34 protein-coding genes are annotated in these 46,933 nt (G+C 53.9%); 20 read left to right on the top strand and 14 right to left on the bottom strand.

Features of this window, described 5'->3' with window-relative positions; translation table 11 throughout:
• Nucleotides 1-311: 311 nt before the first annotated feature.
• Entirely contained in the window at nucleotides 312-1,970 is a 1,659-nt protein-coding gene (locus tag FDW88_RS06515; RefSeq protein WP_096756559.1) for an ATP-dependent endonuclease, read from the top strand.
• On the opposite strand, the gene FDW88_RS06510 is transcribed toward FDW88_RS06515, so the two are convergent.
• On the bottom strand, nucleotides 1,967-2,914 hold the full coding sequence (locus FDW88_RS06510; RefSeq protein ID WP_115258078.1) for a VirK/YbjX family protein: 948 nt from the start codon (nucleotides 2,912-2,914) through the stop codon (nucleotides 1,967-1,969). The two genes, FDW88_RS06515 and FDW88_RS06510, sit on opposite strands and share 4 nt — an antisense overlap.
• A gap of 169 nt (nucleotides 2,915-3,083) precedes the next feature.
• Here FDW88_RS06510 and macA point away from each other — a divergent pair, with 169 nt between their 5' ends.
• Both macA and macB read left to right on the top strand, forming a co-directional pair.
• The gene (gene macA / locus FDW88_RS06505; RefSeq protein ID WP_137362244.1) at nucleotides 3,084-4,199 is read left to right on the top strand and encodes a macrolide transporter subunit MacA; all 1,116 of its coding nucleotides are present in this window, start codon (nucleotides 3,084-3,086) and stop codon (nucleotides 4,197-4,199) included.
• Nucleotides 4,196-6,142, top strand: a complete 1,947-nt coding sequence (macB, locus tag FDW88_RS06500) for a macrolide ABC transporter ATP-binding protein/permease MacB (protein WP_137362243.1) — start codon at nucleotides 4,196-4,198, stop codon at nucleotides 6,140-6,142. The genes macA and macB overlap by 4 nt, the downstream gene beginning before the upstream one ends.
• An 84-nt stretch (nucleotides 6,143-6,226) precedes the next feature.
• Here the strand turns inward: macB and cspD are convergent, their stop codons facing one another.
• Nucleotides 6,227-6,451 carry a cold shock-like protein CspD gene (gene cspD / locus FDW88_RS06495; protein ID WP_096756563.1) on the bottom strand — a complete coding sequence of 75 codons (225 nt, stop codon included), beginning with the start codon at nucleotides 6,449-6,451 and terminating at the stop codon, nucleotides 6,227-6,229.
• Between the two features lie 322 nt (nucleotides 6,452-6,773).
• Here cspD and clpS point away from each other — a divergent pair, with 322 nt between their 5' ends.
• The gene (clpS, locus tag FDW88_RS06490; protein WP_003036810.1) at nucleotides 6,774-7,094 is read left to right on the top strand and encodes an ATP-dependent Clp protease adapter ClpS; all 321 of its coding nucleotides are present in this window, start codon (nucleotides 6,774-6,776) and stop codon (nucleotides 7,092-7,094) included.
• 29 nt (nucleotides 7,095-7,123) lie between these two features.
• Entirely contained in the window at nucleotides 7,124-9,400 is a 2,277-nt protein-coding gene (clpA, locus tag FDW88_RS06485) for an ATP-dependent Clp protease ATP-binding subunit ClpA (protein ID WP_137362242.1), read from the top strand.
• Between the two features lie 246 nt (nucleotides 9,401-9,646).
• On the opposite strand, the gene yegQ is transcribed toward clpA, so the two are convergent.
• The 9 genes from yegQ to FDW88_RS06440 form a co-directional block, all read right to left on the bottom strand.
• Nucleotides 9,647-11,008 carry a tRNA 5-hydroxyuridine modification protein YegQ gene (yegQ, locus tag FDW88_RS06480; protein ID WP_115258081.1) on the bottom strand — a complete coding sequence of 454 codons (1,362 nt, stop codon included), beginning with the start codon at nucleotides 11,006-11,008 and terminating at the stop codon, nucleotides 9,647-9,649.
• A 95-nt stretch (nucleotides 11,009-11,103) separates the two neighbouring features.
• Nucleotides 11,104-11,817: a tetratricopeptide repeat protein gene (locus FDW88_RS06475; protein ID WP_168246948.1), complete on the bottom strand. Its 714-nt coding sequence runs from the start codon at nucleotides 11,815-11,817 to the stop codon at nucleotides 11,104-11,106.
• Nucleotides 11,817-13,925 (bottom strand): DUF4034 domain-containing protein, encoded by a 2,109-nt coding sequence (locus tag FDW88_RS06470; RefSeq protein WP_137362241.1) that lies wholly within the window; start codon nucleotides 13,923-13,925, stop codon nucleotides 11,817-11,819. Before FDW88_RS06470 ends, FDW88_RS06475 begins: the two co-directional genes overlap by 1 nt.
• Before the next feature lie 79 nt (nucleotides 13,926-14,004).
• Nucleotides 14,005-14,727: a two-component system response regulator BaeR gene (gene baeR, locus FDW88_RS06465; protein ID WP_115258084.1), complete on the bottom strand. Its 723-nt coding sequence runs from the start codon at nucleotides 14,725-14,727 to the stop codon at nucleotides 14,005-14,007.
• Nucleotides 14,724-16,127 carry a two-component system sensor histidine kinase BaeS gene (gene baeS / locus FDW88_RS06460; protein WP_096756568.1) on the bottom strand — a complete coding sequence of 468 codons (1,404 nt, stop codon included), beginning with the start codon at nucleotides 16,125-16,127 and terminating at the stop codon, nucleotides 14,724-14,726. The genes baeR and baeS overlap by 4 nt, the downstream gene beginning before the upstream one ends.
• The gene (locus FDW88_RS06455) at nucleotides 16,127-17,539 is read right to left on the bottom strand and encodes an MFS transporter (protein ID WP_137362240.1); all 1,413 of its coding nucleotides are present in this window, start codon (nucleotides 17,537-17,539) and stop codon (nucleotides 16,127-16,129) included. Before FDW88_RS06455 ends, baeS begins: the two co-directional genes overlap by 1 nt.
• Nucleotides 17,536-20,616: a multidrug efflux RND transporter permease subunit MdtC gene (gene mdtC / locus FDW88_RS06450; RefSeq protein ID WP_137362239.1), complete on the bottom strand. Its 3,081-nt coding sequence runs from the start codon at nucleotides 20,614-20,616 to the stop codon at nucleotides 17,536-17,538. The genes FDW88_RS06455 and mdtC overlap by 4 nt, the downstream gene beginning before the upstream one ends.
• Nucleotides 20,617-23,739 (bottom strand): MdtB/MuxB family multidrug efflux RND transporter permease subunit, encoded by a 3,123-nt coding sequence (locus FDW88_RS06445; RefSeq protein ID WP_137362238.1) that lies wholly within the window; start codon nucleotides 23,737-23,739, stop codon nucleotides 20,617-20,619. It abuts the gene before it with no gap.
• Complete coding sequence (locus tag FDW88_RS06440; RefSeq protein ID WP_137362237.1) at nucleotides 23,739-24,986, bottom strand: MdtA/MuxA family multidrug efflux RND transporter periplasmic adaptor subunit; 1,248 nt, start codon at nucleotides 24,984-24,986, stop codon at nucleotides 23,739-23,741. The genes FDW88_RS06445 and FDW88_RS06440 overlap by 1 nt, the downstream gene beginning before the upstream one ends.
• A gap of 278 nt (nucleotides 24,987-25,264) precedes the next feature.
• Between FDW88_RS06440 and FDW88_RS06435 the strand changes: the two genes are divergently transcribed.
• Complete coding sequence (locus tag FDW88_RS06435) at nucleotides 25,265-25,324, top strand: type I toxin-antitoxin system Ibs family toxin (RefSeq protein ID WP_101741518.1); 60 nt, start codon at nucleotides 25,265-25,267, stop codon at nucleotides 25,322-25,324.
• A 98-nt stretch (nucleotides 25,325-25,422) separates the two neighbouring features.
• Here FDW88_RS06435 and yegD read toward each other — a convergent pair whose 3' ends face one another.
• On the bottom strand, nucleotides 25,423-26,775 hold the full coding sequence (gene yegD / locus FDW88_RS06430; RefSeq protein WP_137362236.1) for a molecular chaperone: 1,353 nt from the start codon (nucleotides 26,773-26,775) through the stop codon (nucleotides 25,423-25,425).
• A 137-nt stretch (nucleotides 26,776-26,912) separates the two neighbouring features.
• Here yegD and alkA point away from each other — a divergent pair, with 137 nt between their 5' ends.
• Nucleotides 26,913-27,782, top strand: a complete 870-nt coding sequence (gene alkA, locus FDW88_RS06425) for a DNA-3-methyladenine glycosylase 2 (RefSeq protein WP_115258090.1) — start codon at nucleotides 26,913-26,915, stop codon at nucleotides 27,780-27,782.
• Here the strand turns inward: alkA and FDW88_RS06420 are convergent.
• Complete coding sequence (locus FDW88_RS06420; RefSeq protein ID WP_137362235.1) at nucleotides 27,750-31,079, bottom strand: diguanylate cyclase; 3,330 nt, start codon at nucleotides 31,077-31,079, stop codon at nucleotides 27,750-27,752. The genes alkA and FDW88_RS06420 overlap by 33 nt on opposite strands.
• A gap of 315 nt (nucleotides 31,080-31,394) precedes the next feature.
• Here FDW88_RS06420 and udk point away from each other — a divergent pair, with 315 nt between their 5' ends.
• From udk to asmA, 3 genes are all read left to right on the top strand, one after another.
• The gene (gene udk / locus FDW88_RS06415; protein WP_005128328.1) at nucleotides 31,395-32,036 is read left to right on the top strand and encodes a uridine kinase; all 642 of its coding nucleotides are present in this window, start codon (nucleotides 31,395-31,397) and stop codon (nucleotides 32,034-32,036) included.
• Nucleotides 32,037-32,127: 91 nt separating this feature from the next.
• Nucleotides 32,128-32,709, top strand: coding sequence for a dCTP deaminase (gene dcd, locus FDW88_RS06410; RefSeq protein WP_096756576.1), 582 nt, complete (start codon nucleotides 32,128-32,130; stop codon nucleotides 32,707-32,709).
• A gap of 26 nt (nucleotides 32,710-32,735) precedes the next feature.
• Nucleotides 32,736-34,589 (top strand): outer membrane assembly protein AsmA, encoded by a 1,854-nt coding sequence (gene asmA, locus FDW88_RS06405; RefSeq protein WP_137362234.1) that lies wholly within the window; start codon nucleotides 32,736-32,738, stop codon nucleotides 34,587-34,589.
• A 48-nt stretch (nucleotides 34,590-34,637) separates the two neighbouring features.
• Here asmA and FDW88_RS06400 read toward each other — a convergent pair whose 3' ends face one another.
• Nucleotides 34,638-36,224 (bottom strand): TerC family protein, encoded by a 1,587-nt coding sequence (locus FDW88_RS06400; protein WP_115259923.1) that lies wholly within the window; start codon nucleotides 36,222-36,224, stop codon nucleotides 34,638-34,640.
• Nucleotides 36,225-36,879: 655 nt separating this feature from the next.
• On the opposite strand from FDW88_RS06400, the gene FDW88_RS06395 reads away from it, so the two are divergent.
• The 10 genes from FDW88_RS06395 to gmd all read left to right on the top strand — a co-directional run bounded on the left by FDW88_RS06395 (nucleotide 36,880) and on the right by gmd (nucleotide 46,910).
• Entirely contained in the window at nucleotides 36,880-38,019 is a 1,140-nt protein-coding gene (locus FDW88_RS06395; RefSeq protein ID WP_096756579.1) for a polysaccharide export protein, read from the top strand.
• A 5-nt stretch (nucleotides 38,020-38,024) separates the two neighbouring features.
• Complete coding sequence (wzb, locus tag FDW88_RS06390; RefSeq protein ID WP_096756580.1) at nucleotides 38,025-38,474, top strand: low molecular weight protein-tyrosine-phosphatase Wzb; 450 nt, start codon at nucleotides 38,025-38,027, stop codon at nucleotides 38,472-38,474.
• The gene (gene wzc / locus FDW88_RS06385) at nucleotides 38,471-40,633 is read left to right on the top strand and encodes a tyrosine-protein kinase Wzc (protein ID WP_117343273.1); all 2,163 of its coding nucleotides are present in this window, start codon (nucleotides 38,471-38,473) and stop codon (nucleotides 40,631-40,633) included. The genes wzb and wzc overlap by 4 nt, the downstream gene beginning before the upstream one ends.
• Before the next feature lie 75 nt (nucleotides 40,634-40,708).
• The gene (gene wcaA, locus FDW88_RS06380) at nucleotides 40,709-41,551 is read left to right on the top strand and encodes a colanic acid biosynthesis glycosyltransferase WcaA (protein ID WP_096756582.1); all 843 of its coding nucleotides are present in this window, start codon (nucleotides 40,709-40,711) and stop codon (nucleotides 41,549-41,551) included.
• A gap of 2 nt (nucleotides 41,552-41,553) precedes the next feature.
• Nucleotides 41,554-42,042: a colanic acid biosynthesis acetyltransferase WcaB gene (gene wcaB / locus FDW88_RS06375; protein WP_137362233.1), complete on the top strand. Its 489-nt coding sequence runs from the start codon at nucleotides 41,554-41,556 to the stop codon at nucleotides 42,040-42,042.
• A complete protein-coding gene (gene wcaC / locus FDW88_RS06370) occupies nucleotides 42,039-43,256 on the top strand; it encodes a colanic acid biosynthesis glycosyltransferase WcaC (RefSeq protein WP_137362232.1) in 1,218 nt (405 codons plus the stop codon). The genes wcaB and wcaC overlap by 4 nt, the downstream gene beginning before the upstream one ends.
• The gene (gene wcaD, locus FDW88_RS06365; RefSeq protein WP_135911806.1) at nucleotides 43,231-44,448 is read left to right on the top strand and encodes a colanic acid polymerase WcaD; all 1,218 of its coding nucleotides are present in this window, start codon (nucleotides 43,231-43,233) and stop codon (nucleotides 44,446-44,448) included. The genes wcaC and wcaD overlap by 26 nt, the downstream gene beginning before the upstream one ends.
• Before the next feature lie 5 nt (nucleotides 44,449-44,453).
• Entirely contained in the window at nucleotides 44,454-45,200 is a 747-nt protein-coding gene (gene wcaE, locus FDW88_RS06360; protein WP_117343278.1) for a colanic acid biosynthesis glycosyltransferase WcaE, read from the top strand.
• A gap of 9 nt (nucleotides 45,201-45,209) precedes the next feature.
• Nucleotides 45,210-45,764: a colanic acid biosynthesis acetyltransferase WcaF gene (gene wcaF / locus FDW88_RS06355; RefSeq protein WP_096756587.1), complete on the top strand. Its 555-nt coding sequence runs from the start codon at nucleotides 45,210-45,212 to the stop codon at nucleotides 45,762-45,764.
• Between the two features lie 24 nt (nucleotides 45,765-45,788).
• The gene (gene gmd / locus FDW88_RS06350; protein WP_137362231.1) at nucleotides 45,789-46,910 is read left to right on the top strand and encodes a GDP-mannose 4,6-dehydratase; all 1,122 of its coding nucleotides are present in this window, start codon (nucleotides 45,789-45,791) and stop codon (nucleotides 46,908-46,910) included.
• The last annotated feature ends 23 nt before the right edge of the window (nucleotides 46,911-46,933 follow it).

The raw sequence follows: 46,933 nt of genomic DNA, 5'->3' as shown, positions 1-46,933 counted from the left end.
AATGACCTGCTTATTCGCACCTTCCCTAGAAAAAAATATCATCCCTTTGCCACTTAAATTAATGAAAAAATTTGATTTAAGGCAATATGATGTGAATCCTTTTTGGTGTTGAGGTGAATACAGCATAGTTCAATTAGCGAAAAGCAAATGGTTGTCCCCTGTAATAATATCTGGCGTGAATTTAAAGAAGAATATTCTTATTTTTTTTATTGTTCTAATTTCTGTCTGTGCGATCTCAGGTGTTCTGCACGCCAGCTTGACGCTATACTCCTGATAACTTGAAGGAAAAAGTTAGCATTTCCGGAGGCTATATGATTCTCGAACGCGTTGAGATTGTTGGGTTTCGTGGTATTAATCGGCTGTCGTTGATGCTGGAGCAGAACAACGTGCTGATTGGGGAGAACGCGTGGGGTAAGTCCAGCCTGCTGGATGCACTGACCTTGCTGCTGTCACCGGAATCGGACTTGTATCATTTTGACCGTGAAGACTTCTGGTTTCCGCCGGGCGATATCCAGGGCCGGGAACATCATCTACATATTATTCTTACTTTTCGTGAATCGCAGCCGGGGCGTCATCGGGTGCGCCGCTATCGTCCGCTGGAAGCCTGCTGGTCTCCCTGTCACGATGACTATCACCGTATTTTCTATCGTCTGGAGGGCGAGTGTGCGGATGACGGTAGCGTCCTGACGCTGCGCAGTTTCCTTGATGGCGAAGGGCGTCCGCTCGCGCTCGACAATATTAACGACCTGGCTTGCCACCTCGTGCGTCTGATGCCGGTGTTGCGACTGCGCGATGCGCGCTTTATGCGGCGTATCCGCAACGGCACGGTGCCGAATATTGCGGAAGTCGAAGTGACCGCCCGCCAGCTGGATTTCCTGGCGCGTGAACTGGCAACCCGGCCACAAAATCTGACGGACGGCCAGATCCGCCAGGGGCTGTCGGCGATGGTACAACTGCTGGAACACTACTTTTCTGAACAAGGTGCGGGCCAGTCTCGCTATCGTCTGATGCGTCGGCGTTCCAATAATGAGCAGCGTAGCTGGCGCTATCTGGATATTATCAACCGGATGATTGATAAGCCTGGCGGACGTACGCATCGCGTGATCCTGCTGGGGCTGTTTTCAACGCTGCTCCAGGCCAAAGGTACGCTCAGGTTGGACAAAGACGCCCGTCCTTTGCTGTTGGTCGAAGATCCGGAAACGCGTTTGCACCCCATCATGTTGTCAGTGGCCTGGCAGTTGCTGAATCTGTTACCTCTGCAGCGTGTGGCGACCACCAACTCCGGTGAATTGCTGTCGCTTACCCCCGTTGAACATGTGGTGCGCCTGGTGCGTGAATCTTCCCGTGTCGCCGCCTGGCGTCTGGGACCTGGCGGTCTGAGCGCGGAAGACGGGCGGCGGATTGCCTTTCATATTCGCTTTAATCGCGCATCGTCATTATTTGCCCGCTGCTGGCTGCTGGTGGAAGGCGAAACGGAAACCTGGGTGATCAACGAACTGGCCCGTCAGTGCGGTCATCACTTTGATGCCGAAGGGATTAAAGTGATTGAATTTGCCCAGTCCGGGCTTAAGCCGCTGGTGAAATTTGCCCGGCGGATGGGAATAGAGTGGCACGTGTTGGTTGATGGCGATGAGGCCGGGAAAAAATATGCCGCCACCGTACGCAGTCTGCTGAGTAACGACCGTGAAGAAGAACGCGATCACCTGACAATGCTGCCCGCGCTGGATATGGAGCACTTTATGTATCGCCAGGGCTTCTCAGACGTCTTTCACCGGGTGGCACAAATTCCGGAAAACGTGCCGATGAATATGCGTAAAATTATCTCCAAAGCGATTCATCGTTCGTCAAAACCGGATCTGGCGATTGAAGTGGCGATGGAAGCAGGGCGGCGCGGTGTTGATGCCGTTCCCACCCTGCTGCGAAAAATGTTTTCGCGCGTGCTGTGGCTGGCACGCGGACGTGCTGATTAGTGGCGGAACATCAGCGACAGCTGTTCGTGGATAGTGTCCAGTAATTGATAGCGGCGGCGATATTCCGCCCGCTTCTTACTGGCAATCTCCGACTCGCTTTTTCGTGCCAGCGTGCGCGGAATATGGTAATACCCGCGGCTGTCGCATTCACCGCCAACCGACGCCCAAAACGCATTATAGTCGGAGAGGATAACCTTATTTTTATCATGGTAACGTGGGCTGCGAAAGATATGCTGTTCATTGCTGACAGCCATCACGTTTTCTATATTCAACCGTTCGGCTAAACGACAAATCGCTTCCATCACAATCCGTTTTGGGAAAATTCCGTGACAGGACTTCGTTGCTTTTTGTGTTGTCTCGTGAGGCAATTGTGAATTGCCCTGCATGCCACCAATAAAAAGCGTACTTTTTCCGTGATATTCGCAGAACGTAAAGGTTATTTTAGTCAGAACATCTCCAGCGCCATTTTGTACCAGAATGGTACTTTCTCCCTCTTTGTCCAGTACCGGGAACATCATCATGGTGACGGTAAATATTTCGTCGTCTTTGCCTTTAATTTGTGCCAGTTGTAAGCCGCTATTACTTAACAATGCTTTAAATTCAGCAGGTAAAAATGTCTGGCGGATAACATGATAGTGAAAACGCACGGCATCTAAGCGCATTTTACGATCGAAGTTAGCGGCAAGGTAAGGGCGATGTAAACGAACTGGGAGTCGGGGCTGGCGGGTGAGCAGGCTATCAAGATCCGGCCACTGAGCCAGTTCAGTCATCCATTCTCGGGTGAGGTGGGGTATTAGTAAAGAACGCCAGATAAACTTACGGCGAAAACTCCGTTTATCCCAGCATTGCCCGGGACGTAATTGACCACGGCTTAGGCTGTAAAAAAGGTTAAAGCTGGTGACAGGATTGCTGGAATGAAAAGTGCTTTCAGTTAGCTGACTCATAATATAAATCCGATGGAAGCCTGAGGCGTATTTGTAGTAATTTCAGCACAGCGGATCTTAACCATTCATCAATAACTCTGTTATTCTTGGCGCTTTTCAACGGCTATTTATTTATCGTTGACGTTTAACACTCCACTCTGGTGGACGTTTTGGGGAAATTGGGACATTTATGAAGCTCAAGGGAAAAATCAAAAAACGCTATTTTATCTTCGCCGTCATCATTATTGTGGCGGTAATTGCACTTTGGCGAACGCTTAATGCGCCATTGCCGCAATATCAAACATTAATTGTGCGACCCGGCGATCTTCAGCAAAGTGTATTGGCAACCGGGAAGCTGGATGCGCTGCGTAAAGTTGACGTCGGGGCGCAGGTGAGCGGGCAGTTAAAAACGCTGTCCGTGGCGATTGGCGATAAAGTTAAAAAAGATCAGCTGCTTGGCGCTATTGATCCTGAGCAGGCGCAAAACCAGATCAAAGAAGTCGAAGCCACGCTGATGGAATTACGTGCCCAACGTATGCAGGCCGAGGCCGAGTGGAAACTGGCGCGGGTGACGCTTTCTCGCCAGCAACAGCTTGCGAAAACGCAGGCGGTTTCGCAGCAGGATCTCGATACAGCAGCCACGCAGATGGCGGTCAAACAGGCGCAAATTGGCACCATTGATGCACAAATTAAGCGTAATCAGGCTTCTCTTGATACGGCAAAAACGAACCTCGACTACACCCGTATTGTGGCGCCAATGGCTGGCGAAGTGACGCAAATTACCACCCTGCAGGGGCAAACCGTGATCGCCGCCCAGCAGGCACCTAACATTCTTACGCTGGCTGACATGAGCACCATGCTGGTTAAAGCCCAGGTTTCCGAGGCAGATGTCATTCACCTGCATCCAGGGCAAAAAGCCTGGTTTACCGTGCTGGGCGATCCGCAGACGCGCTACGAAGGTACGCTCAAAGATGTGCTGCCGACGCCTGAGAAAGTGAATGATGCGATTTTCTACTATGCCCGCTTCGAAGTACCCAACCCGAAAGGGATCCTGCGCCTGGATATGACCGCGCAGGTACATATCCAACTGACGGACGTCAAAAACGTCCTGACCATCCCGCTGGCGGCGCTGGGCGAGCCTGTTGGCGACAACCGCTATAACGTCAGGCTGCTGCGCAACGGCGAAACCCGCGAGCGCGAAGTTTCTATCGGTGCCCGTAACGATACCGATGTGGAAATCGTCAAAGGGCTGGAAGAGGGTGATGAAGTCATCATCAGCGAGGCGAAACCCGGAGCGGCACAATGACGGCGTTGCTTGAGCTGAGCCATATCCGCCGCAGCTACCCGTCAGGCGAAGGGCAGGTAGAGGTGCTAAAGGACGTCTCTTTGAGCATCCAGGCGGGTGAAATGGTGGCGATTGTCGGGGCGTCTGGTTCGGGGAAATCGACGCTGATGAATATCCTCGGCTGTCTGGATAAGCCTTCCAGCGGCACGTATCGGGTTGCGGGGCGTGACGTCTCCACGCTCGATAGTGATGCGTTAGCGCAACTGCGGCGCGAGCATTTCGGTTTTATTTTTCAGCGCTATCATTTGCTCTCGCATTTAACGGCGGCGCAAAACGTGGAGGTGCCAGCGGTCTATGCCGGAACCGAACGCAAGCAGCGTCTGGCGCGGGCACACGCGTTACTGCAGCGCCTGGGGTTGGGCGATCGTGTGGATTATCAACCTTCCCAGCTTTCCGGTGGCCAGCAGCAGCGCGTCAGTATTGCGCGTGCGCTGATGAACGGCGGACAGGTCATTCTCGCAGACGAACCTACCGGTGCGCTGGACAGCCATTCCGGCGAAGAGGTGATGGCCATTCTGCATCAGCTGCGCGATCGCGGGCATACGGTGATTATTGTCACCCACGACCCGCAGGTTGCGGCGCAGGCTGAACGGGTGATTGAAATTCGTGACGGTGAAATTGTGCGCAATCCACCGTCGCACAAAACAGCCAGCGGACACGGCATAACCGAACCTACGGTAACGACGGCATCCGGCTGGAGTCAGTTTGTCAGTGGTTTTCGCGAGGCGCTGACCATGGCCTGGCTGGCCATGGCTGCCAACAAGATGCGTACGTTGCTCACTATGCTGGGCATCATTATTGGTATCGCGTCGGTGGTGTCGATTGTGGTGGTCGGCGATGCAGCAAAACAGCTGGTACTGGCCGATATTCGCGCTATCGGCACCAACACAATTGATATCTATCCCGGCAAAGATTTTGGTGACGATGACCCGCAATATCAGCAAGCGCTGAAGTATGACGATCTGACGGCGATTCAGAAGCAACCGTGGGTCAGCTCCGTGACGCCTGCCGTGTCGAAGAGCCTACGGCTGCGTTATGGCAACATCGACGTGGCAGCCAGCGCTAATGGCGTGAGCGGCGATTACTTCAATGTCTATGGTATGACGTTCAGCGAGGGAAATACCTTTAACACCGAGCAGTTAAATGGTCGGGCGCAGGTGGTGGTGCTGGACAGTAACACCCGACGCCAGTTGTTCCCGAATAAAGCGAAGGTGGTGGGTGAGGTCGTGCTGGTCGGCAATATGCCGGCCACCGTGATTGGCGTGGCGGAAGAGAAGCAGTCGATGTTTGGCAGCAGCAAAATTCTGCGGGTCTGGCTGCCTTACAGCACCATGTCCGGGCGCATTATGGGGCAATCGTGGCTGAACTCTATTACCGTTCGCGTGAAGGAAGGTTTTGACAGCACTCAGGCGGAGCAACAGCTTACCCGACTGCTGTCGTTGCGGCATGGTAAAAAAGATTTCTTCACCTGGAATATGGATGGCGTTCTGAAAACCGCTGAAAAAACCACGCGTACCTTACAGCTGTTCCTGACGCTGGTGGCGGTCATTTCGCTGGTGGTGGGCGGGATCGGTGTGATGAATATTATGCTGGTTTCCGTCACCGAACGAACGCGTGAGATTGGCATTCGTATGGCGGTTGGCGCGCGCGCCAGTGATGTACTGCAGCAGTTTTTGATTGAAGCGGTGCTGGTGTGTCTCGTTGGTGGGGCGCTCGGTATCAGTTTATCGATGCTGATTGCTTTCACGCTACAGCTTTTCCTGCCCGGTTGGGAAATCGGATTCTCACCTTTCGCCCTGTTGACGGCTTTCCTGTGTTCAACGGCGACCGGGATTTTGTTCGGCTGGCTCCCGGCGCGCAACGCGGCAAGGCTGGACCCGGTGGATGCCCTGGCGCGGGAATAACGTGTTGTATTGAAAAAGAAATAAAAATGCCAGCTCTGGGGGCTGGCATTTTGTCTGCAGGATGTACACAATGAGACAGAAGAGCTATGCGACAGCTTCTGCTTCAAGCACGGGCACAATAAGACTGGCGTGATTGCCTTTTGGACCCTGGTGGACATCAAACTGGACAGATTGTCCGGCTTTTAGCGTTCTGTAACCATCCATCTGAATGGTGGAGTAATGAGCGAAGATATCTTCGCCGCCGCCTTCAGGGCAGATGAAACCGAACCCTTTGGCATTGTTGAACCACTTAACAGTACCCGTTTCCATACTTCGACATCCTTCGTAAATCTTATATAAGTAAGATGGAATGAACCGGTGGCGGAGTGGGGGCTGTTCAAAACCTCGCCAACTCTCGAGACTACAATTTAGAGAAATCAGGCGGGGCGTCAAGCGCCAGACGGGCGGAATCGGGTAAAAATGCATCAAAATTTGAAGCAGTTAACGCTATTGTCGGATATGTGACAGATGTCGCGGATGACACTGATAGATGATAGTTATCTAATAATTGAGGTAGATTGATTGTGCGCATAGGCTCTTGTCAGCGGCAAGTTATTCTGCCGGTAACCGTAACTGAAGATGACGACTGACAATGGGTAAGACGAACGACTGGCTGGATTTCGATCTGCTGGCGGAAGATAAATTGCGCGACGCGCTAAAACCGCCATCTATGTATAAAGTGATATTAGTCAATGATGATTACACTCCGATGGAGTTTGTTATTGACGTGTTACAAAAATTCTTTTCTTATGATGTAGAACGTGCAACGCAACTGATGCTTGCTGTTCACTATCAAGGTAAGGCTATTTGCGGCGTATTTACCGCCGAAGTGGCTGAGACCAAAGTGGCGATGGTGAACAAATATGCGAGGGAGAACGAGCATCCGTTGCTATGTACGCTGGAAAAAGCCTGAATCAGGCATAAACATTGGGGGAGGTGCCTATGCTCAATCAAGAACTGGAACTCAGTTTAAACATGGCTTTCGCCAGAGCGCGCGAGCACCGACATGAGTTTATGACCGTCGAGCACTTGTTACTGGCGTTGCTCAGTAACCCATCGGCCCGCGAAGCGCTGGAAGCGTGTTTTGTGGACCTGGTGGCGCTCCGTCAGGAACTCGAAGCCTTCATTGAACAAACCACTCCCGTATTGCCTGAGAGCGAAGAAGAGCGCGACACGCAGCCGACGTTGAGTTTTCAGCGTGTTCTGCAACGCGCGGTCTTCCATGTTCAGTCCTCGGGGCGTAATGAAGTGACGGGCGCCAATGTACTGGTTGCCATCTTCAGCGAGCAGGAATCCCAGGCGGCCTATCTGCTGCGCAAGCATGAAGTTAGCCGACTGGACGTGGTGAATTTTATTTCTCATGGCACGCGCAAAGACGAACCGAGTCAGTCTGCTGACTCCGGTAATCAGCCAAATAACGAAGAGCAAGCTGGCGGGGAGGATCGTATGGAGAACTTCACCACTAACCTTAACCAGCTCGCTCGCGTGGGTGGGATTGACCCGCTCATTGGCCGCGAAAAAGAGCTGGAGCGGGCTATTCAGGTACTGTGCCGTCGTCGTAAAAACAACCCGCTGCTGGTCGGTGAGTCTGGCGTCGGTAAAACCGCGATTGCCGAAGGTCTGGCCTGGCGTATTGTCCAGGGCGATGTGCCGGAAGTGATGGCCGACTGCACGCTTTACTCTCTGGATATTGGTTCGCTGCTGGCGGGCACCAAATACCGCGGGGATTTCGAAAAACGCTTTAAAGCGCTGCTGAAACAGCTGGAACAGGATACTAACAGCATTCTGTTTATCGATGAGATCCACACCATTATCGGTGCGGGTGCGGCATCGGGCGGCCAGGTGGATGCGGCAAACCTGATCAAACCGCTGCTCTCAAGCGGTAAGATCCGCGTGATTGGCTCAACCACTTACCAGGAGTTCAGTAACATTTTCGAGAAAGACCGTGCGTTAGCGCGTCGCTTCCAGAAAATTGATATTACGGAACCGTCGGTGGAAGAAACCGTGCAGATCATCAACGGGCTGAAACCGAAATACGAAGCGCACCATGACGTTCGCTACACCGCCAAAGCGGTACGTGCGGCGGTGGAACTGGCGGTGAAATACATCAACGATCGTCACCTGCCGGATAAAGCGATTGACGTGATCGATGAAGCGGGCGCGCGTGCGCGTCTGATGCCGATCAGTAAGCGTAAGAAAACCGTCAACGTGGCGGATATCGAGTCCGTGGTAGCCCGCATAGCGCGGATCCCGGAGAAGAGCGTGTCGCAAAGCGATCGCGATACGCTGAAGAATCTGGGTAACCGTCTGAAAATGCTGGTATTCGGACAGGATAAAGCCATTGAGGCGCTGACCGAAGCCATCAAGATGAGCCGTGCTGGCCTGGGCCACGAGCACAAACCTGTGGGATCGTTCCTGTTTGCCGGTCCGACCGGTGTCGGGAAAACCGAAGTGACGGTGCAGTTGTCCAAAGCGCTGGGCATTGAACTGCTGCGTTTTGATATGTCTGAGTATATGGAACGCCACACCGTCAGCCGTCTGATTGGTGCGCCTCCGGGATATGTCGGCTATGACCAGGGGGGGTTGCTGACCGATGCGGTCATTAAGCATCCGCACGCGGTGCTGCTGCTGGATGAAATTGAGAAAGCGCACCCGGATGTCTTCAACCTGCTGCTGCAGGTGATGGACAACGGTACGCTGACCGACAATAACGGGCGCAAAGCGGATTTCCGCAACGTGGTGCTGGTGATGACCACCAACGCCGGGGTGCGTGAAACCGAACGTAAATCGATTGGCCTTATTCATCAGGACAACAGCACTGATGCGATGGGGGAAATCAAAAAAGTATTTACGCCGGAATTCCGTAACCGTCTCGACAACATTATCTGGTTCGATCACCTCTCTACCGAGGTAATCCATCAGGTGGTCGATAAATTTATTGTTGAGCTTCAGGTGCAGTTGGATCAGAAAGGCGTCTCTCTGGAAGTGAGTCAGGAAGCGCGTGACTGGCTGGCAGAGAAAGGCTATGACCGTGCAATGGGCGCACGTCCGATGACGCGTGTAGTTCAGGATAACCTGAAGAAACCACTGGCTAACGAACTGTTGTTCGGCTCGCTTGTCGATGGAGGTCAGGTGACCGTAGCGCTGGATAAAGAGAAAAATGAGCTGACCTATGGCTTCCAGAGTGCACAAAAGCACAAGCCAGAAGCCGCACATTAATCTTCTATCGCTTCACAGACCGGGCGTAATGCCCGGTTTTTTTTCGCCTGGTTTTCGGAAAGGTAGATTACACGCAAAAAATAAGCCTGCGTAAGGGAGATTACGCAGGCTAAGGAGGTGGTTCCTGGTACAGCTAGCATTTATGGGTTATGTTTTTCAGCGAAAAGGATAATACCCTTATTGAACGAAACGGTATGTGATCGATTTCTAAGAATCTTCCGAACGCTGAAAAATAACCGTAACTAACTACTTATCATGCGGGTTGCGCGTGGACTCACCGGCAAAATTACGCATTAACAATGCATAATTCAGATCGATATCTTCCGGGACCGGCATCCAGACGGTGTAACCGTCGCCCGGCGCCACAGGCATCGCTTCGCCTTTGGCATTTTCCATCTGCTCGAGCGTGAAATTGACGTTGCCCTGCGGGGTCATCAGCTCCAGGCTATCGCCGACGGTGAATTTATTTTTCACGATAACCGCAGCCAGTTCACCTTTACGCTCACCGGTGAATTCACCGACAAACTGCTGGCGTTCGGAAACGGAGAAACCATATTCGTAGTTCTGATAGTCGTCATGCGTATGGCGACGCAGGAAACCTTCGGTATAACCGCGATGCGCGAGGCCTTCCAGCGTTTCCAGCAGCTGCGGATCGAACGGTTTACCGGCGGCGGCATCGTCAATTGCTTTACGATACACCTGCGCGGTACGTGCGCAGTAGTAATAAGACTTGGTGCGACCTTCGATTTTCAGCGAGTGCACACCCATTTGGGTCAGGCGCTCAACGTGGGCAATGGCGCGTAAATCTTTGGAGTTCATGATGTAGGTGCCGTGTTCGTCTTCGAACGCGGTCATGTACTCGCCCGGACGCTGGGCTTCTTCGAGCATAAACACTTTATCCGTTGGCGCGCCAATACCCAGCGTCGGCTCAACGTTTTGTACCGGGATAGGCTCGTACTTGTGCACGATGTTACCCACCACATCTTCTTTGCCTTCCTGCACGTTGTATTCCCAGCGGCAGGCATTGGTGCAGGTTCCCTGGTTTGGGTCACGCTTGTTGATGTAGCCGGAGAGCAGGCAGCGGCCGGAGTAGGCCATGCACAGTGCGCCGTGAACGAAGATTTCAAGCTCCATATCCGGCACCTGGGTGCGGATCTCTTCAATTTCTTCCAGTGACAGTTCACGGGACAGGATCACGCGGGTCAGCCCCATCTGTTTCCAGAATTTTACCGTCGCCCAGTTTACGGCGTTCGCCTGTACTGACAGGTGAATATCCATGTCCGGGAAGTTTTCGCGCACCAACATAATCAGACCTGGATCGGACATGATTAATGCATCCGGCCCCATTTCCACCACCGGCTTCAGGTCACGAATGAAGGTTTTCAACTTGGCGTTGTGTGGTGCAATGTTGACCACTACATAGAATTTTTTACCCAGTTCATGGGCTTCATTGATGCCGAGCTGTAAGTTTTCGTGGTTGAATTCGTTGTTGCGTACGCGCAGGGAGTAACGTGGTTGGCCTGCGTAGACGGCATCTGCGCCATAGGCAAAAGCGTAACGCATGTTCTTCAGCGTTCCCGCCGGGGAAAGGAGTTCCGGTTTAAACATAATTTTCTCGTTCTCGGTGAGGCGGTTAGGGGAGTGCCCCCATATTAAGGGCGGGCATTGTAGCGCTGCGCGAGGAGACAGTAAACCTTGCGGGTTCAATCAACCCGCAGATAGTGCCCGTCGGCGCGCACGTACATACCGAAGCCGCAGTTTTGCGGATCGTCGGTACTGGCGTCGATGCCTTCAGGTGTGACCGTCAGCGAGATATCGCAGTGGATGTAGTCACTCTCTCTGAGTGCAATCACGCCTTTATTGTTTTTCAGCGTGACCAGTTCTGAGAATTCACCGATGTTTGGTCCGTAATAGAGGGCCATCATGCCGAAATAATACCCTTGGAAATCAACCTGAAAGTCTGATTTTTTCTCTGTAGGTTTAACAATCAGCGTTTCCCAGGTTGCCAGACCGGCGTAGTTCCAGTACTCCCCGGCAGGGGAATCGCTTTTAGGCAATGCGGCTAACTTCTCTTTGATAAGCCCTAGGTTGTAGATTGATTTGGCATCGTTGGGATTAATGGTCAGCCAGGCTTGCGCTTTGCGCCATTCACCCTGACGCATCCAGGTTAGCGCCACGTTGTTATAGGCTGTCGCCACGGTTTTATCATCAAGCTGACAACCTTCACTCCAGGTCACCTGTTTTTCAAAGGCTTCACGCGCTTTGGCATAGTTCCTGGCTTTATAGAACTGCTCACCCTGGCTGGCGTAGGTAGGGACTTTCGCGCAGTCGGCTTGCAACTGCTGCTCGGTGATTTCTGCTCTGGCAGGCGTGCAAAGCAGCAACAGAGGGCAGAAGGAGAGTAATATTAAGCGCATTATCTGTTCCATATATCTTTATTCGGCAGTTCTGAATCAGCAATTTTCGAGGTATGCCAGGCAAAGCGACAGCGTTTCGCGAGGGTATCGAAATGTAGCGGAGATAATTCAGTAAATAACGCGTGATCCGGGAAAAGCGTAATAAAGAAATAGGCCCAGCGCGCACTGGCTTTCATGTTGAACAGTTTCTTGTCGTGTTTATTACCATACAGCCACGACAGCGTCACCATGGCTTCCGCCGTACCGTTGTAGCCTTCTTCCTCCAGGATGTTCAGATAGGAATGCGCCAGGGTAAAATCGTTTACCTCGCGAAGTTTCAGCAGGAAGACGCTCCAGGCTTGTTTCGAACCGAACCGATCGGCCTGATGTAAATTATCAAGCAGGTTTTTTTCGTAAACGGAACGCATGCCGGCATGGGTTTCTTGCTGGGCTAAACGTTCGTAGCAATCGGCGATTTTGCTGTGAATATCCTGCAGGTCATGTTGATACGCGTGGTATCCGGCGTTAACGACCAGTCGATAGGGGGTCTTCTCTTGCAGCGCGACCTGTTGGTGCAAAATCTCCGCTGCACGCTGAAAATAATTTAGCGCGGTAACGGGATCATAAGGAAGCAGGCTATTGTTGTCTGGGTTATTGTATTCGAGGGCCTGCAAGTAGTAGGCGCAGGGCAGGTTTCTCTGAGCACCCAGCTCTGCCAGTAAGGCAAAATGCTGCGGGAGATCGAGCCAGTCAATATCTTTGATGGCTGACTGCCAGTTATTGTTATATTCCAGTGCAGCTACGCTATCGAGTACGGCAATACCCTGTGCTTCATCTTTTTCAAACCCGAATAATCCCGCGTACTGGAAATAGCCGCTGTAGATTCTGGCGGCGTAAAACTCGGTTTGCCTGGCGTTCTGGTGCAAGAAATTATAAATCCACCAGGTGTCCGGGAAGTCGCGTAGCGCAAATTTTAGCGCGTACACGGTGTAGTAATGACTCAGCTTGAGGTTTTCCGCGACCGCACGTTGAATGGTATACCACAGGGCGTCGAGATCGCTCAGATCGTTATAGCAGGTTAACAGCCACTCCAGCGCATGATGACGAGAACTTTGGCTATGCGCCCGCTGGGCAATATCTTCGGCTTTGGCGATAAACGTTTCCCGTTCCGGTGGGTACTCGAGTTCCTTAATACGCAAATCGCGACAGGTGTCCCACCAGATTAATAATTCCAGATGCTCGCGCTCGGCGGCACAAAGATGGCCGCAGGTTGGTGAGGCCAGAAATTCACGAATGCCCTCGTGTGAACCACCCCAGCGTGGCATCTGAAATGGAATGTATTCATCCAGCGCGTAAAATGCGCGCGGAAAAATAGCCAGACACACAGAGAGCCAGTATTCAGCCTCGGCATCGCCCTTGCAATTCGGCAGTACCGCTGGACGCGGTAGATTTGGGCACGCTGCATCTTCCAGAGAAAGCCCGGAAAAGGCCATCAGCGTTTCCATTTCCTGCGGCGAATGCTGATGATATTTGGCTAACACCAGCATCAGCGGTTGCCCGGTGAAATCGGTACCCTCAAGAAATTCAATTAACCAGTCGGGTTGACCGAAGACTTTTGTGTTGGTGCTGGTTAATAAGGCAACCATCCACTGGCGTGGCTCGCAATCGATAGCATTCAATGCGGCAATGACCATTCGCTCGTTGCAGGCCCCGGCGCAAACCCACATTGCGGCAGACGTCTCCTCTGCCCAACCATAGCTACGGTAAAGCCACGCGCGGTGGTTCCAGAACTGGGCTTCGGCAAGCCAGGCGTGAGTCGAGCGCGGGCGGGCGTGCTGCCAGGCTTTGATGAGAGCTAATCCTTGCGGACCTGCATCGACGAGAGCATCCATATCATAAAAACGGTTGCACATTTGGGTCCAGGCGAGGAAGTAACGCTTTTCAGCTTCACGGCTGGTGAAGCTGTCCGTCAGCGCCTGGTTGAAGCGGGCGTCGAGCTCATCGTAGCGCGCTTCGCGCAGCAGTGCGGGAATATTGGCGATATGCCAGACGCGTTGCTCGTCAGTATGCGGCAGTTTGCTATTGCACATCTCACGCATTGCGTTGAGTATGCGTTCATCCTGAACCATGGACAGTCCTTTTGGCTACGATGTAGGTGTAAATTCCCTACACTGTAGCCTATAACTGCGAAGCGTGAGATTTTTTTAATTACGCTATCCGACAGGCATCCGCTTCCCAACGATACCCGACGCCGTACACTGCGCGGATAAACGACTGTTCGGCGTCCAGCGACTCCAGTTTGCGCCGCAGGTTCTTGATATGGCTGTCGATGGTGCGATCGGTCACGACCCGGTAGTCATCATAGAGATGGTTAAGCAACTGCTCGCGGGAGAAGACTTTTCCCGGCTCATGCGACAACGTTTTCAGTAGGCGGAACTCCGCCGGGGTTAAGTCGAGCATCTTCCCGCGCCATGACGCCTGAAAACGGCCTTCATCAACAATCAGCGGGCTGGCAGCATCCAGTTGCTGCAGTTCGCGCTGGGGTTTACAGCGGCGCAGTATTGTCTTCACGCGGGCGACAACTTCGCGCGGGCTGTAGGGCTTACAGATGTAGTCATCGGCACCGATCTCCAGTCCCAACAGACGGTCAATTTCTTCGATTTTGGCGGTGACCATCATGATCGGCACTTCAGAGAAACGTCGAATTTCCCGGCATAGGGTCAAGCCGTCAGTGCCTGGCAGCATCAGATCCAGCAAAATCAGATCGGGTGGCGTCTGGCGCACGTACGGTAAAACCTGGTCACCGTGGTTGATGAGCGTCGGGGCATAGCTCGCGGCACGCAGGTAGTCGATAAGCAATTGTCCCAGCTTGGGTTCATCTTCCACGATCAGAATACGCGGCGTGTTTTCATCAATGGGTAACTCTGTCATACATCTCTCTGTAAATCGCGTTCCAGCGGTAACTCTACTGTAATGCTTACCCCGCCAAAAGGCGAATGGGCGGCGCGGATATGCCCATTGTGCGCCTCAACAATATTGACGCAAATCGCCAGACCCAGACCGGAGCCTCCGCTGGCGCGGTTACGCGAACCTTCGGTGCGATAAAATCGCTCAAACAGTTTTTGCAGCTGTGCATCGTTTACGCCCGGGGCTGAATCGGCGAAGGTCAGTAAGACCTGGCGCTCGCGCTGTTCGGCGGAAATACGCAGACCGCCGCCGCTGTCGGTATAACGTAGGCTGTTTTCCAGCAGGTTATTGAACAGTTGCATCAGACGATCCCGGTCGCCAAACACCGTCATGCTGTCCGGCAGCGAGAGTTGTATTGTCAGTCCGCGGCTGGCAAAACGCTCGCGAAACGCGCCGCTTGCGACTTCCAGTAACGGGATCAGATCCAGGGAGGTTTTTTGATAGGCCAGGGCGCCTTCATCTGACATTGAGAGCTGATGGAGATCGTCCACCAGTTTGGTCAGCGTGCCCACTTCGGCCTGTAAAGAGGCCACCGAATCTGGAGTGAACTGGCGAACGCCATCCTGAATCGCTTCCAGCTCGCCGCGCAACACCGCCAGCGGCGTGCGCAGTTCGTGAGAAATATCGGCCATAAAATCACGGCGCATCTGCTGGTTCTTTTCCAGCGTACTGGCCAACTGGTTGAAATCCTGCGCCAGTTTGCCCAGTTCATCGGTACTGGTGGGGGCAACGCGGGTGGTGAAATCCCCCGCGGCCAGCTTGTGCGTGCCGTCCACCAGACGCTTGACGGGGGCCAGCAGACTACGCGCCAGTGTAAACGTAGCCAGCGCTGCCAGGATAGTGGAGAGCGCGACGATCAGCCAACTGGTACGGCGCTGCTGTTTATCGAAATTAATATCTGTATTACGCGTTAAGCGTTCTACGGGCGACGCGATGACGGCACCCACTTCGATCCCGTTAACTGTGATTGGGCGGCGCGTGCCGTCGCCGGGAACCGGACCACGTGGGCCGACCAGCACGCGGGCGTTTTGGTCGATGACCCAAAACTGGGTACGCCAGCCGTGCGGCGGCATACCGGGGCCTGGCTTGTCATCGTTGTTGTCGTGTTCAAAAGAACGCAGGATCTGAAAAACAAAACGATCGTTATTGCGCAGAAACCGCCAGTTGCCATGTTGCTGATATTGTTCGCCCAGCGCGTCGCTCAGCATTTGTAGCCGCTGTTCATTGCCGTGTTTGATGTAGTCAATAAATCCGCGTTCGAAGCTTACCCGTACGGCCCAGTGCATGCTAATGAGTAGCACAATGCAGGTGGCAAAAATCGCCAGAAACAGTTTGCCGGTTATTCCGGGTCGCCATAACTTCATCAGTTGCTCCTTTTACGCCGTGAAATCACCGCGTTGGTTTGCGTATCGTTTGGCACGCGGGCAAAAATCATCGCTGGCAGCGCGATAATCAGGGCAATGCACAGCCAGGTATACATAAAGACGGTATGGGTGCTGCCGCTGTCGAGAGCGATATGCTGTTGACCAAACATGCCCAACAGCAGGCCAGCGATGGTTACCCCGATACTCATCGACAGCTGCATGATCATCGACAGCAGGCTGTTACCGCTGCTGGCGAGATCGTCAGGTAAGTCTTTTAAGGTCAGGGTGTTCATCGATGAAAAACGGGTGGAGTTGACCATGCCTTGTAAAAACAGCACGAAGGGCAGCACGTAATACCAGCCGAGCAGGGCGGTCGTCATCAGCAACAGGCAGACCAGCGACAGGCCCAGCGTGGTGGCAACCAGCACCCGACGATAACCAAACCGGTTGACGACCTGAACCACAATACGCTTCATGCCCATGCTGCCCAGTACCATCGGGATCATCATCAGCCCGGCATGAAACGGCGAAAAGCCCAGCCCAATCTGCAAAAACACCGGCGTCATAAACGGTAACATTCCGCTACCAATGCGCCCGACAAAACTGCCAAGCAGGCCTAATGAGAAAGTGGGGGTGCGAAACAGATGCAGACTGAACAATGCGCGCGAGTTGTTGCTGGCGTGTCTGATATACAGAAGGATTGCCAGCACGCCGCAGATAACCAGCGCCGCCAGCGTAATGTCCGAGATCCCGCTGCCTTTACTGCCATCCAGCGCCAGCGTCAGTGCCGCCATACCAACGGCCAGCAGCATAAATCCCGAAAGATCGAAGCGCCGGGTTTGCAACGTGTAGTTAGGCATCAGCATTAAGGTGGCTATTGCCCCAATAATGCCGACGGGAATGTTAATCAGGAAAATCCAGTGCCAGGACGCATACTCCACCAGAATGCCGCCTAATGCCGGGCCGAGCAACGGGCCAATTTGCCCCGGTAAGGTGACGAAGGTCATGGCCGCCATATACTGTGTGCGCGGGACAATCTTCATCACCGTCAGCCTGCCGACCGGCACCATCATCGCACCGCCGACGCCTTGTAACACGCGGGCCATTACCAGCTCATTGAGCGTGCTGGACCCGGCGCAAAACAGCGATCCCAGCGTGAACAGGATGATGGCGGTGAAGAAAATATTACGTACGCCGATCTTGTCTGCCAGCCAGCCGCTGGCGGGCAGCATCACCGCCACAGTTAAGACATACGACACAATGACCATATGCATATGCAACGGGCTTTCGCCGAGGCTTTTGGCCATTGCAGGCAGCGCGGTATTGACGATGGTGGTATCCAGCGATTGCATAAAAAAGCCGAACGCCACAATCCAAAGCTGCCAGCGGGTGCTGTCGGGAAGTTCTGTCATAAGTCTGCTACCGGGTTGCTGTTTTTACGCGAAAAACGCATCCGCAGACGGTCGAAAAAGAGATACACCACCGGGGTGGTGTACAGCGTCAGCAGTTGGCTCACTACCAGCCCGCCGACGATAGTTATCCCCAACGGCTGGCGCAGTTCCGAACCGTCGCCAGCTGATAGCACCAGCGGCAGCGCGCCAAAGAGTGCTGCCAGCGTGGTCATCATGATGGGACGAAAACGCAGCAGGCAGGCCTGGAAAATGGCTTCTTCCGGCGTCAGCTTGCCATTTCTCTGCGCCTCAAGCGCAAAGTCGACCATCATGATGGCGTTTTTCTTCACAATGCCAATTAATAGCATGATCCCTATCAGGGCGATTAGGCTGAACGGGGCATTGAACAATTCCAGTGCCAGTAGCGCACCCACCCCGGCAGAAGGCAGCGTTGAGAGGATCGTAAGCGGGTGAACGTAGCTTTCATACAGCATACCCAGCACGATGTAGACCGTGGCGATGGCGGCGATAATCAGGATCACCTGCGAGTTCATCGTATCCTGAAAAACCTGTGCCGTACCGGCAAAACTGCCGCGCACCGTTGACGGGACGCCAAGCTGGGTCATGGTCCGGTTAATGGCTTCTGTGGCCTCAGAAAGTGATGCGCCGGTCGGCAGGTTAAACGACACGGTTGAGGCGGCAGACAGCCCCTGATGGTTCACCGACAGCGGGGCGTTCGCCGGTTGCCATTTAGCAAAGTACGACAACGGGATGGCTTTGCCATCGCTATTAATGACAAACATTTTATCCAGCGCGCTGATGTCCTGGGTGTAGCGCGGGTCGACCTCCATCACCACTTTGTACTGGTTCATCGGCTGGTAGATGGTCGATATTTGCCGCTGACCAAAGGCGTTATTCAGCAGGCTGTTGGCGGTTTCGACGTCGATCCCCAGACGTGACATGGTGTCACGATCGTAGGTCAGACTCATCTCTGCACCGTTGTCCTGCTGATCGGAGTTGACGTCAGCCAGTTGGGGCAGGGTGGCTAACGCTTTACGGATTTTCGGTTCCCATTCCCGTAATGCGGCAAGATCGTCCGACAGCAACGTGTACTGGTAGCTGGCGTTGGCTTGCCGTCCCCCGACGCGAATATCCTGTACCGCCATCAGAAACAGGTTCGCCCCCGGCTCTTTGGCCAACTTCACGCGCAGCCTGTCGATCACCTGCTGAGCGGTTTGCTGGCGCTCTGCGCGCGGCTTCAGAGTAATAAACATCATGCCGCTGTTAACACGGGAGCCGCCGGTAAAACCGGTGACGTTGTCCACAGCTGGATCGTCACGGATGATCTTCATAAAATCCTGCAACTTCCCGCGCATGGCCTGAAACGAAATGCTTTGGTCGGCCTGGATCCCCCCCATCAGGACGCCGGTGTCCTGCTCCGGGAAAAAGGTTTTGGGGATGGAAATATACAGCCAGACGTTGAGCGCAATGGTTGCCAGTAATACCACGCCCACCATTCGGGTATGGCGTAACACCCACCGCAGCGAGGTGGCGTAACTTTGTTGCAAGGCAACCAGCACCCGGCCAAATCCTCGCTTACGAGACTGTTCTCGTGGGGCGCTGGATTTGAGCATCCATCCGCACATCATTGGCGTGAGCGTCAGCGAGACCAGCAGTGAAATCCCGATGGCAACCGACAGGGTCACGGCAAATTCCCGCAGTAATCGTCCCGGCAGACCGCCCATTAACAGCAGCGGCAGGAACACCGCCACCAGCGACAGGCTCATGGAAAGTACCGTAAATCCGACTTCGCGCGTGCCTTGTAATGCCGCCTGGAGCGGCTTCATTCCCGCTTCCAGGTGCCGGGATATATTTTCCAGCACCACGATGGCGTCATCGACCACAAACCCGGTGGCAATGGTCAGCGCCATTAGCGACAGGTTGTTCAGACTGAATCCACACAGATACATGGCGGCAAACGTGCCAATCAGCGAGACGGGCACTGCTACGGCGGGGATCAGCGTCGCGCGCCCGGAGCGCAGGAAAACAAACACCACCAGGATAACCAGCGCCACGGAGATAATCAGCGTCTGTTCCACTTCTTCCAGCGACGCACGAATGGTCGGCGAACGATCCTGGGCAATTTGCAAATCAATGGTGGCCGGGATCAGCGTTTGTAACTCTGGCAATTTGGCCCGGATGCTGTCCACCGTCTGGATGATGTTGGCTTCCGGGAGTTTGCGGATCATCAACAGAATGGCCGGTTTGGCATTGGTCATCCCGGCGTTACGCACGTCCTGCACCGAGTCAGTGATAGAGGCGACGTCACCCAGACGTACGGCCGCACCGTTGTTGTAGTGAATAATCAACGGTTGATATTCTGCCGCAGTTTTGAGCTCATCGTTGGTTTGCACCTGCCAGCGGCGGGTTTCATCTTCCAGCGCGCCCTGTGGTTGACGCACGTTGGCGCTATTGATCGCACTACGCACGTCATCCAAAGAGACACCCTGGTTAAACAGCGCCTGCGGGTTCAGGCCAACGCGCACGGCGGGCAGGGAGCTGCCGCCGACGTCGACGTCGCCAACGCCGTCAATTTGCGCGATGGTCTGCGCCAGCTGTGTCGAGGCGAAATCATACAATTCGCCCTGAGAATAAGTATCCGAGGTTAGCGTCAGGATCATGACAGGCGCATCGGATGGATTGGCCTTTCGGTACGTTGGCCGACTGGGCATTCCGCTGGGCAGCAGGCTTTGGGCGGCGTTAATGGCCGCCTGAACGTCCCGCGCCGCGCCGTTGATGTCGCGATCAAACGTAAACTCAAGAATAATGCGCGTGCTGCCAAGCGAACTGCTTGACGTCATTTCATTCACGCCCGCGATACGCCCAAGCGATCGTTCCAGCGGCGTTGCGACGGATGACGCCATGGTTTCAGGTGATGCTCCCGGCAGCGAGGCGCTGACCATGATCACCGGGAAATCTACCTGCGGCAGCGGCGCGACCGGTAACAGGCGAAAGCCCAGAATGCCGCACAGGGTAATGGCGACGGAAAGGAGAATAGTCGCTACCGGACGATGGATGAAGAGAGCAAAAAATTTCATTTACGCGTCCTCTTCCTGACGCGGGAAGCGGTTTTTCACGTACAGCGACAGTCGGTCAAACAGCAGGTAAATCACCGGGGTGGTAAACAGGGTTAATACCTGACTGACCAGCAGTCCACCGACCATACCAATACCTAATGGGCGGCGTAACTCAGCGCCCACGCCGGTACTTAACATCAGCGGCAATGCTCCCAGCAGAGCCGCCAGCGTGGTCATCAGGATCGGGCGAAAACGCAGCAGGCACGCCTGGAATATAGCGTCGCGCGGTGCCATCCCCTGTTCGCGTTCAGCGGCAAGGGCAAAGTCGATCATCATGATGGCGTTTTTCTTGACGATACCGATCAGCAAAATAATACCGATGATCGCAATAACGTCCAGTTCACTACCGGCAATCATCAACGCCAGCAGTGCCCCGACGCCCGCCGTCGGCAGCGTGGAGAGAATGGTGATTGGGTGAATAAAGCTCTCATACAGCACACCGAGCACGATATACATCGCGACGACCGCTGCCACAATCAGCCAGATGGTATTGCCGAGCGCGGCCTGGAAGGCCAGCGTACTGCCCTGGAACTGGGTGGTAATACTTGACGGCAGGTCCAGCGTTTTTTCCGCCTGCAGTATTGCCTCTACCGCATCGCCCAGCGAGTGGTCATCTGGCACGTTGAACGAGATGGTGGTGACCGGGAACTGATCGAGATGGTTTATCGACAGCGGGGCAAAACGCTGCTCAATGCTGGCGATGGTGCTAAGCGGGACGATCCCGCCGTCGCTGCTGGTCAGGCGAAGGGAGTCCAACGCGGAAAGCCCCGGCGTACTGGCGGTATCATGTTCCAACACCACCCGATATTGGTTTGCCTGGGTGTAGATGGTTGAAATCAGCCGCTGTCCGAAAGCGTTATACAGCGCGTTATCGACATCTGCCATGCTGATGCCTAAACGGCTGGCGCTGTCGCGATTAACATTTACATACGCCACCAGTCCCTGGTCCTGCCAGTCACTGCTGACGTCAGACAGTTGTGGCAACTGCTGCAGTTTTTCCAGTAGCTGCGGCACCCAGGTGCTGAGAGCGTCCAGCGAGGTGGCCTGCAGCGTAAACTGATACTGGGTGCGGCTCACCTGCGTATCAATGGTCAGATCCTGGGTAGGCTGAAGATAGAGATCGACGCCGGGCACGTTATCCACTGCATCCTGCAGGCGAGCGATGACTTTTTGCACGCGGTCATCGCGTTCATTCAGCGGCTTAAGGTTAATTTGCAGGCGCGCGCTGTTCAGCGCCGGGTTGGTGCCATCAACGCCGACGAACGCGGTCAGGCTTTCTACTGCCGGGTCTTTAAGGATCACATCAGAGACCTGACGCTGGCGTTGAGCCATGCTGGCAAATGAGCTGGACTGCGGTGCCTGCAACGTGCCCTGAATAATGCCGTTATCCTGGATCGGGAAGAAGCCCTTCGGGATAAAGATCCACAGCATCACGCTTAATGCCAGCGTGCCGAGCGCGACGCCAAGCGTCAGCCACGGGTGGTTAAGCACTTTTGCCAGCCAGTGACCGTACCCGGCAATGACGCGCTCGAACATTCTTTCCGAGGCACGGGAGAAGCGGTTTTGCTTGCGCAATGACGCCTGGCTGAGCATGCGGGCGCACATCATTGGCGTGAGCGTCAGTGATACGACGGCGGAAATCAAAATCGCCACCGCCAGCGTGACGGCGAACTCGCGGAATAATCGCCCGACGATATCGCCCATAAACAGCAGCGGGATCAGCACTGCAATCAGGGAAAACGTCAATGAGATGATAGTAAAACCAATCTCGCCTGCGCCTTTAAGGGCGGCGGTCAGCGGTTTTTCCCCTTTTTCGATATAGCGCGAAATATTCTCGATAACCACAATCGCGTCATCGACCACAAACCCCGTGGCGATGGTCAGCGCCATCAGCGTCAGGTTATTGATCGAGAAATCGAGGAATACCATTACCGCAAAGGTACCTATCAGCGATAGCGGTACGGCGACCGCGGGAATAATCGTGGCCGGTATATTGCGCAGGAACAGGTAAATGATCATCACCACCAGCGCAATCGCCAGCATCAGTTCAAACTGGGTGTCGGAAACGGAAGCACGAATGTTGGTTGTACGATCCGAAAGCACCGTGACATTGACCGATTTTGGCAGGCTTTCTGTTAGCGCAGGCAGCATCTGGCGAATGCTGTCCGCGGTGGAGATAATGTTCGCACCAGGCTGGCGCTGAACGTTCATCACGATAGCTTGTTGCTTATTGGCCCACGCGCCCAGCCAGCTGTTTTCCGCCCCTTGCTCGACGGTTGCGACATCCCCGAGGCGCACTGGCGCACCGTTTTTATAGGCAATGATTAACTGACGATACTCATCGGCAGACTGCATCTGGTCGTTGGCTGACAGGGTGACGGCGCGCGTCGGGCCATCCAGGCTACCTTTGGCTGAATTGACGTTGGCGCCGGTGATGGCGGTGCGGACGGTTTCGCTGGTCAGCCCTAACGCGGCAATGGCCTGTGCGTTAAGTTTTACGCGCACGGCGGGACGTTGCCCGCCAGACAGTGTAACCAGGCCCACGCCGGAGACTTGAGAGATTTTCTGCGCCACGCGGGTTTCGACCATATCTTCCACCTGCGTCATGGGCATGGCGGTAGAGGTCACCGCCAGCGTCATGATCGGCGGATCTGCCGGGTTCACTTTGCTGTACACCGGTGGGTTGGGCAGATCGCTCGGTAATAAATTGGTGGCGGCATTAATCGCGGCCTGGACTTCCTGTTCGGCGACGTCCAGCGGTAACGTGAGCTGAAACTGCAATGTCACCACGGATGCACCACCGGAGCTTTGTGAGGACATCTGTTTTAGACCCGACATCTGCCCAAACTGGCGCTCAAGCGGAGCAGTCACGGCGGAGGTCATCACATCCGGGCTGGCGCCAGGGTAGAGTGTCACCACCTGAATGGTCGGGTAATCCACTTCCGGCAACGCTGCGATGGGCAGGAAGCGATAGCCTATAATCCCGGCGAGTAAAATCGCCACCATCAGCAGCGTGGTGGCAACAGGGCGCAGAATAAACAGGCGGGATGGGCCGCCGGTGTTGTCCGGAGGTAACGCCTGCATCAGGAGCGTGCTCCTTTTTTGCCGTACTCGCGTGCGGTGGCTTTATCGTTTGTGGCCGTGGTGCTATGCGCCTCCACAACGTCAACTTTTGCCCCTTCCGTCAGGCGGTCAATACCGTCGGTGACGACGCGATCGCCCGCCGACAGCCCGGCGGTAATCACCACTTTTTGACTGTCCTGAATGCCCGGTTTGACCAGATGTTTACTGACTTTATTCTCTGTATTCAGCACCCAGACAAAGTGACCTTCATTGCCCATTTGTAAGGCGGCAGTGGGGATTACGATGGCGTTTTGCTCGGTGGCGACCAGCATACGGGCGTTAACGAACTGATTCGGAAACAGCGTGTCATCCTGATTGTTGAAGCGAGCCTTCGCTTTGATGGTGCCGGTGGTGGCATCAATCTGGTTGTCGAGGCTCAGCAGTACGCCTTCGCTGAGTTTCTGCGAATTGGTGCGATCCCAGGCTTCGACCTTCAGCGGGTTGCCCGTTTTTTGCGCCCGTAGCACGGTCGCAATATCGTTTTCTGGCAAGGTGAAGATCAGGTCGATAGGATGGGTTTGCGTAATGACGACAATCCCGGTGGTATCACCGCTGGAGATTTGGTTACCTACGTCGACCAGTTTCAGGCCGACACGGCCATCGACAGGGGCGGTGATGCGACTCCAGTCGAGCTGCAACTGGGCGCTGGCGACGCTGGCTTCATCGGCTTTGATCGTCCCTTGCGTTTCGTTCACCAATGCCTGTTGAGCATCCAGTTCCTGACGGGAGACCAGATTGGTTTTCACCAGTTGCTGATAGCGGGCCAGGTCGCGACGGGCATTTGCCAGCGTAGCGGTATCTTTGGCTAACTGTCCCTGCGCCTGGGCAAGGGCGACTTTGAACTGGCTGGGGTCTATTTCAGCCAGCAGGTCGCCGGCTTTGACCTGCTGTCCTTCCTGAAAGTGTAACGCGATGAGCTGACCGTCTACCCGACTGCGAACCGTTGCGGTATTCGCGGCCGTCACGGTGCCCAGTCCCGTCAGGTAACGTGGAACGGCTTGTTCATTGGCGGTGGCAACCTGCACGGGGGCTAGCGGACCAGAACGCATTCCGCGACGCCCTGAGCCTGCGGCGTGCTGTGCTTGCCCGGTTGCACCGGGGGCATTCCCCTGAGATTCACTGCGACTGTGCCAGAACCAAAATGCGGCGATGGCCGCCACGACGGTCACGATTGCTATCACCCAGCGGGATTTGTTACTGCCTTTCATTGTTATAAGTTTCTCATCCTGAAACGTTTCGCGTAATGATACTAGTTTAGCCAGCGATCAAGGGCGAAAGATGGAGGAATTATGAAACACTGTCGGGATTCGTCTGAATGGCGGCGCGGCTTTGCGAGGCGTTACGCAACAATGGGCGGTGAAAATCGCCAACGCGAAAGAGTGCGCTAGAGTGCGGACAAGGCAAAAGGAGGTCAGCCAGAGATTTCAGCCGGACGCTGAAACGGGAAAGCCCCTCCCGAGGAAGGGGCCAAAATAAGGAAAGGGTTATGATGAAGTACGTCATTATACTGGTGATACTCTTAGTGATTAGCTTCGCGGCTTACTAAGACACCAGGGGAGGGGAAACCCTCCCTAACCCTCACTCCTGACCATAAGCCACAGTCACGATGATGTCAATACGCACACTTTTCAGCCTGCGAGCCGCTTAGCGGAAAACCACTTCTGCCCAGCGTGCCAGACCGGCAGTCACCGAGCCGAAATCATCGCCACCGGCGATAGGGATCCCCGGCAGCTGTTCGGAGAGGGCTTTTTTGATAAGCGGTGAGCGTGCACTGCCACCGGTCAAATAAATAACATCCGGTTTTTCCTGGGCATTATCCAGCGCCAGCTGCACCTGCTCCAGAATGCGCGCCAGTGGCTGATTGAGCGCCGTCTCCAGCCCCTGTTGGCTGATTGCCGTTGCCAGTTCATCACTGATAAATGGCAGCGCCGCCGTGACGTTTGCCTGTGTGGAAAGCGTAATTTTGCTTTCTTCAGCGCTGCGTACCAGCCGGTAGCTCAGACGCTCGCGCCAGACTTTGAGCAGCAGAGCGACTTTATCGGCTTCTTTCGCGTCGCGGATCAGATCGTTTAACAAGCGTCCGTTGGCGGTACTGTAAAAATCACTTTGGGCCGGAACATCGTTAATGGCGACGGCGTTCCACCACGGCAGAATAGGTAAGGCGATGCCTTTTTCGGTTTCGCCTCCCATGCCGAGCAATGGCATCAGGTGTTTAAAGGCCAGCGCGATGTCCAGATCGTTACCGCCTACGCGACAGCCACTGTGACCTAACAGGCTGGTCTCGCGATCGGCGCGCTGATGCCACTGCGGGCCCATTAGCAGCAACGAGCAGTCGGTGGTACCACCGCCGATGTCCACCACCAGCACGCGTTTCTCGTCTTGCAGCGTGGCTTCATAATCCAGTCCCGCCGCGACCGGCTCGTACTGAAACACCACATCCTGGAAACCGGCGCGTTTGGCCGCACGCTCAAGAATACCTTGTGCCTGGGCGTTGGCGTCGTCGCCGCCTAACCCCTGGAAGTTGATCGGACGACCGATAACGGCCTGGGTGATCGCTTCGGGTAGCTGGTTTTGTGCCTGGTTGCGGATGTGCAGCATCATCGCGCAGACTAAGTCTTCAAATAGCGCAACCTGCTGCGGTTTCAGGCCGCTGGCACCTAAAAACGATTTTGGTGATTTAACGAAGTAGACTTCTTCCGGGTCATCAATATATTGGCCCAGTGATGCCAGACCAAACTGCACGCTATTGGCGTTCACATCGATGTCTTCTTCGCGATTAAAGCGCACCGCACGACGCAGTAATGCCTGCGTTTCGTCATCCGTTGCCGGGACATCATGATGGCGATACAGCCACTCGCTGACCGCTTCACGCGTCGGGGCGCACAGCATGGAGGGCAGTAGCGTGCTGTCATTTTCCATTTTGAGCAATTGCGGCTGCCCGTCACGCATGACGGCCACTGAACAGTTCGCCGTACCATAGTCAAAACCAATAAACACCGTAAAGCTCCCCAGGGCAGTCAAGAAGGGGCGAGACTTTAGCGAAATGTTGTCGTCCCGACAACTGGAATATGAAAGCAAGGCGCATCGGCGGAATAGCATTTATGCTGTAGGCTGGTAAAAAAAAGGACGCGGACATGTATACACTGAACTGGCAATCGCCCTATGACTGGCCCTGGATGCTGGGGTTTCTCGCTGACCGTGCCGTGGATGGCGTAGAAACTGTAGGCACATTGACGTATGCAAGAAGCCTGGCGATTGGCCAGCATCGTGGGGTGGTGAGTGTTGTCCCGGATCTGGAGGCCAACGTGCTGCAGGTAACGTTAAGCCCGGGACTTCAGCCCGTTGCCCGCGAGTGTCTGGCCAAAATGGCGCAGTTGTTCGATCTGAACTGCTGTCCGCAGCACGTTGTAAGCGCATTGGGGCGTCTGGGAGCCGCACGCCCTGGATTGCGTCTACCGGGATCGGTTGATGCGTTCGAACAGGGCGTTCGCGCGATTTTAGGTCAGTTGGTCAGCGTGGCGATGGCGGCAAAACTGACGGCGAAGGTGGTGCATCTGTATGGCGATAGGCTTGCCGACGCACCAGAGTACGTGTGCTTTCCTACCCCTGAGGCGCTGGCCGCCGCACAACCGCTGGAGCTGAAAGCGCTGGGCATGCCGCTTAAACGTGCGGAAGCGCTGATTCACCTTGCCCGGGCGGCGCTGGATGGCACGCTTAAGCCTGTTGCCCCGCCTGATATCGAGCAGGGGGTGAAGCAGTTACAAACGTTTCCAGGCATTGGGCGCTGGACGGCGAATTACTTCGCGCTGCGCGGGTGGCAGGCGAAGGACATTTTTCTTGCCGATGATTACTTGATTAAACAGCGTTTTCCAGGCATGACGCCAGCGCAAATCCGGCGCTACGCAGAGCGCTGGAAGCCCTGGCGTTCCTACGCGCTACTGCATATCTGGTATACGGAAGGCTGGCAACCATCAGTTGATGGCGAAATTGCTGGTGTTGAGTAGCAACTCCAGCGGTTGGGCGTCGGCAATAATATCGCCAAAAATCATATCAATACCGATGCCAGACAGGGCATCCATAATCAGCGGCATGTTTACCGGTCCAGCGATAGTTTTGATATCCAGACGTTGTGCGTGGCTCTGAATAATGGAAACCCACATTTCGTCCGTCAGATTGCCGTGCGCGCTGGCGCTCAGTTCGCTGTCAAGTAACAGGTAATCAGCGACGTGATACTTGAGATTGTCAAAGACCTCTAAATCGCGACCGACCTGGCTTAAAATGATGCGACAACCCGCCTGGCGTAATCGTTGCATGGCGGGTATGGCCTGCGCTAGATGCGTTTTCATCACTTCTACCGGTACGCTCAGATGCAATAAACGAGGCGGAAGCGGACTGTTTTCCATCAATGCCAGCAGTTCATCAACCAGCACGGGATTGAGCAACCCGGCGGCGGAAAGGGGCAGGGCAACGCTAAGCCCTTTACCGGCAACAGCGGAGGCAGAATGCTGGAAAAATTCAGTAAAGACCCGACGGTCGAGAGCATGATTGAGTGCAGGATCGACCAGACCGGCGCGGAAAGCCTGCTCCTCAATGACGTCGCCTTCGCTGTTCCATAAGCGCAGCGACAACAGCCAGAAGCTAAAGGTCTCAGGAACCCGTGGAGACGCGACGCCGTGGGCGATCATCAATATTGGGTTATGGGTAATGATGTTGCGTTGTTCATCGGGTGACAGTATCCCTCGCGTCGCATGCATCTGGCTCTGCTGGGGTTCATAGACGCATACCCGCCCACGTCCGCTATTTTTGGCCGCGTAGCAGGCAATATCTGCCTGCGACATTACCTCGGTGGCGATACGATTTTTGTCATCAATTAGCGTGATCCCGGCACTGGCGCCAATACGGTGTAAACGGCCTTCCCATGTAAAGTGGTAATCATTGATGGCGCTAATGACGCGACCCGCGATAAACCGGGCACTTTCGATATTACAATCTGGCAGCAGCAAGCCGAACTCATCGCCGCCAAGACGCGCCAGCACATCGCTGGTGCGCAGCATGCTCAGCATCAGAGAAGAGAGCTCGCGCAGCAAGGCATCTCCCGCCGCATGACCGGCGCTATCGTTGACGGCTTTAAAACGATCCAGATCGATGAAGACCAGCGCGTGATGCTGATGGGAGTTGTGTACCGTATGCAGCAATTGTTTCAGATGGTTTTCGAAGCTGACCCGGTTGGCCAGATGCGTGAGGTCATCATGCGATGCGCTGTAACTGAGTTGACGCAACATCTTGCGTGATTCGGTGACATCCTGAATCACCAACACGGAGCCAATGCTACCGCCGTCGAGGGTGCTGAGCGGCGTGATACTGTACTGAATATCGTAACTGGTGCCGTTACGACAATGCAGGACCACTTCTTGCTCAATAGCCGTGCGCGACATGTCGGCGCTGTAGATATTTTCCATTAGCGGGCCGTTATCACCGAAAGTAATACGCAGCACCGTGAGCAACGGGATCCCTAACGCGCTCTCTTGCGACCAGCCGCTCATTTTCTCGGCCACCGGATTCATAAAGGTGACGTTCAGGTCGACGTCGATACAAATCACCGCTTCACCGATGGAATCCAGCGTAATATGCAAACGCTCTTTTTCCTGATACAGCGCCTCGTGGAGTTGCTTCACTTCGGTCATGTCGAGATTGATACCGAGCAAGCGTTCCACTTCGCCGTCTTTATTCAGCACCCGGTTAGCCAACGAGCGGATATGCCGAATGCCGTCTTTGACCGCAATGCGGAATTCAAGTTTGAAAGGAACACGTGCCGCCAGCGAATCGCGAATCACGCTTTCGGCATGTTCGCGATCTTCAGGGACCACGCAGTCATACCAGACTTGCCAACTGGGTTTGATGTGCGCAGGGACCTCATAAAGATCGAACATGCGCTTATCCCAGCTGATTACGTCAGGCTGCAATTCCCATTCCCAGATGCCAATGCCGCCTGCTTCATTCGCCAGCGTAATACGTTCCATTAACCGCTTATTGATCCACTCCGTGTGTTTCAGGTCGTTAATGTCCTCAACCTGGGCAATAAAGTAGAGCGGGGTGTTATCGCTATGACGTACCAGTGAAACGGCCAGCAGTGCCCAGACCACCTCGCCTGCACGGGTGTAATAGCGTTTTTCCATTGAATAACTATTGATTTCACCGCGCGACAGCATTTGCAACTGCTCAAGGTCGTTATTCAGATCTTCCGGCCAGGTTAACTGCTGGAAGGTCAGCGAGCGCAGCTCTTCCTGGCTGTAACCCAGAAAATGACACAAGGCTTTATTGGCCTGTAGCCATTGCCCCTCGGTGCCCACCAGCGCCATGCCGATAGCGGAGTATTCCATGGCGTTGCGAAAACGCGTTTCGCTCTCTGAAATGTGTTTACGTTCGGCACGAAACGCGTACATGACCATGGTCATCATGTTTGCCGGTAACAGAATCATCAAAAACGGCAGCCACGGCATGCTGGACATGACAAACGTTTTCGAGGTGGAGAGCAGTGAAGGGTCGGCGGCCAGCATTAGCGAGACCATCATTACGGTGCTGAGGAAAATCAGAAACGCTTCCATGCGCGGCAGACGCACGGCACTCCACATCAGCAAAACGATCACGCAGGTAAACGGCCATGGAAGATACATCATCGACAGCCAGCTGAACGCTAAAGTTACCAGTAGGGTGATGAGCGTTTCCAGCAATAAACGGGGATCGCGGTGACGCAGCAGATAATGCGGCTTAAACAGCAAACCTAACGGTACCAGCGCGAGCGCGCCGATGGATTCTGAAAGCACCCAAATTAGAAATGTATTTAACGACGTTTCACCTGGAAGCAGCAGCCACATCAAAAAACCGCCCAGCAGCGGCGGGACCACGGCACTACCGAATGCCAGACGCGCCCAGTCGTTAAGATTTTGTAAGGGATTGTACCAGGGCAACAGCCTGCGCAATAACATGGCGCCCGCAACGGCCTCAATAATATTGATGGCAGTGTAGGTGAAATTCAGCGTGTCGGTCGGGAAGAATAACAAAGAGGCACCGATGCTGCCCAGGGAGCATGCCAGCGCGATCCCCGGCCACATCTTTCCTGCATGACGGTAAAAAGCCACCATCATAATTGAGGTCGGGAACCACAGTGGTGCCAGCTGCGTGCCGTAACGGGACAGCTCCAGCGAGAACAACGTAAAGATGAACGCCACCAGACCTAAACTGGCCAGGCGCAGTAGAGGATGCGGTAAGGTAACTAAAACATGTTGGGATGGTTTACTCATTACCGCTTTACCCGAATAGCCGATGTCGCCGTGGCGAAGATGCCGGAAGCATCATGTTTAATCTGTGATTATGCTAGTACAAACATTTTACAATTAATACGCCAGCTGCTCATAAAATAACACTCTCAAGCTATTAATTCCTAAGGTGGGTGAATAAATTTTGCGCCTGCTTTAAAACTGACCATTTTAATTTGCGACAGGGACTGCATTGGTGCAGCCTGGGCTGGCGTCGCGCCGCTGAAATCCCTATAATTGCCGCGTTTGGCGTTTCGACGCCCCCTTCCTAACATCCAGGTTAATCAGGTCGCTAAATTTATGACTGATCAGTCTCATCAGTGCGTCATTATCGGCATTGCCGGCGCATCGGCTTCCGGCAAGAGTCTTATTGCCAGTACTCTCTATCGCGAATTGCGTGAACAAGTGGGTGACGAACATATTGGCGTTATTCCCGAAGACAGTTATTACAAAGATCAAAGCCATCTGTCGATGGAAGAACGTGTAAAAACCAACTACGACCATCCGAACGCGATGGATCACAGCCTGCTGTTCCAGCATCTGCAAACGCTGAAACGCGGCTCGGCGATTGAATTACCCGTCTACAGCTATGTTGAACACACGCGTACGCAAGAGACTATTCATATTGAACCCAAAAAAGTGATTATCCTCGAAGGCATTTTGCTGCTGACGGATGCACGTTTGCGTGACGAGATGAATTTTTCTATTTTTGTAGATACCCCGCTCGACATTTGTCTGATGCGCCGTATCAAGCGGGACGTCAACGAGCGCGGCCGCTCGATGGATTCGGTGATGGCGCAATACCAGAAAACTGTGCGTCCAATGTTCCTGCAATTTATTGAACCCTCAAAACAATACGCCGATATCATCGTGCCGCGCGGGGGTAAAAACCGCATTGCCATCGATATTCTGAAGGCGAAAATCAGTCAGTTCTTTGAATAAGTTCAGCGAATTGTGTACCGTTCAGTAATAACCTGGTTCACCCTTAACGCACCTGGCGTTAAGGGGTTGAAGCACGAAAGGAGAAAGTGCCATGCGTTTATGTGACCGAGATATTGAAGCCTGGTTGGATGCAGGTCGTCTGTCGATCAATCCACGTCCTCCTGTCGAGCGTATTAATGGCGCAACAGTAGATGTGCGTCTTGGCAATAAATTTCGTACGTTCCGCGGTCATACGGCAGCGTATATCGATTTGAGCGGGCCGAAGGATGAAGTTAGCGCCGCGCTGGATCGCGTGATGAGTGATGAAATTGTCCTTGCCGAAGGCGAAGCATTTTTCCTGCATCCCGGCGAGTTAGCGTTGGCCGTAACCTTTGAATCCGTCACGCTTCCGGCAGATTTGGTTGGCTGGTTAGACGGCCGTTCGTCGTTGGCGCGTCTGGGCCTGATGGTTCACGTGACCGCGCACCGTATCGATCCGGGCTGGTCAGGGTGCATTGTGCTGGAATTTTATAACTCCGGGAAATTACCGCTGGCCTTGCGTCCGGGCATGCCGATTGGTGCGCTGAGTTTTGAACCGCTCTCCGGTCCGGCTGCGCGTCCCTACAATCGCCGCCAGGATGCGAAGTATCGCGACCAGCAGGGCGCAGTAGCCAGCCGGATTGATAAAGACTGATTTATTTTCAGTCCTTTGGGGATAGCATGAGACGATTTCTGACGACGCTGATGATTCTCCTGGTCGTGCTGGTGGCCGGTTTTTCTGCGTTAGTAATGTTGGTGAATCCCAATGATTTTCGCGCGTATATGGTGAAGCAGGTTGCTGCACGTAGCGGATATCAATTGCAACTGGACGGCCCACTGCGTTGGCACGTTTGGCCCCAGCTTAGCATCCTCTCTGGACGCATGGTGTTAACGGCTGAAGGGGCCAGCGAACCGCTGGTTCGTGCCGACAATATGCGTCTGGACGTCGCGTTATGGCCGCTGTTGAGCCACCAGCTCAGTGTGAAGCAGGTGATGCTCAAAGGTGCTGTTATTCAGCTGACGCCGCAGACCGAAGCGGTGCGTGGCGAAGATGCGCCCATTGCTCCGAAAGACAATACGTTGCCCGATGTCGCCGAAGACCGTGGATGGTCGTTTGACATTGCGCGTCTGCGCGTTGCCGACAGCGTGCTGGTATTCCAGCATGAAGACGATGAACAGATTACGGTTCGCGACATTCACCTGGAAATGGAACAGGACACCCAGCATCGCGGTACCTTTGACTTCTCTGGTCGCGTAAACCGCGATCAGCGCGATCTGGCCTTAGCCTTTAACGGTAGCGTTGATGCGTCTGACTACCCGCATAACCTGGCGGCCAATATCGAGAAGCTCAGTTGGCAGTTACAGGGCGCCGATTTGCCGCAGCAGGGGATTCAGGGGCAGGGTAAGCTGCAGGTTCAGTGGCAGGAAGAGAATAAACAGCTCGCGTTTAACCAGATTGCGTTGACGGCCAACGACAGCACACTGTCCGGTCAAGCCCGTGTGTCGCTGTCTGATAAACCGGACTGGGGCGTCGATCTGCGCTTTGGTCTGCTCAATCTGGATAACTTGCTGGTGCAACGTGACGCCGCGTCGGCAACGAGCGGCGAGGTGCAACAGGGGCAAAGCCAGTCAACGCTCGCACGACCGGTGATTGCGTCCCAGGTCGATGCCGTGTCGTATCAGGGGCTCAGGGGTTTTTCCGCAGATATTGCGCTACAGGCAGACAAAGTCCTGTGGCGTAAAATGGCCTTTGATAACGTTTCAGCCAAAATGGCGAATCAGTCAGGCTTGCTGAGTATCACTGAATTGCAGGGGACGAGTGAGGGTGGGCTGATTTCGCTTCCCGGCAAGTTGGATGCCAGAAAGGCGCAGCCGCACGCAGTCTTTCATCCGCGTCTGGAAAACGTCGAAATCGGTACCATCCTGAAAGCCTTTAACTATCCGATTGCGCTTACCGGCAAGCTGTCGCTGGCGGGCGATTTTTCCGGTTCTGATATTGACGCGCAGGCGTTCCGTCACAGCTGGCAAGGGCAGGCCCATGTTGATATGAGCGACACACGCATGGAAGGGATGAACTTCCAGCAGCTGGTACAGCAGGCCGTTGAGCGCAGCGGCGGCGACGTGAAGTCTCAGCAGAGTCTGGACAACGTGACCCGACTGGATCGTTTTGTCACCGAGCTGTCGCTGGATAACGGCAAGGTGTCGTTGGATGAGATGGAAGGGCTGTCTTCCATGTTAGCGCTTTCCGGTAAAGGGACGCTGGATCTGGTTGAGCAGACGTGTGACACGCAGTTTAACGTGCGTGTGTTGGGCGGCTGGGATGGGGAAAGCAAACTGATTGACTTCCTGAAAGCCACGCCGGTTCCGCTGCGTATTTATGGGCCATGGCAGGCGTTGAACTATAACCTGCAGGTGGACCAGCTGCTGCGTAAGCATGTACAGGATGAAGCGAAACGTCGGCTGAACGACTGGGCCGATCGCAACAAAGAGTCCCGTAGCGGCAAAGATGTGAAAAAACTGCTGGATAAACTCTGACGGATAATGCCGGATGACGGCGCGAGAGCGTCTCATCCGGCACGTCACCTACACTTCGTAATCCATCTCTTCGTCATTAGTGTGCAGCGGTATTAACTGGACCTTTTGCACCCGGTGGTTTTCCACCTGCAACGTTTTCAGTCGATAGTCGCCCACCTGCACTTCTTCCCCGGTTTTCGGTATACGCTGCAAATATTCCATCAACAGCCCGGCAATGGTGTGATATTCCCGTTTCTCATCAAGGGGAATCGGGACGTATTGCACCAGATCTTCCAGCGGCATATGCCCGTTAGCCGTCCATGAACCGTCAGCATTTTTCTGAATGTCGTGGCGGGCGTCGATCTCTTCCACTTCATTCGGCAGGTTTCCGGCGATGGTTTCCATCACGTCGCTCAGCGTCACAAGTCCCTCTACGGAACCAAACTCATCCGCCACAAACGCAAAGTGGGTGCGGGCATTACGGAACTGCTCCAGCGCCGGCAGTAGCGGCAGGGTCTCCGGGAATACCAGCGGCTGGCGGATCAAGGCGCGTAGATCGAGCGGTTCGCCGCGCAGCGACTGTTGCAGCAGGTCGATGACGTGTACCACTCCGAGCAGTTCTTCCTGCTCATCTTCTCCGGTGACCACCAGACGCGTGTGCTGGTTTTTCTCCAGCAGGGCGCGGATCTCGGCTTCGGGTGCGTTCAGGTCGATATGCTCAATATCATGGCGCGAGGTCATAATGCTGCTGACGGTGCGCTGATTCAGATTCAGCACACGTTCAATCATCCGGCGCTCCTGCGGGGCAAAAATCTGACCTTCATGATGATCGGCCAGCATGGCTGCTGTTTCAGCATCCAGTTCGGCATCTTCTTTTTGTCCACTCAGCAGACGCATCACCGCCTCAGCGGTACGCTGGCGCAGGGTATGATTGGCTGACAGAAAACGGCGGCGGTTGAAGATGGCCAACTGATTTAATGCCTCAATCATGACCGAGAAGCCGATAGCTGCGTACAGGTAGCCTTTTGGAATGCGGAAACCAAACCCTTCGGCGACCAGGCTGAAGCCGATCATCAGCAGGAAGCTAAGACACAGAATAACGATGGTAGGGTGGCTGTTGACAAAGCGGGTCAACGACTTGCTGGCAAGCACCATCAGGCTAATGGCAATAATGACGGCGGCCATCATCACGGCCAGATGATCGACCATCCCGACGGCGGTGATCACCGAGTCGAGCGAGAAGATGGCATCCAGCACCACGATTTGTGCGACCACGCCCCAAAACTTCGCGCCTTTACGCTGGGTGGGGTTATCGCTGTCTTTCCCCTCCAGCCGCTCATTGAGCTCCATCGTGGCTTTGAACAGCAGGAAGAAGCCCCCGAAGAGCATGATCAGGTCCCGTGCGCTAAAGCTCAGATCCCGAATGCTAAACAGCGGGGTGGTCAGCGTGACCAGCCAGGAGATTGAGGCCAGCAGCAGCAGACGCATCACCATCGCCAGCAGGAGCCCGGTAATACGCGCCTTGTCCCGCTGGGCTGGAGGTAATTTCTCCGCGAGGATGGCAATAAAAACAAGATTATCAATGCCAAGAACAAGTTCGATCACGATTAGCGTGACGAGTCCGGCCCAGATTGACGGATCGGCAATCCATTCCATAGTAAAAATGATACCCATAGTTGTATGACAATTGTCACAATTCGATCATGGATAAAGCCAGCGAAAAATGCAATGCCGGGAACGGATTTCTCTGTTATTGATATCCGGCAGTCAGTCGAGAAATAGCCTTAATGTTGCTGCAGGAAATAATTTTTTAACGTGGCATATATTTAGGAAATATCGCAGGTGGTCTGTTTTTTATATTGGCGCTGTCAATATCAATAAAATCCTAAAAATATTCAAATTTCATTCTTAATATTAATCTTAAAAGCAAGAGGTAGCGGCGTTGTTATCTTGCCTGCTATTCCTTTAGCTGCAACAATTCTTTCCGTATATAACAAGAAGCCTATTTCTTCCTTGCTCCGTGCTGCATTTTCTGATGTGACGCGGAGAAGGGTATGGAGAAAATAAAGGGGAAGGTAAAAATTTAAATTAATCAGTGCATTGGTAGCTAACAAAGCCAGGGGCGGTAGCGTGCCTGGCCGCCTGATGAACAGCCTGATTTATTCAGTCAACAGACCGAAGATGAATTCAATATTTTTAGGATTGATGCCAGTTAAATTTCTTTTCAATTAACGGCAAGGTAAATGTGAACAGGTGAAACTGCCATTTAGAAAGCACGTGATAATGACTCTGCCAAAGTGATAAATAATCAATGATGAAATCCAAAATTAAATTGATACCCGTCCTGGTGTCGGTGATCTTGATAAACGGTTGTACCGTACTACCGGGCAGCAATATGTCGACGATGGGTAAAGACGTGATTAAGCAGCAGGACGCTGATTTCGATCTCGACCGTATGGTGAATGTTTATCCACTGACGCCCCGACTGGTAGAACAATTACGCCCACGGCCAAACGTCGCCCAACCCAATACTTCGCTGGACCAGGAGATTTCCGGGTACCAGTATCGCGTTGGCCCGGGCGACGTCCTGAATGTGACCGTCTGGGACCATCCGGAACTGACCACGCCAGCGGGGCAATACCGCAGCTCCAGTGATGCCGGCAACTGGGTTCAGCCCGATGGCACCATGTTTTATCCCTACATTGGCAAAGTCAACGTGTCCGGGAAAACGTTGGCAGAAATCCGCAGTGATATTACCGGGCGCTTAGCGAAGTACATTGCTGACCCGCAGGTGGACGTTAATATCGCCGCTTTCCGCTCGCAGAAGGCTTATGTCTCCGGGCAGGTGAACAAATCCGGCCAGCAGGCCATTACCAACGTACCGTTAACCATTCTCGACGCCATTAATGCCGCTGGCGGCCTGACTGAGGCGGCGGACTGGCGTAACGTCGTGCTGACCCATAACGGTCAGGAGCAGCGAATTTCCCTGCAGGCACTGATGCAAAATGGCGATCTCAGCCAGAACCGACTGCTTTACCCAGGCGACATCCTGTTTGTTCCACGCAACGACGATCTGAAAGTCTTCGTAATGGGGGAAGTGAAGAAACAGAGCACCCTCAAAATGGACTTCAGCGGTATGACGCTAACCGAAGCGTTGGGGAATGCGGAAGGGATCGACCTGACCACCTCCAATGCCAGCGGCATCTTCGTCATTCGACCATTGAAAGGCGAGGGCGCACGCAACGGCAAGATTGCCAATATTTATCAGCTCGATATGTCCGATGCCACCTCTCTGGTGATGGCGACGGAATTCCGCCTTCAGCCTTACGACGTGGTGTATGTCACTACCGCACCGGTCGCCCGCTGGAACCGTTTGATCAATCAGTTGCTGCCGACCATTAGCGGTGTTCGTTATATGACGGATACGGCCAGCGACCTTCACAACTGGTAATCGACATGTTTAACAAAATCTTAGTTGTCTGCGTGGGGAACATTTGCCGTTCCCCAACGGCAGAGCGCCTGTTAAGGCAGTTTCATCCGGCGTTGACGGTCGCCTCTGCAGGTCTCGGGGCGCTGGTGGGCAAGGGAGCCGACCCGTGTGCGGTGAGCGTGGCGCAGGCACATAACCTGTCGCTGGAGAATCATTGTGCGCGGCAAATCTCAGGAAAAATGTGCCGGGATTACGACCTGATCCTCACCATGGAGAAGCGTCACATTACCGCGCTGTGTGATATGGCACCGGAGATGCGCGGCAAGGTGATGCTATTTGGTCACTGGGACAGTGAGCGCGAAATACCTGACCCTTACCGTAAAAGCCAGGATGCGTTTGACGCGGTGTACGCCTTACTTGAACAGTCTGCCCGCCAATGGGCTCAGGCACTGAACGCGGAGCAGGGAAAACAATGACAGAGAACGTAAAACAGTCTGCTGCGTCAGCAACCGGCAATGATGAAATTGATATCGGTCGCCTGGTCGGGACGGTGCTGGAAGCGCGCTGGTGGGTGCTGGGTATTACCGCGGCCTTTACGCTGTGCGCGGCCATTTACACGCTGTTTGCCACGCCTATCTACAGTGCCGATGCGCTGGTGCAGATTGAGCAAAACACCGGCAATTCACTGGTGCAGGATATCGGCTCGGCGTTATCGAATAAACCACCCGCCTCGGAAGCCGAAATTCAGCTGATTAAGTCGCGGCTGGTATTGGGGAAAACGGTGGACGATCTGGATCTGGATATCGCCGTCACCAAGGAGACGTTCCCGCTGTTTGGGGCGGGTTGGGACCGGCTGATGGGCCGCCAGAACGAAACGGTTAACGTGACGACGTTCACCTTACCAAAGGCAATGAATGAGCAAGCGTTCACCATTAAGGTGCTGAATAATAAAAGTTATCAGCTGATCAGTGACGGCGGTTTTAGCGCCCAGGGTCAGGTTGGACAGCCGTTAAACCACGGCGGCGTCACGATGCAGGTTAACGCTATTCATGCTGCAGCTGGCAGCGCCTTTACTGTCAGCAAATATTCCACGCTGGGCATGATAAACGCCCTGCAAAATAACCTCAGCGTGACGGAAACCGGCAAAGACACCGGCGTTTTGAGCCTGACATTCACCGGCGAGGACCGCGAGCAGATCCGCCAAATTCTCGACAGCATCACCCGTAACTACCTTGAACAAAACATCGTACGCAAATCCGAAGAGGCCGCCAAAAGCCTGGCATTTTTGGCCAGGCAGTTGCCGGAGGTGCGTAACCGTCTGGACGTTGCCGAAAACAAACTGAACGCCTTTCGTCAGGATAAAGATTCAGTCGATTTACCGCTGGAAGCCAAAGCGGTGCTGGATTCGATGGTTAACATTGACGCCCAGTTGAATGAACTGACGTTCAAGGAGGCGGAAATCTCCAAGCTGTTCACCAAAGCGCATCCGGCTTACCGCACGCTGCTGGAAAAACGTCAGGCGCTGGAAGATGAGAAAGGCAAACTGAACGGCCGGGTGACGGCGATGCCAAAAACGCAGCAGGAAATTGTCCGTTTGACCCGCGATGTGGAGTCCGGTCAGCAGGTCTATATGCAGTTGCTGAACAAGCAGCAGGAGCTGAAGATAACCGAAGCCAGCACGGTAGGGGATGTGCGTATTGTCGACCCGGCCATTGCTCAGCCCGGCGTGCTGAAGCCGAAAACTGCGCTGATTATTCTCGGCAGTATTCTGCTAGGCCTGATGCTGTCGGTGGTCGGCGTGCTGCTGCGTTCGCTGTTCAACCGCGGAATCGAAAGCCCGCAGGCGCTGGAAGAACAGGGAATCAACGTATATGCCAGTATTCCGCTGTCGGAATGGCAAAAAGCGCGTGATAACGTGCAGACCATTAAAGGCATCAAACGTTACAAGCAAAGCCAACTGCTCGCGGTGGGTAACCCCACGGACCTGGCGATAGAAGCGGTGCGCAGCCTGCGCACCAGCCTGCACTTCGCCATGATGCAGGCGCGCAATAATGTGCTGATGCTCACTGGCGTCAGCCCATCAATTGGCAAAACCTTTGTCTGTGCCAACCTGGCGGCGGTGATCAGCCAGACCAATAAACGCGTGCTGCTGATCGACTGCGATATGCGCAAAGGGTACACGCATGAGTTGCTGGGCACCAATAACGTCAACGGTCTGTCCGACATCCTTGTGGGTAAGGGCGATATGGCCACTTGCGCCAAACCGACGTCTATTCCTCATTTCGATCTGGTCCCGCGCGGTCAGGTGCCACCCAACCCTTCTGAACTGCTGATGAGCGAGCGTTTTGGCGAGCTGATTGCCTGGGCCAGTGCGCGCTATGACCTGGTACTGATTGATACCCCGCCCATTCTGGCGGTGACCGACGCGGCCATTGTTGGCCGTCATGTTGGCACCACGCTGATGGTCGCTCGTTATGCCGTCAACACCCTGAAAGAGGTGGAAACCAGCCTGAGCCGCTTTGAGCAAAACGGGATTCAGGTTAAGGGCGTGATCCTCAACTCCATCTTCCGACGCGCAAGCGGGTATCAGGATTACGGCTACTACGAATATGCATACACGTCGGATTCGAAATAAATAACCAACCCTGCCGGATGCGGCGTAAACGCCTTATCCGGCCTACAGAAACATATTTATACCCTGGGAATGAAAATGACCACAGACAACCCGCTCATTTCAATTTATATGCCGACCTGGAATCGTCAGCAACTGGCGATCCGGGCGATTAAATCGGTTCTGCGTCAGGATTATCCGCACTGGGAGATGATCATCGTGGATGACTGCTCCTCTGCGTATGAACAATTAAAGCAGTATGTAGAAGAGCTGAACGATCCGCGCGTCACCTATACCCATAATGCCTTTAATTCCGGGGCGTGTGCGGTGCGCAATCAGGCCATTATGCAGGCCAGCGGGCAGTACATTACCGGTATTGATGACGACGATGAGTGGACGCCGAATCGCCTGAGCGTGTTTCTAAAAGATCGCCATCAGCTGGTCACCCGGGCGTTTCTGTATGCCAATGATTATATTTGCGAAGGCGAAGTCTATTCCCAGCCCGCCAGCCTGCCGCTATATCCCAAGTCGGTGTACTCACGGCGAAGGTTCTATAAACGCAATATTATTGGCAATCAGGTCTTTACCTGGGCGTGGCGGTTCAAAGCCTGCCTGTTCGATACCTCGCTGAAAGCGGCACAGGATTACGACATTTTTCTGCGCATGGTGGTGGCCTATGGCGAGCCATGGAAGGTCAATGAAGCCACGCAGATCCTGCATGTGAATCACGGCGAGATGCGCATTACCTCATCGCCGAAAAAATTCTCCGGTTACTTCCAGTTTTACCGTAAGCACAAAGGCAAATTTGACCGCGCCAGCAAAAAATATCAGCTGTTTACGCTGTATCAGATCCGCAACAAACGCATGAACTGGCGCACGTTACTGACCCTGTTGTCGCTGCGTAACGGTAAACGCCTGGCCGACGGTCTACGGGGGCGCTAAGTATGCTGGAAGATATCCGCGCCAATAGCTGGAGTCTGCGGCCGTGCTGCATGGTGATGGCCTATCGGGCCGCCCATTTTTGCTCTGTCTGGCGCAAAAAAAACGTGCTGAATAACCTGTGGGCCGCACCGGTGCTGGTGATGTATCGCCTGATTACCGAATGTATTTTCGGCTATGAAATCCAGGCGGCTGCGACTATCGGCCGTCGTTTTACTATTCATCATGGCTATGGCGTAGTCATCAACAAACGCGTGGTGGCCGGGGACGATTTTACCCTGCGTCATGGCGTGACCATCGGCAACCTCGGCGCAAACGATCTGGCCTGTCCGACGATCGGCAACGGCGTTGAGTTGGGGGCCAATGTCACCTTGCTGGGCGATGTCATCATTGGTCATAACGTGACGATTGGTGCTGGCAGCGTCGTTGTGGACAGCGTGCCGGACAATACGCTGGTGGTGGGTGAGAAAGCGCGAGTAAAGGACGTAAAATGAATATCCTGCAATTTAATGTCCGACTGGCAGAAGGCGGCGCGGCAGGGGTGGCGATGGATTTACACCTGCGGGCGCTGGAGCATGGGCTGTCGTCGCGCTTCATTTATGGCTACGGCAAAAGCGGTAAGAAAAGCCTCAGCCACCATCACTATCCGCAGGTGTTCAAGCATACGCCGCGCCTGACGTCGGCGCTGAATATTGCGCTGTTTCGCTTCGCTAACCGCGACCTGTTTGGCAATCTCGACAATCTGTATCGTACAGTCACCCGCACCGCAGGCCCGCTGGTGCTGCATTTTCACGTGCTGCACAGCTACTGGCTGAATCTGGAAGAGGTGGTGACGTTTTGTCAAAAGGTGCAGGCGCATAAACCGGATGTCACCTTTGTCTGGACGCTGCACGATCACTGGAGCGTGACCGGGCGCTGCGCGTTTACTGACGGCTGCGAAGGCTGGAAAACCGGCTGCCGGAAATGCCCGACGCTGAGTAATTATCCGCCGGTTAAGGTTGATAAAGCGCATCAACAACTGCCCGGCAAACGCCAGATGTTTCGCGCCATGCTGGCGCTGGGTTGTCAGTTTATCTCCCCCAGTCAGCATGTGGCTGACGCGTTTAACAGCCTGTACGGCGCGGGGCGCTGCGCCATTATCAACAACGGGATCGATGTCGCGACCGAAGCCATTCTCAGTGATTTGCCGCTAAACGATGAGCCTCGCAGCCGGCCGAAAATCGCCATCGTGGCTCACGACCTGCGCTATGACGGCAAAACCAACCAACAGTTGGTGCGACAGATGATAGCGCTGGGCGACAAAATAGAGCTGCATACCTTCGGCAAATTCTCGCCGTTTAGCGGCGCGAACGTGGTCAATCATGGATTTGAAACCGACAAGCGCATACTGATGAGTGCGCTTAACCTGATGGATGGACTGGTGTTCAGCTCGCGAGTGGATAACTACCCGCTGATTTTATGCGAAGCGCTTTCTATCGGCGTACCGGTGATTGCCACGCACAGTGAGGCCGCACAGGAAGTGCTGGCGAAATCGGGGGGGAAAACCTTCAGTGAAGAGGATGTCCTGCAGCTGGTGCAGTGCAATAAAACGGCGATCGCGCAGGCGGTATTTGGTACGTCGCTGGCGGCCTTTCGCCAGCGCAGCCGCAGCGCTTACAGCGGCCAACAGATGCTGGAGGACTATGTCTCGTTCTATCAGAATCTGTAGCTATTTGATGCTGCCGCTGCTGTACCTGCTGGTCAACGTTAAGCTTGTGCAGCTGGGGGAAAGTTTTCCGGTCACCGTGGTTACGTTTTTGCCGCTGCTGCTGTTGCTGTTTGTTGAGCGTATCAATATCAAAAAACTGCTGATTGCGCTGGGGATTGGCGGTGGGCTGACGGCCTTTAATTACCTGTTTGGTCAGTCGCTGGATGCCAGCAAATATGTGACCTCCACCATGCTGTTTGTCTATACGGTGATCATTATTGGCATGGTCTGGAGCATTCGCTTTAAAACCGTCTCCCCGCATAACCACCGTAAGATTTTACGTTTTTTCTGGCTGGTTGTGGGGCTGGTGGTGGCGCTGGCTGCGGTTGAGATGGCGCAGATTATTCTCACCGGTGGCAGCAGTTTAATGGAAGCAATTTCGAAATATCTTATTTACAGCAACAGTTATGTTCTGAACTTTATTAAGTTTGGTGGTAAACGAACTACCGCACTTTATTTCGAACCGGCATTTTTTGCTCTGGCATTAATCTCAATTTGGCTCAGCATCAAACAGTTTGGTATCAAAACGCCTAAGACCGATGCTATGATTCTGGCAGGGGTGATATTATCAGGATCGTTTTCAGGGGTAATGACTTTTATTTTATTTTACCTGCTGGAGTGGGCGTTTCAGTATCTGAACAAAGAAGCGATAAAAAAGAAGTTACCACTGGCGATAATCTCACTTAGCGTGTTTATGGTTGGCGTAATATTTGCTTTCCCCTACATTGCCGCACGACTTGGTGATTTAGGCACGGAAGGGTCGTCATCGTATTACCGTATTGTGGGGCCGCTGGTGATGGTCGGTTATTCATTACTCAATATCGATGGCGTAGTCAGATTTGGCTCACTTTATGAATATGTAGCGTCATTCGGAATCTTTAACGGTGCAGATGTCGGAAAAACAATAGACAATGGTTTGTATCTGCTGATTATTTATTTCTCATGGTTCGCTGTGATATTAGCGGTGTGGTACATGGGAAAGGTTCTGAAAATGATGTTAAATGCGTTTGGCGATAATCCGAATTATCAGGTGCAGCTTTATCTTTTTACACCGCTGTCGCTGTTTTTTACCGGTTCAGTATTTAGCCCGGAATATGCGTTTTTAATTGTTTGTCCGTTTATTTTGCGCAAGGCGCTAAATATCGCGAGGTAATTCCTATGCTGCTCACTATTATCACCGTCGCCTTTCGTAATCTGCAGGGGATCGTCAAAACCCACGCATCGCTAGCCCATCTGGCGCAGGCGGGCGACATCAGCTTTGAATGGATTGTGATCGATGGCGGTTCTGCGGACGGTACGCAGGCGTTTCTGGAAAATCTCAACGGTGAGCACCGGTTACGGTTTGTCAGCGAACCGGACAACGGTATTTATGATGCGATGAACAAAGGCATTGCCCTGGCGCGAGGGCGGTTCGCACTGTTTCTGAACTCCGGTGATATTCTGCATGCGGATGCTGCGTCATTTATCCGCCAGCTCAAAACGCAAAGCGACAAGGCGATGGTGATCGGCGATGCGCTGCTGGATTTTGGCGATGGAAACAAAATTAAGCGTCGTGCCAAGCCCGGTTGGTATATTTACCACAGCCTGCCGGCCAGTCATCAGGCGATATTTTTTCCGGTTAGTGGATTGCATACCTGGCGCTACGATCTGCAATTTAACGTGTCGTCTGATTATGCGTTGGCCGCAAAATTATATAAATCTGGTTATGCCTTTAAAAAATTAAGCGGACTGGTCTCTGAGTTTTCTATGGGCGGCGTATCGACGACAAATAATCTTGAGTTATGCCGGGATGCAAAAAAGGTCCAGCGTCAGATATTACATATGCCGGGTTTTTGGGCCGAACTGTCCTGGCATTTGCGCTTACGCACCACCGGTAAGGCCAAAACCTTATATGGCAAAATGTAAGGGGTAAATATGCAGGATTTAAAAGGCTTCACGATGCCGAAAGGCTTTCGCGGAGGTGGTGCAATTAAAGTGCAATTATGGTGGGCGGTACAGTCAACATTATTTCGACTATCACCGCAGGTGATGTACCGCTGGCGCGCATTTTTATTACGTTTATTCGGCGCGAAGATAGGAAAAAACGTCGTTATTCGACCTTCAGTTAAAATAACCTATCCGTGGAAATTAACCCTGGGTGATTACGCATGGGTGGGTGATGACGCGGTGTTATATACGTTGGGCACGATTACGATTGGTGCCAATGCTGTTATCTCGCAAAAAAGTTATTTATGTACCGGTAGCCATGATTATGCCAGCCCGCACTTTGATATTAACGCCACGCCGATTGTGATTGGCGAGAAATGCTGGCTGGCGACAGATGTATTTGTCGCACCCGGCGTGACGATTGGGGCGGGCACTGTCGTTGGGGCGCGAAGCAGCGTTTTTAAATCGCTGCCCGCCAATGCCGTTTGTCGGGGAAATCCTGCGGTCGTAACGCGCGAACGCGTTGAGAAAGTTACTCCCTGAGGGGATCATTTAAGAGGTGTAAACATGTCAAAAGTCGCTCTCATTACTGGCGTAACCGGGCAGGATGGTTCTTACCTGGCAGAACTTCTGTTGGAAAAAGGGTATGAAGTTCATGGGATTAAACGTCGTGCGTCGTCGTTTAACACCGAGCGAGTGGATCATATTTATCAGGATCCGCACTCGGGTAATCCAAAATTTCATCTGCATTACGGCGATCTGACGGATACCTCCAACCTGACCCGTATTTTACAGGAAGTTCAGCCGGATGAAGTCTATAACCTCGGGGCGATGAGCCACGTGGCAGTATCGTTTGAATCCCCGGAATACACCGCGGACGTCGATGCGATTGGTACGCTGCGCCTGCTGGAGGCGATCCGCTTCCTCGGCCTCGAAAAGAAAACCCGCTTCTATCAGGCCTCCACATCTGAACTGTACGGCCTGGTACAGGAAACGCCGCAGAAAGAGACCACGCCGTTCTACCCGCGTTCTCCGTATGCGGTCGCCAAACTGTACGCCTACTGGATAACCGTCAATTACCGCGAATCCTACGGCATGTTCGCCTGCAACGGCATTCTGTTTAACCATGAGTCTCCGCGCCGGGGCGAAACGTTCGTTACCCGCAAAATTACCCGGGCGATTGCCAACATTGCGCAGGGGCTGGAGTCATGCCTGTACCTCGGCAACATGGATTCCCTGCGTGACTGGGGCCACGCCAAAGATTATGTGCGCATGCAGTGGATGATGCTGCAACAGGATCAGCCGGAAGATTTTGTTATTGCCACCGGCGTGCAGTACTCCGTGCGCCAGTTTGTCGAAATGGCGGCCGCGCAGCTGGGCATTAAATTGCGTTTTGAAGGGCAGGGTGTTGAGGAGAAAGGCATTGTCGTGTCGGTGACCGGACACGATGCGCCGGGCGTGAAGCCGGGTGACGTGATGATTGCGGTCGATCCGCGTTATTTCCGTCCGGCAGAAGTCGAAACATTGCTCGGTGACCCGGCAAAAGCGCACGACAAGCTAGGCTGGAAGCCGGAAATCACCCTGAGCCAGATGGTCAGTGAAATGGTTGCCAACGATCTGGAAGCGGCGAAGAAACATTCTCTGCTGAAATCTCACGGCTACGATGTTGTTATTGCACTGGAGAGCTAAGGAAGGTGCGAATAAGCAGGTCA

The organism is Citrobacter sp. wls829 (assembly GCF_005280825.1).
Lineage (GTDB): Bacteria > Pseudomonadota > Gammaproteobacteria > Enterobacterales > Enterobacteriaceae > Citrobacter > Citrobacter gillenii.
This window is presented reverse-complemented; position numbering and strand designations above follow the sequence as displayed.

What these genes read in the sequence shown, in the direction of transcription:
- wcaE (WP_117343278.1), top strand. Translation starts at nt 44,454, where the DNA reads ATGCTGCTCACTATTATCACCGTCGCCTTTCGTAATCTGCAGGGGATC.
- FDW88_RS06440 (WP_137362237.1), bottom strand. Translation starts at nt 24,986, where the DNA reads ATGAAAGGCAGTAACAAATCCCGCTGGGTGATAGCAATCGTGACCGTC.
- wcaB (WP_137362233.1), top strand. Translation starts at nt 41,554, where the DNA reads ATGCTGGAAGATATCCGCGCCAATAGCTGGAGTCTGCGGCCGTGCTGC.
- asmA (WP_137362234.1), top strand. Translation starts at nt 32,736, where the DNA reads ATGAGACGATTTCTGACGACGCTGATGATTCTCCTGGTCGTGCTGGTG.
- cspD (WP_096756563.1), bottom strand. Translation starts at nt 6,451, where the DNA reads ATGGAAACGGGTACTGTTAAGTGGTTCAACAATGCCAAAGGGTTCGGT.
- FDW88_RS06470 (WP_137362241.1), bottom strand. Translation starts at nt 13,925, where the DNA reads ATGGTTCAGGATGAACGCATACTCAACGCAATGCGTGAGATGTGCAAT.
- FDW88_RS06515 (WP_096756559.1), top strand. Translation starts at nt 312, where the DNA reads ATGATTCTCGAACGCGTTGAGATTGTTGGGTTTCGTGGTATTAATCGG.
- wzc (WP_117343273.1), top strand. Translation starts at nt 38,471, where the DNA reads ATGACAGAGAACGTAAAACAGTCTGCTGCGTCAGCAACCGGCAATGAT.
- alkA (WP_115258090.1), top strand. Translation starts at nt 26,913, where the DNA reads ATGTATACACTGAACTGGCAATCGCCCTATGACTGGCCCTGGATGCTG.
- udk (WP_005128328.1), top strand. Translation starts at nt 31,395, where the DNA reads ATGACTGATCAGTCTCATCAGTGCGTCATTATCGGCATTGCCGGCGCA.
- baeS (WP_096756568.1), bottom strand. Translation starts at nt 16,127, where the DNA reads ATGAAGTTATGGCGACCCGGAATAACCGGCAAACTGTTTCTGGCGATT.
- gmd (WP_137362231.1), top strand. Translation starts at nt 45,789, where the DNA reads ATGTCAAAAGTCGCTCTCATTACTGGCGTAACCGGGCAGGATGGTTCT.
- wcaC (WP_137362232.1), top strand. Translation starts at nt 42,039, where the DNA reads ATGAATATCCTGCAATTTAATGTCCGACTGGCAGAAGGCGGCGCGGCA.
- wzb (WP_096756580.1), top strand. Translation starts at nt 38,025, where the DNA reads ATGTTTAACAAAATCTTAGTTGTCTGCGTGGGGAACATTTGCCGTTCC.
- yegQ (WP_115258081.1), bottom strand. Translation starts at nt 11,008, where the DNA reads ATGTTTAAACCGGAACTCCTTTCCCCGGCGGGAACGCTGAAGAACATG.
- wcaA (WP_096756582.1), top strand. Translation starts at nt 40,709, where the DNA reads ATGACCACAGACAACCCGCTCATTTCAATTTATATGCCGACCTGGAAT.
- FDW88_RS06420 (WP_137362235.1), bottom strand. Translation starts at nt 31,079, where the DNA reads ATGAGTAAACCATCCCAACATGTTTTAGTTACCTTACCGCATCCTCTA.
- FDW88_RS06395 (WP_096756579.1), top strand. Translation starts at nt 36,880, where the DNA reads ATGATGAAATCCAAAATTAAATTGATACCCGTCCTGGTGTCGGTGATC.
- macB (WP_137362243.1), top strand. Translation starts at nt 4,196, where the DNA reads ATGACGGCGTTGCTTGAGCTGAGCCATATCCGCCGCAGCTACCCGTCA.
- mdtC (WP_137362239.1), bottom strand. Translation starts at nt 20,616, where the DNA reads ATGAAATTTTTTGCTCTCTTCATCCATCGTCCGGTAGCGACTATTCTC.
- FDW88_RS06475 (WP_168246948.1), bottom strand. Translation starts at nt 11,817, where the DNA reads ATGCGCTTAATATTACTCTCCTTCTGCCCTCTGTTGCTGCTTTGCACG.
- wcaF (WP_096756587.1), top strand. Translation starts at nt 45,210, where the DNA reads ATGCAGGATTTAAAAGGCTTCACGATGCCGAAAGGCTTTCGCGGAGGT.
- dcd (WP_096756576.1), top strand. Translation starts at nt 32,128, where the DNA reads ATGCGTTTATGTGACCGAGATATTGAAGCCTGGTTGGATGCAGGTCGT.
- macA (WP_137362244.1), top strand. Translation starts at nt 3,084, where the DNA reads ATGAAGCTCAAGGGAAAAATCAAAAAACGCTATTTTATCTTCGCCGTC.
- FDW88_RS06400 (WP_115259923.1), bottom strand. Translation starts at nt 36,224, where the DNA reads ATGGAATGGATTGCCGATCCGTCAATCTGGGCCGGACTCGTCACGCTA.
- clpA (WP_137362242.1), top strand. Translation starts at nt 7,124, where the DNA reads ATGCTCAATCAAGAACTGGAACTCAGTTTAAACATGGCTTTCGCCAGA.
- wcaD (WP_135911806.1), top strand. Translation starts at nt 43,231, where the DNA reads ATGTCTCGTTCTATCAGAATCTGTAGCTATTTGATGCTGCCGCTGCTG.
- clpS (WP_003036810.1), top strand. Translation starts at nt 6,774, where the DNA reads ATGGGTAAGACGAACGACTGGCTGGATTTCGATCTGCTGGCGGAAGAT.
- FDW88_RS06510 (WP_115258078.1), bottom strand. Translation starts at nt 2,914, where the DNA reads ATGAGTCAGCTAACTGAAAGCACTTTTCATTCCAGCAATCCTGTCACC.
- FDW88_RS06445 (WP_137362238.1), bottom strand. Translation starts at nt 23,739, where the DNA reads ATGCAGGCGTTACCTCCGGACAACACCGGCGGCCCATCCCGCCTGTTT.
- FDW88_RS06455 (WP_137362240.1), bottom strand. Translation starts at nt 17,539, where the DNA reads ATGACAGAACTTCCCGACAGCACCCGCTGGCAGCTTTGGATTGTGGCG.
- baeR (WP_115258084.1), bottom strand. Translation starts at nt 14,727, where the DNA reads ATGACAGAGTTACCCATTGATGAAAACACGCCGCGTATTCTGATCGTG.